Source organism: Sphingobium lactosutens (assembly GCF_013393185.1).
GTDB lineage: Bacteria > Pseudomonadota > Alphaproteobacteria > Sphingomonadales > Sphingomonadaceae > Sphingobium > Sphingobium lactosutens_A.
In genome coordinates, this window is record NZ_QJQX01000085.1 from 56294 (window position 1) to 111077 (window position 54784).

Sequence of the window (54784 nt, forward strand, 5' to 3'; positions counted from 1 at the left end):
CCGACGCGGAATCCCGGTCGCAGGAATGGCTCGAGAGGAGCGGCGGCACGGTCACACCCTATATCGTGACCTGTAGGCAAGCCTACTCGATGCTGGATGCGCAATGGACGTCCATGATCGAAGCCAATTCAAAGATCTGGGGACTGGAACTCTATCCCAAGCTCTCCGAAGCGGTGGCGCAGGCCAAGCTCCGCAGTGACCTGCCAATCGTCAACCAGGCCTTCACCCAATCAAGCGACGGCTTTGTCGAGACGATGCGGCAAAATACAGCCATTAATGCGTTCATGCAGGCGCGCACCAACATGAGCGGCAGCGCGATCGACGCTTTCGCGCAGACGCGTGCGGATATCCAGGCGCGCAACACCTATAACAGCATCGCGCAGCAGGCGATGACATGGGTGCCGATCCTCAACGTCGTGCTGACGGTCGTGTTCTTCGCCATGTTCCCGGTCATCTTCCCGCTCTTCCTGATGCCACAGACCGGGCTGTCGGCGCTGAAGGGCTATGCGACGGGGTTCTTTTATCTGGCAGCCTGGGGACCGCTTTATGTCATTCTCCATATGATCTGTATGACGCGAGCCGAAGCTGCCGCCACGGGCGTTGCCAAGGGCGGTATGACGCTTGGCACCTATGCCGGGATCGGTGCGGTCAACGTGGAAACCGCGACCATCGCCGGGTTCATGCTGATGAGCGTGCCATTCCTCGCTGCGGGTCTGGCGCGCGGAGCCATGTCGATTGCCGGGCAGTCCATGTCGATGCTGGCGCCCGCGCAGAATGCGGCCGAAGCAGCGGCGCTGGAAGAAACAACCGGCAACTATGCTTACGGCAATGTAAGCTGGGCCAATCAGACGTCGAACATGCGCCAAAGTGACCAGTGGAACACAGCAGCTTCCTATCAGGCGGGGAGCGCTGCCTCCAGCTGGCGGCATGACAATGGCGGGATCGTATCGAGCTTCGGCAATGGGCAGGAGGTCATTGATACCTCGCACGCTATCTCCCGGCTTTCGTTTACTCCAACGGCCAACACCGGCTTTGTGTCGGAGATGCGGGAGCAGGCGCATGAGGCGCATCGGCAGGCTCAGGCGTACCGAGCGGCTGCAAACGACATTCTCACCAGCACGCACACGGATCGCAGTGCATCCGGCATTTCATCAGAGCGATCGTCCGGGTGGGATACCAGCGTGGGGCGGAGTTCGAGCACGTCGATCGAGCAGACCGACCGGCGATCGGGCAGCAGTTCGTCGGGTATCGATCAGCGCAGTTCGACCGCACTTGGGCAGTCGGAAAGCCGGGGGCGAGATTGGACCACTAATCGCAATGAACAGGTCAGCGGCAGCTTGGGCAGCCAACTTGGCCTGGGAGGCAGAGGCGGTAAGTCGGGGCTTAGTTCGGGCCTAAGTGGAAGCGTCGCGCTTACTGGGAGTCAGAATGATCTTCTCAGCCAAGGTTTCAAAGAAACGCGGTCTAGCGAGGAGTCCAGCAATTCGTTCAGTGGCGTCCGCGATGAGCATTCGACCGGCAACAACGCCTCAATGTCGGATGGAACATACGAAAAGGGCGGGACCTTCGCTCGCGCATCAACAACCAGTTCATCGTCGCTAGGCCGCGAAGATGCTCTCTCGCGTGCACGGTCCTATCAGGAATCAGCTGAGAAGCTGGAAGAATTGTCGCAGCAACTTTCTCGCGACGCGAGCTATGCTGAGACGCACGGGATGCAGCTCAGCGAAAATCTCAGTCAGGAACTGGCGAAGTGGTATCGACAGGAACAGATGAACAATCCGGGTCTAGATGCACCGGAACTCTGGGCCACGGAGCTGACCGACCATCAACGCGCGGCACGCGATGGCATGATCAGCCGGTGGATGAGCGATAAGCAGGAAGCAATCCGAGCAGAGGTGCAGGGGAGCCTTCATGAACCCGAGATTGTTGAGGTGCCGCATCGAAGCACCGGTGGCTTTGACGATGTGCGCAGGAGCTACCATCCCCAAGGTGTCGCCGGGTTAGCAACCGGACCCGAATTGGGTGACCCCGAAGCGGCCGCCAAAATCATCGCAGAGGGCGAGAAATCCTACGCGAACGACAAGACTACGGCATATGCAGGGCGCGCAGGGCATATCCAAGGGGCCAGCGATCTCGAAAGCAATGTCAGTCGGCAGACAGGGCGAGAGTTCTTCCAGAGCCGACCCCCAGACGATTGAGGATCACCGGGCGACGTAGAAGTATAGCAGGGCGCCCAAAATCAGCAGCAAGCTTATCCCCTGACCGATAAGATTACCGACCGTCGCCTCGCTGGTATCATCAGCATCATATCTATGAGAAAGCTGCGGCTCAGCGTGCCTGATGATCGGCGCACTCAAGGTGTCCTTGGTGATCAGGTATGTTTCAACATCGAGCATCGCGCAAACCTCCGAGCGTATCCCAATAGCTCACTTCATGTTTGTTTTCAATGTGCTATGCGGATCAGGAGCAGTGACAGCGCGCCCATTTCCTGATTGATGAGACACCCGAATGAGGATCAGGAGACTGCGCGCTCTGGCGCGATGCGGCGAATAGCTGTCTTAATTTCCGCAAATTTCGCGGTGAAAGCGAATTGCCATGCGGCAAATAGGCGCTATATTCACCGCAAAATACGCGGTGAAAAATGACATATATACATGAACGTCCTTCCTGGCCCACATTTACATGGGCAATTGATCGTCTTGCGACCAAATTAGGCGCTGTTCGACATCGGCAGGGTCGGTTGGTGGGACATATGAGCGCTCTTGGCTTTGCCATGCGCGAAGAAGCGGTCCTTGCTACGCTTACCCAAGATGTTCTCAAATCCAGCGAAATAGAGGGAGAGCGTCTCGATCAGGACCAGGTCCGCTCATCCATCGCGCGTCGACTGGGTATGGACATTGCTGGCCTGGTGCAGGCGGACCGTCATGTCGATGGTGTGGTGGAGATGATGCTAGACGCCACGCAGAACTATTCGGCGCCCCTAACCGCAGACCGGCTGTTCGCCTGGCACGCAGCAATGTTTCCCACTGGCAGAAGCGGTATGACCGCCATCACTGTGGGTGCCTGGCGAACTGATGACAAAGGTCCAATGCAGGTCGTCTCGGGTCCGATTGGTCGGGAGAGTGTTCACTATGTAGCGCCGGCAGCCGCTAGGCTAGAGGAGGAAATGGCCCGGTTTGTCCAATGGATAGAATCCGATACGGGTATCGATCCGGTGCTTAAAGCGGGCATTGCGCATTTCTGGTTCGTGACTTTTCATCCATTCGATGATGGAAATGGCCGAATTGCGCGCGCGATCGCCGACTTGGCGCTCGCCAGGGCTGAACAAACTGCCCAGCGCTTCTACAGCATGTCCGCTCAGATCCGACAGGAACGCAATGTCTATTACGATCTGCTGGAGGCAACGCAAAAGCGTGACGGCGACCTCACGGACTGGCTGGAATGGTTTCTTGATTGTCTGGGACGTGCTTTCGACGGCGCGGAACAGACATTGTCGGCTGTCCTGCACAAGGCACGCTTCTGGGAAAAATTTGGGACGACGCCAATCAACGACCGGCAGCGCAACATTATAAGCCGACTGCTCAACGGTTTTGAAGGAAAGCTGAACTCCTCTAAATGGGCGAAGATCACCAAAGTCTCCGCTGATACCGCGCTTCGGGACATTCAGGACCTTGTCGAAAAGGCTATTCTCGTTCGGGATGACGCAGGCGGAAGGAGCACCAGCTATTCTCTTGCCGATATCGAATGAGCTGAAAAGAAGCGAGGATGAGCATCAACTTCTGCGAACGGCCTGGGCTGGCCGGGAGCGGTCGCTGGCTTGGCGTTCCTCGGCTTCCTCTCCATTCGGTGGGCAAGCCGGGGATCGAACGCGCACAGCATCTGGCAAGCATCCCGATCCTGAGCGTTTCATCAGCGGCTCTTGCGACACATTGGCGAGCATGGACCTGCTCAAGCCTCTCATTGCCTCTTGGCGACCGCGCCACGTTGCGGATTATCGACCATGCGGATCATAGCTTCAAGGTCAGTGCAAAAAGCGGCCGCGCTGCCAGCTATGCAGAAGCCGAAACGCTGGATGGGCTGACAGGCTGATCGGCCTGAACTTCATTGGCGCGTCCATCCAGCTCTCCGGCGGAGAGGCGGAAGGGCTTCGATCATGGTACAAGACGCAGGCGGCCGCCATTTGCTATTGCACGGGAATGAGCATCATGTCTGGCGTTACATCCTATCGACGGATCGGGATCATCGGCTCCGGCCGGGTAGCGGCCGCCCTTGGACTCGCTCTTGGCGAGCTCTCGGTAGAGGCGCTTGCGCTCTGGAGCCGCGATCCTGCACGATGTTCTGGCGCGGCCGCCTTAATAGGAAGGGCCGTTGCCGCGCAGCGAATGGTCGACATCGCCAAGACCTGCGACCTCATCATCCTTGCCGTTTCGGACGACGCGCTCGAACAGAGCATCTTCGATCTCGCGGCCGTTGGCGGGACTGCAACTCCCTTTGTCTTCCATGTCAGTGGACGCTCCGGTACTGCCATATTGTTGCCGCTCGCCGCCAGGGGATGGCTTACCGCAGCGATTCATCCCGCCATGACCTTCACCGGTGATCCGCAGGCGGAGGTCCGGCAGATGATCGGGGCGCACTTTGCTGTAACCGGATCGACGGGCCAGGCGAATGCAGCAGCCCGCGCCATCGTCGCACATCTGGGTGGCGTTCCGGTCGACATCGCCGAAGAGCATCGGCCGCTCTACCATGCTGCCCTGTGTCATGGCGCCAATCACTTGGTCACGCTGATCGCCGGCTCCTGCGAGGCGCTGGCGGTCGCTGGTGTGGACAATCCCGCCGCGCTGCTCGCGCCGCTGGCCCGCGCCGCGCTGGAGAACAGTCTTGGCAAGGGCATGGCTGGCTTGTCAGGTCCTTTGCTGCGAGGCGATGAAGAGACGATTGCCGGGCATATCTTCGCCTTAGGTAAGGACTGCCCCTCTCTCCTGCCGCCCTATCAGGCGATGGGGCTGGCGACACTTGACGCGCTGCAACGGCTGAACGGAAGGGAAGAGCCTTCTCCCTGCCGACCTATGCTGGAGATGGGTCGATGACGAAGCTGTTGCTAGCAGGCGCAACCGGACTGGTCGGTAGCGAAGCACTTGCCCTATCTTTGGAGGACGAGCGGGTCACGAAAGTCATAGCGCCAACCATCCTGCCGCCCATGGCGCGGATCAGCCCCGCAAGGACAATAGCCGCTTTTCTCATCGAGGCGGCAATCGGCGGAGCGATCGGCACCCACCGCGTCAGCGCGGCGGATATCGCGCGTGCCGCAATGAACCATCACCCATAACTCGGATCATGCGTCGCTCGCCAAATTGTGGGTTCGCGGCCTGAGGATAACGCCCCACCCTTCTTTGCCGCTCAAGAGGCAAAATCATATTCCCAACTGCTGACCTTCAGCTGTTGATGGACGTGATGATTTCAGACTGAAGCCGTCAGAGCCGCGTTGAGGTGCGGCGGATCAGCGTCTACCCCTGCTACGCGGCGCTCCTCACACGTCTGGTCCGCGACGCACCGGCTCGTGTCAGCCATGTCCCTCGACAGCGAAGCCAGCAAGCACTTCAGCCAAAGGTTCAACGCTCTCGATATTACCCTGAAGTGCATCATTCAGTGCATCTTCGACCTTATTAGCAATGAACCGCGAAGGCCCGGCATAAGCGAGAGACCAGGTTAAAAACCGCCGGACGTCGTAAGGTCCAGATGCAATCGTTCGAACATCCTCATGTCGAGGGTCTCGAATAATGCTTTGCTTGAGCTCGGCTATGGCGGCGGGCGTGCCTTCAAGATATTGCGCGAAGCGGCGGCCGGTAAACAGAAGCGCGCCCGTTACCCCTAGCAACCGGTTGCGCGGTCTTGAGACGTCGACGATATCTCGTACTTGTTCATCAACCTGCACGGCCCCCAAGCGGCTCGTGCTGATATAAAACCATCGCTCAAACATGTGAATGCTATAGAACATTCGTACAAAAGGAGTAAAGACGAGGCGCACGGTGGGGACCGTTCTGCGCGCCTCGCCTTTACCGGCGGCCACTCCTTCGGGGGAAGATGTGGCCGATCGAAGAACACCCTGTTACGGATTCTTGGTTAACAGGCGCCCAGCGCGACTATCGTAAAAATACGACAGCGCTATATCCCCCTTCCTTAGGCTCGCAGCGCTAGCGCCCCTCCCAAAATTCGGAGGTCCGCAATGTTCGAACAGAAAATCGAGGCTTTCAGCACAACTGAGGGTGGCGCAGACCTGCGCCGTCACCCTCGGCGGACGGTGTTCAAATCGGCGTTGCTCTACCCCGTCATCAAAGAAGCGAGCTTGTCGATCACGAATGTCTCCAGCCAAGGCCTCAGCGGCCGGAGCGCGCTGTCACTGGGCTTGCGCGATGAAGTGCATATCAGCTTCAATGCGACAGATTTTCTCACCGCGGAAGTCCGCTGGACGAACGGCAGCCAGTGCGGCTTGCTGATGGAAGAGCCGCTGCTTTGGCTTGGTGGGCATGAGACCTTCATGAACCAACTGGCTCCTGATGATCCACCCAGGGAAACCCGTATTTCAGTGGACATGCCCGCTACGATTGTTACTTCAGCGCCCGTCATGGTTGGCACGATCCGCAATCTGTCCATCGAGGGCATGATGATTGAGACGGCGGGCCTGAGAGAAGGCACGCGGCTCCTGGTGAAAAGCCGTGGACGAGGCGTGCGAATGGGCCGCGTGCAATGGTCGAGCGGCGGGATGGTGGGTGTATTTTTTGAAAGTGGAATCTAAAAAAGCATAGGTGAGGCAACCATTTTTACAATGACGCGTTACGCGCGCGAGGGGAGGAGCATAAGTCGGTCGGGATGGGCGCAAAATGTCCTGTATATATCGTCCTGAAAGACGCCCGCATCCGCCGAACGCTGGTGGAGACACTTCGCGCGGAGCAATATCATCCGACGCCATTTGCATCCGGTAGCGACTTCCTTGAAGCTCTCGATCACCTTCCTGCAGGCGTAGCAATCTTAGACTTGCATCTTGCGGACAATTGGGTTGATGTGCTGACGCAATTGCTATGGACCCGGAAGGATGTTCCGGTGGTGATTACGGCGGAGAACGCTAATATCCAGACAGTAGTTCAGGTCATAAAAGTAGGCGCTGACGATTTCCTTGAACAGCCTTTTTCAAAGAGAATGCTTCTGGAAGTAATCGATCAGGCGTCCGATCTTTTAGCCTCGAGAGAAGATCTCCAGAGGCAGAGAGCTCGCGCGGACTCTTTGCTGAAAAAACTTACGAGACGAGAGCTAGAGGTATTAAGGTTGATCCAATCCAACAAGAGCAATGAAGCTGCAGCCAATGAACTGCATCTTAGCGTCAGAACGATAGAGACATACCGCCTACGCATCATGAGAAAATGCGGCGTCACGAAGTTTTCGGATGCAATTTCAGTCGTGGCGACCGCTTTGGATGGCCGCAGCAAGCTTTGAGGGACATCGCCCTTACTCCCGTCACCATCCATGTTCAGCACAATGGGGAACGTCTGTCCCGAACTGGCTAGCCGACATCATAGCGAAGGCATCAACGCCAGATCAAAAGCCGAATGTCTCGCGGGTGTTGAACGTCTCATGTCCTTCTTGATATGGGGTAGTTCTCCAGACGGCCGAAGAGAATGGGTTTGGCACAGCGCGTCAACGAAAGAACTGAGCTCATCCGCTCCATTCGGCTGAACCAGCAGGCAACGAACCATCATCAAAGGGGGCCAGTTTTAGGTGTCGCCAAGGAGACTCTTCCCGATTTTCGCTTGAAAGAACTCTGCAGCTTATTGGATTTGTTCTTCGGGGCGCTGCCAGCCCAAGGCGGTGACATGATCCGCTCAGTTGTCAGGCCTTTGCTCGATTTTGCTTCGCTCGACTAACCGCTCGCTAGTGTGCCAAGTGGAGATAGGCAGGCGTGAATCCGCCTGCTTCTGCCAGACGGCTCCAGTCCGGGATCATCACTGATCGCCTGCCCCGCTGTATGATGCCATCGACCTCGAGTGCCTTGAACATTCGATTGACGTGAACCGGCGTCAGACCCAGCGCATCTCCGAGTTGTTCTTGAGTGAGGGGAAGATGGACCTTGGAACGGCTTCCTATGCCGGCATGTTCCTGCTTCATCGCAAGTTCGCACAGCAAATGAGCAAGTCTAGCGCGCGCATCCCGCCGCCCTATCCTGACGACCCATTCCTGAAAAACCGATGCGTCGGCGAGTGAGTCCATCCATATCGCCTCAGCCAAAGCTGGGCGAGAACGGGTCAGCTGTAGGACCGCTTCCACTGGAATATCGGCAAGCTTTGCAGGAGTGACCAGCTGGATGCTTTGGGCGGCGCCATGGAGCATGGAAAAATGGAGGTCGATAAAATCGCCTTCCATATGAAAGCCAACAATCTGACGCCCGCCATCGTTCACCAGCCAATACCGCTGCGCAAAGCCGTTCAGCAGGATAGCGCAAGAGGTGGGGCTCTGGCCGGCACGGATGATGTGCTGACCTGCCGTCATTGTCCGTGTTGTATAGGGAAGCGCGCCAATGGCTTGGCGGTCGGCATCCGACAGTTCCGCTCTCGCTGAGTTTTGCGGCTATTTTTCTCAGCGGTTGTTTCTCATCTCCCAAGGCCTTGTCCTATTTTTTTGCCGACCGATAACAGCCACTTCAACTATCATAGGCAACAAGAGCGACAATATGCACTGATGTAGGTTAAGGCGCTTCGTCACTAAGCCAGCGAGGCGCATGACGATGGACATGTTCAATAGCATTAGAAGAACGGCACTCTGCGGGTTCCAGTCAAGTTGTCGGATCTGCAGATCCGCACTTCTTGCAAGCGTCACGCGCAAGCAGACTTGGCCCTAGCAACAAAAATGGGCTGGCGTATTCGCCAGCCCAAGGAGAGTTCCTTCTCGCAAGGAACTCGGGGTCGCACCTGAATTCTGTTCCTTCGACTACAGCACTGCCACGTTCAATACATGTGCTGCCCGCCATTGATGGATAGGGTACTTCCAGTGATGAAGGCAGCGTGATCACTGCACAGAAAGCCGACGCCGCGAGCGATCTCTGCAGCCTGTCCGAGACGACCTACAGGGATCTTGCCAACGATCTTCTCAAGCACGGCTGCTGGGACTGCCGCAACCATGTCCGTATCAACATAACCTGGCGCGATAGCGTTCACGGTCACGCCATATTTTGCGCCTTCCTGCGCCAGCGCCTTGGTGAAGCCGTGAATGCCTGATTTAGCCGCTGCGTAATTCACCTGGCCATATTGACCCGCTTGTCCGTTGACGGATCCGATATTGACGATGCGGCCCCAGCCGCGCGCCCGCATATCTCCAAATGTCGCCTTCGCCATGTTGAAACAGCCGCCAAGATTGGTCCGCATGACTTCATTCCAGTCGTCGAAGCTCATCTTGGCAAGGACGCCATCTCGCGTGATGCCTGCATTGTTGATGACGATATCGATGGGGCCCAATGTTTCGGTGATCTGCGCGCAGCCGGCGAGGCAGGCATCATGATCAGCAACATCCCACCGAAAGGCTTGAATGCCGGTGCGATCCGTGAAAGCGCGCGCCTTCTCGTCATTTCCCGCATAATTGGCGGCCACGATACAGCCCTGTTCTTTCAAGGCAAGGCTGATCGCCTCCCCGATTCCCCGAGTACCCCCGGTAACAACAGCAACTCTGGTCATTCATCCTCCTCAGATAAATACTTGGCTGCGTGAGCCCCAGGGGAGCTACTAGCCAGTGAACGCGAGATTCTGTGGTTCCGACGGTTCTTCATGGTCGATTGACCCGCTGGCGCCATGCGATCGCCCGAATTGGAAAGGCGACATCCATATACCGCTTCGACAGCGCTCAGCAGGGAGGGGGAATAGTACTTGGACTGACAAAGCTTGTTCAAGGACATCCAATTCTCCGATGGGCATGCAGCAGAGCACACAGCCAACAAATGGCTTCGCAACAGATACAGTCAGCGATCTGAATATCGACGATCAGATACCCTATTGCGAAGCGGCAATGATCGCGTTCTCAGACATGTGAACCGTTAAAATTCTAAATACTGAATATTACTAGTTCATACTGGAAACGTTTTACTCAGAAATCGCTTGGAGACGTGCATCCAGCCCCCGCTATGATGCATCCGAACCACCCCTTCCGTAGCGGAAACCTCAACTAACGCATTGATTCTGTCAACAGAGACGCACAGGATTTATTTTTAAATTTTGTTAAACTTCGCTTTCGTTACTTTGATATGACTATTCGAACAGCGTCGGACTTTTAGTAGATACCATGGTCGAGGACTGCCGGACCTCTTTGGGCGAAGCAAGGTGAAGATAGGCAGAAGAAAATCCCCCGACATCCGCCAGGGAGTCCCAATCGGAAATGACTACGGTGCGTTTGTCCCGCCTGATCAACCCATTCGCTTCCAGCAACTTCAATGTGCGGTTCACGTGAACGACCGTCAAACCCAGCGCATCCCCCAGGCGCTCCTGAGTGAGAGGAAGATCAATTCGGGACCGGTCTCCAAGCCCGGCATGCTCCTGCCTCAGACCAAGCTCGCACAGCAGATGCGCGATACGCGAGCGCGCGCTGCGGCGGCCTATGCTGACCACCCACTCCTGGACGATCGAGGCGTCTGCGAGGGAGTCGATCCAGATCGCTTCTGCAACCGCCGGTCGACTACGCATAAGATCAATGACGGCGCCGTGCGGGATGTCGGCGATCTTCGCGGGGGTGAGCAGTTGCACGCTCTGGCTGGCGCGATTGAGCATCGAAAAATGCAGATCGACGAAATCGCCTTCGACATGGAAGCCGACAATCTGGCGGCCGCCGTCCGACAGCTGCCGGTAGCGCTGGGCAAAGCCGCTCACCAATAGGGTACAACTCGACGGCGCTTCACCTGCGCGCACCAAATGCTGCCCGGCTGACCTGGTGCTGGTTGTAAGGGGAAGGGCCAGGATCGCCTCTCGATCCTCTTGCGACAGTTCCGTTCGATCACTCAGCTTGACACACAAGCGGTGGAGCGGGTGCTGCCCAATTCCCATGATCAGCCCTTCTCTGCTATCGACCATTAGGACGTTTCAGAGTATAGCAAAGCGACGGCGTTGCCCAGCACACTATCCCGATTAGCCGAGGCGCTATCCGGCTTCATCGAAGGGACAATGCCCGTAAACGGGTGGGCTACATTAAACTCAGATATCGTAAGCAATCTCGCATGTTGGTACGGTCTCTCATCTATGTGAGCGATAGCAACATTTCGCTCCAATCCGACGAAGGGCAAATCGACGCCATCGTCGATGTGTCACAAAGCAGAAATCGCGCGCTTGGCGTGACCGGCGCGCTCATGTTCGCACAGGCCAATTTCGTGCACGTTCTGGAAGGCTCACGATCTGCCGTAGAGGAACTGATGTCGAGCATCAGCTGCGACCGACGGCACCGGAATGTCCGGGTGCTCGAAGAGGAAACACTTACATGCAGGCGCTTCCCGAGTTGGGCGATGGCCTATGTGGGGCCACCCGCATTGGTAGAGCCTCGTCTCGCGCCCCTCCTGGCATCGACGGAAGCGACGATTGACCCCTTTGCTACCCAGGACATGATCTCTCTCCTGCGCTCATTCATTTCGTTAGGGCGGTAATTCCATCTGCCTCGCATACGCCGAAGAACATCTTAATGAGCAGCCACACGTAAGGATCGATTAGTTCAGCGTCGTGCGGGTCACCCCAAGCATGTCCATGAGCTGGCTGCCGGTCGTATCGTCGCCATTTTGCAGGATGGCCGCGAAGCCACCGATGAGCTTGCCAAAATGTTCGCCAGCCAACCTGATGTCGCGCGGCGTGCGCTTGGTCTCATCGGCCGTGATCAGCATCGCGATACCCATGGCCAGGGCTTCCGACAGCATCGGCATTGCGATGGAGGCATGGCCTTCCTGCACCTCTCGCGATCCCATGGCGTAGGTGACCGCCTGGATCGCAATCTGGGCGCAATAGTGTCGGAATTCGCCCGGCGACAGGTTGTCGGGAATATCGAACAATTCTTCCGGGACCATTTTCATGCTCATTGGCTCATCCTCTAAAGCGGCTCACCGCTTTCTTCCATTCTCGCTCGTCTGGTAGCGGAAAGCGATGACGCGGGGGTTTGTTGCTGGTCTCCATCACCAGCGGACGTACCTTCCGGCCGTAACGCTGGGAGCAGGTCTTGCAGTAAAATCGCCGCCTGGCCTCCCTGAAGTCATCGCTCCAGCCTTTCTGATGGAATTTCCACCACAGCCCGTGCGCCTCGAAAAACGCCTCGCGCCGGCAACGACATTCGACCCTGACGGAATAGTGCCATGCTGCGGCTTCGAAAATGCATGTCGCCACTTTGAGCCCGTCCCGATAGCGCGCCACATCATTCCTGAACCAGATCCCGCGAGGGCATCGAAGCAATCAGATCTCCGGCGCTGATCTCCCATGCCCTGGCGAGCGCATCCACTTCTGCACGCGACACGCGGTCGCCGCCGCTGATCGTCATGAGCCGCGCGGCTGCGATGCCGGTCTGCCGGGCGAGGCGCTCAAAGGGTGTGGCGCGCTGGCGTTGCCAGGCATAGAACCATGGATCTCCCTCGCGAATGCATCGGGCGACAGGATGATCATGGGAAAAGCTGTCCAGCAGCCGTGCTATCGGGCGCTCGCCTTTGCGCCTGCTCACAGCAGCGCACCCTGCTCGATGGGCTGGAAGAACCGCGCTGCGGTCACAGCGTTGCGATAGTGAACGGTTTCAAGGCGCTCAGCTTCTTCAAACTTAACCGGCGTCCATTCTTCCGACGGATAGACTGTGTTGTAGATAACGCGCGCCGCCTCCCGCAGCGTGTCTCCTGGTTGCGACATGATATCCTCCTGAGTCGGCGGACATCATAGAACAAAGAGAGAACATATGGGAGAGGGTTTGACAGGTGGGATCACCAGCCACTGCCCAAGTTGATCAGCCCGAGCAGGCTCAAGACGAGGATCGTGAGGATGGCAGAGATCAGCAGGGAGCCGAAGCAGCCCAGCTTATTCGAGAAGAACAGGAACAACGGCGCCTCCTTGCGTGGACTAAGCATAGGCCGCGGGTGACGGGATTGTTCCCGACCCGTTGACTCCCATGGACACAATTTCCACCTTGCTGGCATGTGCAATCGGGCTGAACGCGGCGACACGCAGAAGGTGCTGAACCTGTTTGGCGCGAAGAAGGGCGCGCGGTCCAACGAGGGGCCGCTCCCGATCCATCCAGCGCGGCCAGGAACGGTCATCCGCCTGGACAATGGCGAACGGGTTCTGGAGCAGATGACATGGGGCTTCCCGCTCACTCAGAAGAGCAAGAGGACCGGAAAACCACTCAAGCCCAAGCCAGTCAACAACGCGCGCTTTGACAAGCTGCACACCTATTTCTGGAAATGGGCTGCCTCAAAGCCCGAGCATCGCTGTCTCATACCAACTGCGCGCTATTGCGAGGCCTGCGGGGAGTCGGGCTGCATGACCGAGACCTGGCTGTCGGTGAAGGATCAGCCGATCTTCGCCTGGGCCGGTCTATGGGCGAACAGCGACGAGTGGGGAAGCGTCTTCACGGGGGTGATGACGGACAATGCGCCGGAGCTTCACCACGTCCACGACCGATCGCCCGTGATCATCGATCCGGCAGATTGGGACTTCTGGCTGACCGCGCCGCTGGAGGAGCTATACCGGTTTGACCGCCCCTACCCCGCCGATCGACTTGCGGTGGAGCATACGACTACGCCTTGGTTCCAGAGGAAGGCGGTTGCGGGTCCGGGCCAAGCGCACCTACTATGACGGACCTGTCGCAGCCTGACGAGGCCCGATGCTGGGCAAAGGCTCGAGAGGTGATCGAGAAGTACGGCGACGATGTAGACACATTCCTGGAACTTATGATCGACACATGTGGCAAGGACTGCGAGATGCAGCTCCTCATGGAGTGGCTAGTGATCCAAACTTGTGTCGCCAGGATCCTGAACGGCAACGGCAGCACGGCAGCGCATTAGCAGCCCGCCTGCCGCTCCGGGTTCAACACCTCAGCCACAGTATCGTAGCTCTCCTGAAGCTCCAGCTTTCGACCATCGGCGAACACCACAAGCGTGCCATCATCGCATGGCTGAAAATAGTCCATCTGATCCATGTTGATGGTGACCGGATTGCCATCGGCGAGGGTAAACTCAGCTATCATCGAAACATCTCCTGCCTTGGGAACAGCGCTCTACACGCCGTTTCGTTGCGGAGATTTCGCAGGATGATGTTGTTCATCCTCCTCTCGGCTGCCCCTTCACCTGCAGGAACAGCACAGAATTTTGCTAACTATCGCAGTTTAAGGCGAATCGTTTCGTCTTCTGCTTTGATTCTTCGTGCAGGTTACGCCTGCATTGCGACCCAAACTTGCCCCGCCATCATAGTTGAGGCGGGGCTTTTTGCTATGGAACTTCCGTTATAATACTTCATCGCCGCTAGACAGCGCAAGAGAGCTATGTCGCAACCATCAGCCAGGATGGCGCTTATGCCTTTGCAGGTTACCTGCATTGCGACCCAACTTAGCCCTGCCTTCCTTTCAGTGAGGCGGGGCTTTTTCCTTAAACCATTCAGATCGTTTGCAGTTCCGCCCGCGGCCGCGGGCGATTTGTCACTTATCGGAAGGTAATCATCGACTTAGGTCCTACCTTCCGAGCTCAAGGGTCATTAACCGGCAGCGGCTTGTGGCCTTCCTCTTCATGATGCAGGACGTCGCCCAGCCGCCGCATGTCTACGAGCTGACCGCAGCTGGGACAGGCATAGAAATTGTCCGCCTCATCCTCCGAAACGCTAAAGGTGGGCAAGCAAGCATTCAGCTCTTCGCGTGTCTTTTCGTCGATCATGGCAGCACCGCATGGGGTCATCGCGCTTGAGCAACTGCCTGTCTGGAGTCGCGCACCGCAGCTACAGAAGAAGCCCCGCAGCGGGGAAACGAGCGGGGCTTCCCAGGCTTTGTGCCTGCCGATCATTATAGGCTGGATAAGGACGAAAAACCATGGTTCATTCGGACTAGGAGGGGGCCTCGATGACCGCACGCCGGGTTTGATCGAGGAGCGAGATCAGCCAGATGGCGGGAAGCCCGCAGGAAGGCGGTGTCCGCTGCGCCAACCAGCGATTATTCCGTCTGCACCACATGGGGTTTTCTCGCCCGCAAATGGTATCTCCTCGATGTGTTCCGCCAGCGGCTGGACTATCCAGATCTTAAACGGGCCGTCATCCGTCTTCACCGACAGTGGTCGGCAGACAAGGTGGTCATCGAAGACGCTGGCAGCGGAAAATCCCTATGGCAGGAATTTTGTCACCAAGGGCCCTTCCGGCCACTGATGTGGAGCGTCACTCAGGATAAAGAGACGCGGTTCGTTGGCACGTTGGGCGAAGTCGAGGCGGGCAATCTGCTCCTACCGGTGCAGGCGCCGTGGCTGGAGGCGTTTCGTTCTGAACTCAAGGCGTTCCCCAGCGGCGGGCACGACGATCAGGTCGATAGTTTCAGCCAATTTGAGCAGTTCCAGCTTAACAGCTGGAAGTGGGTGGAGACCCAATATGACGCCAAAGGACGGCCTCTTCGTGTCGTGCGGAAGTCGAAGCGGGAGTGGTAAACAACCTTTTAGGGCAACTGACTTCACGCCACACCTGCGATCAGCTGCCTTACCATGGAGGTATTCAGGTGATCGTGGCTCCATGATCCCATTGACGACTGCTAAGACTTGATTGCGTTCACATATGCAAAACTCGACCGAAAGCGGCGAGCACGCTTTCGTGCATCGATTCCGAAATGGTCGGATGCGGGAAGACCGTGTGCATCAGTTCCGCTTCGGTGGTTTCCAGCGTCTTGCCGACGGTGAAGCCCTGGATCATTTCGGTGACTTCTGCGCCGACCATGTGCGCGCCCAGCAGTTCGCCGGTTTTGGCATCGAACACGGTCTTGGTGAAGCCTTCCGCCTCGCCCAGCGCGATCGCCTTGCCATTGCCGATGAAGGGGAACATGCCGACCTTCACCTCATAGCCCGCTTCCTTCGCCTTGGCTTCGGTAAGGCCGACGCTGGCGATCTGGGGGTGGCAATAGGTGCAGCCTGGAATATTGCGCGGGTCCATGGCGTGCGGATGCTTGCCCGCGATGGCTTCGGCCGCGATCACGCCTTCATGGCTGGCCTTGTGCGCAAGCCATGGCGGTGCGGTGATATCGCCGATCGCCCAGAGCCCATCGACATTGGTGCGGCACATTTCGTCGGTCTTCAGGAAGCCGCGATCGTCCACCGCGACGCCCAGTTCCTTGAGGCCGATATTTTCCGTGTTGGGCACGATGCCGATGGCGACGATGACATGGCTGTAATCGCCGTTGACGACCTTCCCATCCTTGCCCTTGATCGCGGCCTTTACGCCGTTTGCGCCGACTTCCAGCTTTTCAAGGCCAGCGCCGGTCATGATGGTCATGCCCTGCTTCTTCAGCGCCTTTTCGAGGAAGGCGGAGACGTCCGCATCCTCGACCGGCACAACGCGGTCCAGCATTTCGACAACCGTGACGTCCGCGCCCATGTCATTGTAGAAGCTTGCAAATTCGATACCGATCGCACCCGACCCGATCACCAGCAGCTTGGTCGGCATTTCGGGCGGGGTCATGGCGTGGCGGTAGGTCCAGACGCGCTTGCCGTCCGCTTTGGCGAAGGGCAAGTCACGGGCGCGGGCGCCGGTGGCGACGATGATGTTCTTCGCCGTCAGTTCCTCGGTCTTGCCGTCCTTGGTGACGCTGAGCTTACCCTTTCCAGTGAGCTTGCCCTCGCCCATGTGGACGGTGATCTTGTTCTTCTTCATCAGGTGCGTGACACCCTGATTGAGCTGCTTGGCAACGCCGCGCGAGCGCTTCACGACCGCGTCGATGTCGGCGCTGATCTTCTCGGCCGCCAGGCCATAATCCTTGGCATGCTGCATATAATGATAGATCTCGGCCGAACGCAGCAGCGCCTTTGTCGGGATGCAGCCCCAGTTCAGGCAGATGCCGCCCAGATTTTCGCGTTCGACAATGGCGGTCTTGAGGCCAAGCTGCGAGGCACGGATCGCGGCCACATAGCCGCCAGGGCCAGAACCCAGAACGATAAGGTCATACGTGTCAGCCATTGCTATAGAACAACTTTCCTGGATGGATGGATGGAGATCTGTGGTTTTAGAGCGCCTCTACGATCGTGACGTTTGCAACGCCGCCACCCTCGCACATCGTTTGCAAGCCATAGCGTTTGCCGCGAGACTTAAGGGCATGGATCAATGTCGTCATCAGCTTGGTCCCGGTGGCGCCCAGCGGATGGCCGAGGGCAATCGCGCCGCCATTTACGTTAAGCTTGTTGGGATCGGCCTCAATCGCCTGAAGCCAAGCCATGGGAATGGAGGCGAAGGCTTCGTTCACCTCGAACAGGTCGATGTCGTCAAGCCTCATGCCCCCGCGCTCCAACGCCCGGCGCGTAGCGGGGATCGGTTCCTCCAGCATGATCACCGGATCGCCCGCAGTCACAGTCATATTATGAATGCGGGCGATCGGGCTTAGGTTGAACCGTTTGACCGCCGCCTCGCTCGCCACCAGTACGCCCGATGCTCCATCGGTCATCTGGCTCGCATTGCCCGCGGTGATCCTCCCGCCATCGGTTAGCGCCTTAAGTGAGGCTAGCGCCTCCATCGTGCCGTCGGCTCGCACGCCTTCATCCTGCGCGAATATGCCTTCCAGCGTATCGACCGGCACTATTTCCTTCACGAACGCGCCCGATGCGATTGCCGACGCCGCCTTGCGATGGCTTTCCAGTGCAAAGGCATCCATATCTTCGCGGCTAAAGCCATATTTGTCGGCGATCGCTTGCGCGCCGTGGAACTGGCTGAACTCCGCCACGCCGAAGCGTTGTAGGATGCTGCGCGGCCACGGCCCTTCGCTCAAGCCAGCCTGCGCGTGGAGGGTGTAGTTGGATCCCATGGGCACGCGGGACATGCTTTCGGTCCCGGCGGCAACCACCAGATCCTGCGTGCCCGACATCACGGCCTGCGCGGCGAAATGCAGCGCCTGCTGCGATGAGCCGCACTGGCGGTCAATGGTGACGGCAGGCACACTCGGCGGCAGTTTTGAGGCGAGCACGACATTGCGGCCAAAGGCGAAGGATTGTTCGCCCGCCTGTGTCACGCAGCCCAGGATTACATCCTCGATAGCGGCGGGATCAATACCCGTCCGGGTGACCAGCGCGTTGAGCACCGCAGCGCCAAGATCGGCCGGATGCGTGCCCGCCAGCGCACCCTTGCGCTTGCCACCGGCTGTGCGAACGGCCTCCACGATATAGGCTTCCGCCATGATCACGCTCCTTTGAACTGAGGCGGGCGTTTGGCGAGAAGCGCGCCAAGGCCCTCCTCGCTCTCCGGCCCACCACCTGCCTTGACCATCGAACGGGCTTCCCGGTCCAACTGGGTTTCCAGGCCCGTTTCGAAACTGTCGGCCAGCAACGCCCGGGCGGCGGCAAGAGCCGCTGTCGGCCCGTCAGCCAGCGCCTTGGCGACCCGCAGCCCTTCCTCCGCTAACACCTCGTCATCGACGATGCGGGTGAGGATGCCGATGGCTTCCGCTTCGTCCGCCTTGATCCGACGGTTGGTCAGGATGATCTCCTGCGCCTTGCGAAGTCCCACCATACGTGGCAGCAGCCAGCTGAGCCCGCCGTCCGCCGTCAGGCCGATGGCGCCATAGGCGGCCGTGAAATGCGCCGAGCGAGCGCCGATGGCGACATCACCCAAGAGGGCGAGGCTGAAGCCCGCCCCGGCTGCCGGGCCGTTGACCAGAGTCACCAACGGTTTCGATGCGCGCGCCAGCCGCTGGACGGCAGCATGGAAGAGAGCGATGAGTTCGCTCAGCGCTTCCGGCCGCCGCTCACCCGCGCCGGCGATGAACTTGACATCGCCGCCTGCGCAGAATAGCCGGCCATTACCGGTGAGAAGGATACAGCGCACTGCCGGGTCGGTGTCGCAGCGGATCGTCTCTGCCAGCAATGCCCTGGCCATCGGCACATCGATAGAATTGCCTAACTCCGGTCGATCAAGCGTAATTCGCGCCACGCCATCTTCTATCGTGAGCACAACTCCATCCGCAGTCATCGCGGCGCCATGCGGATGGCGCCGTCGAGACGGATCACTTCGCCGTTCAACATGGGGTTGCGGACGATGGCTTCGACCAGCTGCGCATATTCCGAAGGCTTGCCCAGACGACTGGGATGCGGCACCTGCGCGCCAAGCGCATCCTGAATTTGCGGTGAAAAGCTTTCCAGCATGGGAGTCATGAAAATGCCCGGTGCGACCGTCATGACCCGAATCTTGTGCTGCGCCAGATCGCGCGCGACTGGCAAGGTCATGCCAACGACGCCGCCCTTGGACGCACTATAGGCTGCCTGCCCGATCTGGCCATCATAGGCCGCGACCGAGGCAGTATTGATGATAACGCCGCGCTCGCCATCAATCTCCTGGGCCCCCGCCACGCGGGCGGCGAATTTGGAAATGACGTTGAAAGTGCCGATCAGATTGACTTCGATCGTCTTGCGATACACGTCCAGCGGATGGGGGGCATTTTCCTTGCCCACCGTTTTGATAGCCGGCGCGATGCCCGCGCAGTTGACGAGGATGCGGGCAACGCCATAGGCCGCTTCCGCCGCGTCTAGCCCGGAGGCGACGCTGGCATCGTCGACCACATTGACACTGACGAAAACGCCGCCGATCTCCGACGCTGTCGCTTGGCCCGCCTCCTCATTGAGGTCGAAGATCGCGACCTTGGCACCGTGCGCCGCCAGCATCACCGCCGTCGCCTTCCCCAAACCGGACGCGCCGCCTGTGACGATCGCCGATACCCCACTGATATCCATGTCTTTTCCTTCCTTGAACTTCCAGTCGCTGACGCTCAGGGCAATTCCGGCATCGCATCCGGATCAAGCTTCAGATCGATCAAAATGGGCCGGTCGCGGGTCTCGATCGCGGCCAGCGCCCGCTCAAGATCCGCGAAGGTTTCTACAGTAAAGCCCTGCCCGCCCAGTGCATCGGCGACCTTGGCGAAGTCCGGCCATTCGAACATCGACAGAGCCGGGTCCATATTCTTGTTGCGGAACTGGATATGCTCCGCGCCATAGGCACCGTCATTGCAGATGATGGTGACGATATCGAGCTTGTGGCGCACCGCCGTGTTGAATTCGGCAAGGCCACCCAGCACGAAGCCACCGTCGCCCGTCACATGCAGCACCGGCACATTCGGCCTGGCAAGCGCCGCGCCGATGGCATGGCCCATGCCAAGGCCGATCGAACCGAAGGCGAGAGTGATGACGAACTGCCGTGGATCGGGCACCCGCAGATTCTTCCACGGCTCGGTCAGGAAACGCCCGCCATCGGTCACGAGCACCCGGTCGCGGGGAAAAGCCTGCTCCAGCCGCTGGACGACCCGCGGCATGTCGATCCGTTCCGACGCATCGGGGGTGCGCAGCCCTTCCCAGGGCGAGGCCGTCTCAAGCCGATCGGCCAGCGCCTGGTCGCGCGCGCCCGCGCCCGGAATTTCCGCCTCGTCCAGCCAATTGCGGAACAGATCAGCGGTCAGGGCCGCGTCGCCAACCACGCCTGCGTCAGGTGTCATATAGCGGCCGATCTGAGCCGGATCGCTATCGACCTGCACGAAGCGCTTGCCCTTCTGGAAAGCGCCACGCGACAGCGTGTAGGGATTGATGCTCGCACCGAAACCGATGATGCAGTCCGCCTCGATCAGCGTGTCAACGGCGACCGGCTGGCTGAGCGTGCCGCAGATGCCAAGATCGAACGGTTCGCCCCGGAAAAGATCCTTGGCCTGCAAGGTCGTCGCCAGCGGCGCTTCGAGTCGTTCGGCAAGGCGGATGAGCGCCGCCCGCGCCTCCGCATCGATCGCGCCGCGTCCGGCAAGTACCACAGGACGGCGCGCGGCGGCGATGATGCCGATGGCATTGTCCAGATCCTCGCTCTCGGGCACCAACCCGCGCGTGTGCGGCGCCCGGTAGGGCCGCGCTTCATATTCGGTGTCATCCCACTGGAATTCGACCGGGATGTTGAGCGCGATCGGCCGCCGCTCGGTCAAGGCGCGGCGGAAACAGGTCGCGACATCCTCGGCGATGGTGCGGGGGGAGCGAAGTTGCTCGAAACCCGCGCCGGTCGCCAATATATGGTCGCGCTGACCGGTATTCTGGAAATTCTCGCGATCCTCAACCGGCGTATCGCCGCACAGCAGCAGCATCGGCACCCGCGCCTTCACCCCATGGACGAGAGCGGTCAGCGTGTTGGTGACCGCCGCGCCATGGGTCACGGACACGACACCCAGCCGACCACTGACATTGGTATAACCTAGCCCCATCAGCGTCGCGCCCGCTTCATTGGCGGAGGAAATGAAGCGCCCGCCGCAATCGCGGATGAAGCTGTCGACCATGTAGAGATTGGCATCGCCGATCAGGCCGAAAAGCGTTTCCACCCCATTGTCGCTGAGCGCGCGAGCGATGGCCGCGTGCACCTTCATGATGCTCATTGTCTGTCCTCTTCCTTTGTATCAAGCCACCACGGCCGCGCCCGACGCCAGATGCCGCGCCGCGAGATAGGCATAGGTCATGCCGGGCCCCAATGTGCCGCCCGCGCCTGCATAGCCGCCCGACACGACGTTCAGGCAGTCATTGCCCGCCGCATAGAGGCCGGGAATAGGATCGCCATTCCCGTCAAGGGCGCGCGCGTCGGCATCGACCCTGATGCCCGAAAAGGTGCCGATGTCGCCGGGGAATACCTTCACCGCATAATAGGGGCCGGTCTCCAGCGGTGCGAGATTGGGATTGGGCTTGTGATCCGGGTCGCCCTGCGATTGGTCATAGGCATTGGCGCCGCGATGGAAATCGGGATCATTGCCCTGGCGCGCATGGGCGTTGAACCGTTCGACCGTCCTGACCAGCTCGGCCGGGTCCAGCCCGGCTTGCCGGGCAAGGTCCGCAAGCGTGTCGCCCCGCAGGATATAGCCCGACCGGACATGGTGCCCCCCCGGAATTGGCGCGGGCTTCATGAAACCCATGCCATATTTGCGCACGGCCGCATGATCCGCGATGAGGTAGCAATAGGTATCCTGCATCCGCGCGCAGGCGTGCACCAGCGCGGGCACGAAATGATGATAGGGCTGCGATTCATTGGTGAAACGCCTGGCATCGGGCGTCACGGCGATGAAGCCGGGCTTTTGCCGATCCACGATATGCTGCCAGTTGGCCCGCGGGCCCGTGCGCCCCGGAATGAGCGAGACGGGCATCCACGCGGCCGGCTGGACGACATCGGTGTCGACGCTGCCGCCCGCGCTTTCGGCGAGACGCGCGCCGTCGCCGGTGTTGCCGGGCGGTGCCATGGGAATATGGGTCCGCCCGGCGGCGCGGTGCGGATAGAGCTTTTCCGTCCTCTCCCCATCATGCGGGAACCCGCCCGAAGCCAGCACGACACCGCGCCGGACAAGAACGAGGACGCGCCGCCCTTCATGCTGGACGACCGCTCCGACCACCCTGCCATCCTTGCGGACCAACTCCCACACCGGGGAGGACAGCCACATCGGCAGATCAAGGTCCATCGCCGTACGCATCAACCGCGCGATCAGCGCCCGTCCGCGCACCACGGGCTCTGGCCGGCCATAGCGCAGCACGTCGCAGATCACCTTGCCGAATTTGCGGATGACGAACAGGAAGCCGCTGAGCGACCGGCCTGCGGTCATCAGCGCGCGCATCTCGACATTGGAACCGACGGCGAGGCCCAGGAAATCCTGCTGCGTCAGGCCCCTGCGCAGCCTGGTCCGCATCTTGCCGAGGCGTGAGGGATTATAATCCTTCGTCCCAATGGAACGGATGGTCGAAGCGCCCGGATAGTCCTGATGATAGTCTGGATAGGGCATCGGATAGAATTCGACCTCGGTTTCCCGCTCCAGAAATTCGACAAGTTCCGGGCCGGTATCGAGGAAGGCGTCCACGCGTGCCGCGTTGAAATGGTTGCCGGCCTCCGCCTGGATGTAACTGCGGGCGGCTTCACGGCTGTCTGGCCCCAGCGTCTTTGAATGGCGGTTGCCGGGAATCCAGAGGACGCCGCCTGAAAAAGCCGTCGTGCCGCCAAGGACATCCTCCTTCTCCACCAGCAGAACCTCCAGCCCCGCCTTCTTGCTGACGATGGCAGCGGTGAAGCCGGCGGCGCCGCTGCCGACGACCAGAACATCAACGGTCATCTGCGAGGGTTGCGTCTTGCCCGTCATTGGTCGCGCTCCTCCTCTATCGCTCACTCTTTTCGCGCGCTGTCCGCCATCGAACGCGCATCCTGGCCGCCTATGGTACTGCCGGTGGTCAATTGCGCATGGGCGTGGGCGAGATGGTGGGCATGGAAACTCGCGTCCATCGCGGCGCGCTTGCCCATCAGGTCCTCCGCCTGGTTGAACACCTGCTTGGCAAGGGTGACGCCAAACGGCGGCAGCGTGGCGAGCCGTTCGGCGATCGCTCCTGCTTCGCTTTCCAGATCGTCCCGCTCCACAACGCGATTGACCATGCCCAACTCATAAGCCCGCTGCGCAGTCATACGATCGCCAAGGAAGAGGAATTCGCGCGCCACACGAGGATGCATTTCAAAGGCGTGGGCGAAATATTCGACGCCCGGTATCCCCATGCGCAGAACCGGATCGGAGAAATACGCATCGCGCGAGGCGACGATAAGGTCGCACACCCAGGCGAGCATCAGGCCGCCGGCAATGCAGGCTCCATGCACGGCAGCGATGGTGGGCTTGGGAATTTCGCGCCAGCGCCGGCAGAGGCCGAGATAGAGTTCCTGCTCCCGGACATAAGCTTTGGCCGCACCGTCCAACTGGGAATGATCGCCCCATAGGGATTTCCGCGCCTTGACCGGCAAATCCGCATCACGCCCCGGCGAGCCGATATCATGTCCCGAAGAAAAATGCTTGCCCTTGCCATGCAGGACGATCGCTCGCACCTCCGCATCGTCCACCGCGCGGGCAAACGCCGCGTCTAGCGCGTAGAGCAACTGCCCATTCTGGCTATTCGCAAAGCTCGGGCGGTTAAACGCGATCCAGGCGGTCGTGCCACGCCGTTCGTAAAGGATGGGTTCGTCAGTTTCGTAGACAGGCATAGCCTTCAACTCCCCTGCTTTTCCCAAGGGCGCGGACGCGGCTTGCCGGTCGCGGCAATCGCGGCCGCGTCGACCTCGGCGGCAGATGGATTGCCGCGCAGGGTCAGCCCGCCATTCACCTGGAGATTCTGGCCGCTCATGAAGCAGCCATCGGTAGCCAGCCAGGCAACCGCATCAGCGATGTCGTCGGCCGTGCCCGCACGGCCCAGCGGATAATGTTTCTCGTAGGCTTCCCAGACGCCCGGAATAGCTTTCGCCCCCGCGCCCATCGGCGTGGCTGTTATACCGGGCGACACGGAATTGGCGCGGATGCCCAGATGCCCATATTCATTGGCAATGCAGCGGACCACATGATCGATGCCTGCCTTGGTTCCCATGTAAGCAGTATGGTTTTCCAGCATGATCGTCGCCGTCGCCGAACTGATCTGGATAAGCGAACTGCCCCGCCGCATCATCGGCAGCATCGCCTGGAAGAATTGGAAGGGACCGATGAACTGGAGCTCGGTCATGCGGCGCAGTTCGGCGTCGGTCGTCAGCGCAAAAGGCTTGAGCAGCCCCCAGCCGGTGGCGTTGACGAGGATGTCGAGGCCGCCAAAGCGCTCCTTCGCAATGTCCGCCAAGGCCGCCAGCGAGGATTGGCTGGTGATGTCGCAGGTGGCGGGAAGGCCCCCAATCTCCTGCGCAAACCGATCTAGCTCGGCCATGTCGCGGCCCGCCACGATCATCGTCGCACCATCCTTCGCCAGGCGCCGGGCGATGACCTGCGCCATATTGTCGCGGGTCCCAGCGCCGATGATGAGCCCCGTCTTGCCCTGCAACGCCTGTGTCATATGTCTGCGCCTTCGCCTCGATGATCTTTGAAGTTCTTATGCAACGGACCGGTCCTGCCCCGCCCAATAGGGTTCACGCAGCGTCCGACGCAGCACCTTGCCCGACGGATTACGCGGCAGCGCGTCTATGAAATCCACGGTCTTGGGCACCTTGTACCCAGCGATCGTACGGCGCGCCCAGGCTCGGATGGACTCCGCATCCGTATCGGCACCGGGACGCAGCACGACAATAGCCTTGACAGCCTCGCCCCAAAGCGGATCGGGGACGCCGATCACGGCGACCTCGGCCACATCGGGGTGGCCGTGGATGGCGTTCTCCACCTCGGCCGGGAACACATTTTCCCCGCCGCTCACGATCATGTCCTTGATCCGGTCGCGCAGGAACAGATAGCCATCCGCGTCGAGATAGCCCGCATCGCCCGAGCGGAAGAAACCCTCAGCGTCGAATGCCTCGGCGGTCGCTTCGGGGAGGTTCCAGTAGCCGGTCATCGCCGTGGGCGAGCGAATGACTATTTCGCCGCTTTCGCCCGCATCCAGGCGTTTGCCGTCAGGATCGACGATCGCGATCTCTACGCCCGCGAGCGCCCGTCCAGCCGACGCCATGCGCACATTGCCCGCCGCCTCATGATCCTCCGGCGGCAGGACGCAGATCGTTCCGCACATCTCGGTCATCCCATATTGCTGGACGAAGCCGCATTGGAAGATGTCGATCGCTTCACGCAGGACTTCGAGCGGCATGGGGGACGCACCATAGACGATGGTGCGTATACGAGCATAGTCCACGTCCCGCACGCGCGGATGACGCATGATGAGCTGCAGGGCGGCGGGGACGGTGAACAACTTGCTCAAACCCTGGTTCTCGATCGCATCCAGCACGAGATCTGGGCTGAACTCCTCGGCAACCAGGCCAGTCGCCCCCGCGCACAATGTCTGAAGGCCGAAACCCGTGCCGCCGATGTGAAATTGCGGCATCACGATCAGGCTCACATCGTCCTGTGTCCAGCGATTCCACTCAGGCTGAGCCTCTTCGGGCAGTGAGCGGAAGGCCAGCAGCGCGCGCTGGCTGAGCAACGCGCCCTTGGGACGGCCGGTCGTGCCCGATGTATACATCTGAACGGCAACCGCTTCAGGATCTCGCTCGTCCGCACCCTCTCCACTCTGCGTACCAGCCGCACACCAGGCATCATAGGATGTTGCCTCGTCAGCGCCGTCGACCACGATAACGCGCGGACGCTGCTTCATCCGCGCGGCCAGTTGAAGGATGTCGTTAGCATGGTCGGCGGTTGTGAAGATCAGACGACAGCCGGCGTCCTCCAAAATCCACTGCACTTCCTGCATAGCGAGCCGCCAGTTAACCGGCGTCAGCGTGATCCCCGCCCGCGCCGCACCCAATAATATTTCATAAAATCTGTCGCTGTTCTTGCCGAGATAAGCGATACGATCGCCGGCAACATGTCCCGCCGCCCGCAGGGCGAATGCCACATCGGCGCTCCGCGCCGCCAATGCTGTATAGCTGGTATGCCGGTCCTTGAAACGCAGCGCAGTCTTGTCACCGTGGATGCGCGCCTGGGCGATGATCATGTCCACTAGGCAAGTGAAGTTCGGCTGAGGAAGCATGTTATCGAGCGGCAAATCCAGTCTCCCTCCAGGCGGCCATGACCGTCATTATCCTCACCTCATCAAAAATACGCAACGCGTCCGCATTTTCATATAAACCCAAAAGCTGGAAGCGGACCAGAGCGATTCGCACTATCAGCGCGAAAAAATAATGCGCGCTATACATAGGCCATTTACGAAGGGAGATGAAGCGGTGAACACAGCCACCACATGGGATCACAATGGGATGGAAACGGTCCCGTTGATGCTCGGAGGCAATGTTTTTGGGTGGACAGCCGACCGGGCCACGAGTTTTGCTGTCCTCGATTGCTTTGCCGCAGGCGGCGGAACATTGATCGACACGGCTGACTATTATGCCGCATGGGTACCGGGCAATCGCGGTGGCGAGTCGGAACGGATGATCGGCGAGTGGTTGAAAAGCAGCGGTCGACGCGACCGGATGGTCATCGCCACCAAAGTCGGGCTGCTAGAAGGCCCGGCAGGAAACGGCCTTACCGCAGCCCGGATCATCGAAGCAGCGGAGGATTCGCTGCGCCGGCTGCAAACCGACGTCATCGACATCTATTTCGCGCATAAGGATGACGCGGAAACGCCGCTGGAGGAATCTCTTGCCGCGTTCGACACGCTCATCCGGCAGGGCAAGGTGCGCGCGATCGGCGCGTCCAACTTCACCGCCGAACGAACCAGGGAGGCGCTGGAGCTTGCCGAGGCCAACGGGTTGCCTCGCTTCGAGATGATCGAGCCCAACTATAACCTCGTCGTGAGGCAAGTGTACGAAGGCGCGCTTCAGCAACTGGCGCTCGCGGAAGGGCTGAAGGCAGTGCCTTTTTACGGGCTTGGCGGCGGTTACCTCACGGGGAAGTATCGCCGGATGGAGGATATAGCCGGAAGCCCGCGCGAGACGTGGCTGCGCCCCTATCTGGAAGGCGAAGGTCCAGCCGTATTGGCCGTCATGGACGAGATCGCGGCGGAAACGAGGCGCTCCCTGCCGGATATCGCGCTCGCCTGGGTGCGCGAAAAGCCCGGTGTGCTCGCCCCCATCGCCAGCGCGACAAGTGTCGAGCAGATGGAGGCGCTTCTTGCCGGGATGGAGTTCCGCCTAACCGACGAGCAAATAGCCCTGCTGGACAAGGCCGTATCGCGCTGAAGCAAGCATCATCCCCGCCAGGCGCGGGGATGATGCTTCAGGCGGAGTCGTACGCCGCCAGCCAGGCTTCGGTTCGTTCCCGCAAATGCCTCGCCCGCTCCACCGGATCGGGATAGGCGTCGCGCAGGGCCCTGGATCGCAATTCCACACTCAGCGGAAGGCCTGCCGGCAGATGTCGCAAAAATTGCTCGAGCGGCAGGACGCCTTGCCCCGGCATCATACGCCCGTCGAGCGCCTCTTCCCGAATAGCCGCGAAATCCGACCGCTGTGGTGCGTCCGGCCCAGCGTCGCAAATCTGGGCATAGTGGAAAAGCGCAGGTGGAAAGGACGCGATGTCTTCTGGCGCGCCGCGTGAGCGCGACAGATGTAGCGCGTCTATTAGCACATGGCCGTTCGGCCGCCCTGCCTTGGTGACAATGGCGGCGGCGTCCGCCAAACGATGCACGGCCGAAAAATAGCCAAATTCTAGAGATACGGGCAAGCCGCCGGGCGCGGCCCTGTTACAGATCGCGGCAAATTTGTCCGCGGTCGCATGAGGATCGGGATCGGAACTGACCACTAGTAGATTGAGCGCCTTCAACGCCAGCGCGATATCCACCAGCTCGAGCAGCAGCGTTTCGGTCTCGCCGGGGCGTATCCAAAGCACTTCGGCGTCGAGCACGATCAAGCCCAGCTCCTCGATCCGCTGCGACAGCGCAGCTACGCGCCCGGCGTCCCATGCCTGTCCATCGATGCGCAGGCCGACGGCGGGAAAGCCAGCGGCAGCTCCCGCTTCCACTACCATTTCAGGCGAGGAGTCCGGCAGGACGCCGGCCGCCAGGGATATCAGTCGCATCCGCATCCTCATTTCCGAATGTCACGGCATTCCCAAAAAGGCTAAAGCCTCCGGGATGCAGCCGTTCAAGCAGCAGCATCCCGGAGGCTCTTAAACTCCTTTAAAACTCGAAGCGGAAGCCCGCCCGAATGGTCGTGCCGATCACGTCATACAGGAAGGGGTTCGTGCCCGCCGCCTGAGTGTTGGACGCGTCCAGCTGCACCACGACCGGCGGGTCCTGGTTGAGCAGGTTGTCGACTGCCAGGAAGAACTCGCTCTTGGGCGCGATGGAGTTGGTCTTGATGCCGAGATAAGCATCGAGATAGAAGATTGCGGGTACAGTCCGCTTGTCGATGACCGTCGGCCCCCAATTGTCATCGAACACCGCTGATCCGATCAGGCGCCCCCGCAACTGCGCCGTGAAGGCGCTGCTGTCATAGGTCGCGCTTGCCGTTGCTCGCCAGTGTGGCACACCTTCCGCCGCGCCCACATTGTTGCTGACTTCACCGGCACGGGTGATGACGGAGGTGGGCAAGACGATGTCTAGCTTGTCGACATAGTTTGCGAGCACCCGCACGTCGAACGTGCCATCCGCGATCGGCATGGTGTACGACACTTCGATGTCAACGCCGCGCGCCCGCTCCTGCAGAGCGTTGAACGGCTGAAGACTGATCGCCGTGATTACATTGGCGCTGTTGCGCGTGATCGCCGTGCAGAACTGCGCGTCGCCGGCAAAGCATCGGTCGACGATGAACTGCGCGGAATTGGTCGCGATCGCTTCCTTGATCTTGATGTCATAATAATCGATCGAGGCGCGGAAGCCGCGCAGGAAGGACGGACGCAGCACGATGCCTGCCGTCAGCGTATCCGCATTTTCAGGCGTCAGGTTCGTGTTGCCGCTGACCGTCGCGAACGCGCGGATCGGCGTGTTGCCGTTGACCGGATCGTTGACCAGGGTATTGACGGTGGACCCTGCCTGGAACAGCTCCTGCAGATTGGGCGCGCGAATGTCGCGCGACCGCGTAAGGCGCAGTTCGACGCCGTCGATCGGTTCGTAACGGAAGCCCGCCTTCCACGTCTTCACTGATCCGCTCACGCTATAGTCGGTCAAGCGACCAGCGACGTTAAGGTCGAGGGAGCGACCAAAGGCGCTATCCTTGAACACCGGCACGCCGAGTTCGCCATAGACTTCTTTGACGTTGATCTTGCCGTCGAAGGCCTTGAAATTGCCCGCCCAAAAGCCCGTGCGCTGGGAAATCGGGTCTGCGGTCGCATGCGCCTTTTCCGAGCGATATTCCGCACCTGCGGCGAAGCTGACTGGCCCAGCCGGCAGCTCGAACAGATTGCCTGCAAGGTTCGCGGCCGCGACATGCTGTTCATAGCGAATGTCCTGCGCGGACACGCCGATGACGTTGTTCAATACCGCAGGGCTTAGCGCCTGCGACCCAAAGGGATTCATCGGGACGCAGCCGTTGGTCGGGTTGGTCAGGGTGGAGCGGCAGATCGGCTGAGAAGGATTGACTGGGTTGGCGACCGCATCGATCGCCAACAGATATTGGTCCGGACGCGGCATGTCGGTCGCTCGGATTTTCGAATCTACCCTGCCATATTGATAATATGCGCTCCATTTCCAGTCGCCGCCGAAGCTGCCGTCGAGACCCACCAGGCCACGATAGCTCTTGCGACGGTTGCCAACACCGATTACGCCCATCTTCGTATTCTGGACGTTGAGCGGAAGCGTTGTTAGGCCGTTGGCGATCATCGCCGATCGCACCTCTTCCGGCAGGTAGAAGTTGTCGAGTGCCACCGGAGCGAAGCTGGCGCCGCTGCGGCCGTAGTTGGCGCCGCGGGTGTGAGCCTTCGACGTGGCGTAAGACCCTTCGACATACGCATTGATGTTGTCAGTCAGGTCATAGGACGCCCGAGCATAGATCGACTTTTGTGTCGTTGGAACGCTAGACTGAGTGAATGGCGACTGGTCATACAAGCGGTCAAACACCGCCTTGTCGCCGAAGTAGAATGTGCCGTTGCCCGTCCTATTCGCCAGCGGGAAATCCGTGCCAGCCAGATTTCCGTTGGGATCAAAATAATATCCAGCAAGGGGCCCGCTTGCCACCAAGCCGGTTTCATTCAGGAACTGCGCAGTCCAGGGCGCGGCTAGGAAGGTGGTCTCGCCAGGCTGACCCGCCAGCGGGTTGTTCACGATCTTATAGGCCTTGAACCAGTCGCGGCTGCCATAAGTCGCAGATCCGTTGCGGGTATATTGGCCGCTAACGAGGAAATGTCCCTTTCCATCTGCGAAAGCCTTGCCGTAGCTGAGGCTGCCGGTCAGGTTGCTAGCGTCGCCCTCGGTAGAGATGCCGGACTGAAAATTGCCCTTCAGCCCTTCATAGTCGGTATCGAGCACGAAGTTCACCACGCCCGCCACCGCATCCGAGCCCCACGCGGCGGACGCGCCGCCCGTCACGATGTCGACGCGCTTGACTAGCGCGTTCGGAAGCGTGTTCACGTCGACAGCGCCGGTCAGGGTGGTCGGCGTCACGCGCTTGCCATTCATCAGCACCAGGGTGCGGGACACACCCAGGTTGCGCAGGTTGAGCAAATTGGCGCCGGCGAGGCCGTTACCGATCAGGGCTTTGTTGGTGCGTGGCGTATTGCTGCCCGACAATGCCGGGATCTGATTGACGAAGTCGGAAATTGTTGCCGGAGCCGCACGTTGGATCTGTTCAGCCGTTACCACGCTGACTGGCGTAGGCGCATCGAAGCCCGCATTCTGCAGACGCGTACCTGTCACGACGATGTCGCCGGTCGTTACCGGTTCCTGCGCGGCTTGCGACGCCGCCGGTTGCGCCGTTGTTTCCTGCGCCACGGCTGTTGCGGGCAAGGCTGCCCACATCGCCAACATGGAAACCGCCGCCATCGATTCGTAGCGCCTGATCTGACTCATCCTTATTCCTCCCCGCGGGTTCAAGCACACACGGCTTGATTGTCCAATGGATAACGTGTGTCACTTTCTTAATAGCAGGCCAAGCGGCTTGCAACATCTAAAGCGCGCCAATTTCTGGCGTGTGATATTTTTAGCGCGCTAATGGGGGAAGTGCAGCTTTATTCGGGAGATCAGCCTTGCGTTGCAGCTAGGGATTGCAGGAAATGATCCCGTGTTATACTTTCCGTCCGATCACAAAGAAACGGGAGAGTTGCGGGTGGCTGATCGCTGGGACTATATCATTGTGGGTGCAGGTTCGGCGGGCTGCGTTCTTGCCGAACGGCTCTCCGCCGACGGTCGCCACAAAATCCTGCTGCTCGAAGCAGGCGGCGATGACAGCAATCCGCTAATCCACATGCCCAAGGGGATCGGCAAGCTTGCGCTCAATCCGCGCCATGCCTGGCACTATCAGGTCGATCAGCGGCGGCTGCCCGATGTTCCGTCGACCGAAAGTTGGGTCCGCGGCAAGGGGCTGGGTGGTTCGTCCTCGATCAACGGCATGATCTATGTGCGGGGGCAGCCCGAAGACTATGACGAATGGGCGCGGCGCGGCGCGACCGGCTGGGGCTGGTCGGAAATGAAGGAAGCTTTCCAGGCGATCGAGGACCATGAACTGGGCTCCGGCGAGGGCCGAGGCGTTGGCGGTCCATTGCACATCAGCAGCGGCACCTACCGCTACCCGCTGGCCGAAGCGATGATCCGCGCTGGCGAGCAGATGGGGCTGCGCCGGAAGGAGGACCTTAATACCGAAGACCAGGAAGGCATCGGCTATTATTCGCACAACATCAAGAATGGCCGCCGGCAAAGCGCCTCCGTCGCCTTCCTGCGCCCGGCGCGCAAGCGGGACAACGTTCGCGTCATCACCAACGTACGCGTCGACCGCATCTTGTTCGACGGCGAGCGGGCGACAGGCGTCGAAGCGACCGTCAGCGGCCAACCAACGCGGTTCGATGTGTCCGGCGAAGTCATATTGGCGGCTGGGGCAGTCGTGTCGCCGATGATCCTGCAACGGTCGGGCGTCGGCCCGGGAGCCGTGCTTTCCGCCGCCGGGGTCGACGTGCTGGCGGACCGCGCTGCCATAGGCCGACACATGCGCGACCATCTGGGCATATCACTCCCTCACCGTCTGCGCGGCGCGGCGGGCAATAATCGCGAGTTCAGGGGCCTTGGCCTCATCAAGAATGTGCTGCGCTATTATCTGACCCACACTGGGCCCATGGCAACGGGTCCTTATGAGGTCGGCGCCTTCGTGCGCAGCCATGCGGACGCGCCGCGCCCGGACCTCCAGATTTTCTGGAGCGCCTTCACCTTCAAGCGGGTCACGAACGCCAACGTGCCGGTTCAACTTTCCGCCGTGGATGACGAGCCGGGCATGACCATTTACGGCCAGATGGTTGGGCTGACATCCGAAGGATCGGTGGAGATCAGTGCCGCCGATCCGGACGCGCCGCCCGTCATCAAGCCCAATTGGCTGACCACGCCGGAAGATGTGCAAACGGGCGTTGCATCCGTCCGCTACATGCGCCGCATCCTCCAACAGGGCGCGATCGCCCCCTATGTGGGCGAAGAATTGTTGCCTGGCCGATCCTATCAAAGCGACGCCGAAATCGAGAAGGCGCTGCGCCTGTTCGGGCGCTGCGGCACGCATGCGACGGGATCGTGCGGCATGGGCGGCCCCGATGCGGCGCTTGACCCGGAACTGCGCGTGCGCGGCGTCGACGGGGTGCGGGTTGTCGATTGCTCGTCCATGCCAGCGCTCATTTCGGGCAACACCAACGGTCCGGCGATGGCGCTGGGCTGGCGCGCGGCCAAGATCATCCAGCGGGGCCGGAACTAAAAGCGGTCGCGCGTCGGCACTGACTGGTCATGGAAAAGGGCGCTGCATCGACATGATGCAGCGCCCTTTGACTTTCGGGAGAAGCTGAGGGCTAGAACTGGACCCGCTTCGTATATCCGCCGTCCACCACCAGGTTCGCACCAGTCGTGTTGGACGATGCGGGACTGGCGATGAACACCACGCTGCGCGCCACTTCCTCGGCCGTGCCGAAGCGGCCCGTAACCATCTTCGCGGCTGTCGCGTCAAAGAGTTCCGGACGCGCGGCCTTGATCTTTTCCCAGTTGCCGCCGGGGAAGGAAATCGGCCCCGGCGATACGACATTGACGCGAATACCTTTAGGACCAAGTGCTTGGGACTGCTGCTTGGCATAGGTGATGAGCGCCGCCTTCAGGGCGTTGAAAGCATTGGCCGACAGGAAGGTTTCCAGTGCGGCGGTAGATGACATCAGCACCACCGACGCGGCATCGGACTTTTCCAGATAAGGCTCCAGCGCTTCGAACGCCGCGACCGCACCCATGATGTCGAGTTGAAGCGTGGCGTTCCAGTCGCTGCCGACGCCTGCGCCGGATGCGCTGACATTATGGACGAAGATGTCGACACCGCCCAGATCCTTCGCCGCCTTGTCCAGCCACGCCTTATAAGCTTCGATGTCATCCAGTGTGAAGGCGCTGCCGAACACCCGGCCGCCATGGCTTTCCAGATGTTTCGCGGTTTCCGCGACCTGATCGGCATCGCGGGAAAAGAAGGCCACGTCGCACCCTTCTTCCGCGAAAAGATCAAGCGCGGCACGGCCCAGGCCACGGCTGCCGCCCGTCAGAATGACCTTCTTGCCCTTCAACCCCAGGTCCATAGCCTCTTCTCCATCCTTGTTCGTCGTTCATGACTATTGGTGCAGCGATACTCCCCGGCAGGCTAACCGTCAATAAACTATAGCGCGTAATATAATGTTGCCCGGAGCCGCAGAGGACATTGCATTCCAACACGCGTTATACTAGCTAAGTCATGAGAAACGAACAGCGGGGATGATCATGGCGACGATGCGCGCAATCAAAGTTCGGGGGGGCACAGGAGCCGCAAGCGCGTTGTTTGAGGATCAGGTGGCAATGCCGGCGGCGGGTCCAGGTGAAATCCTCATCAAGGTCGCTGCCAGCGGCGTCAATCGCCCCGACATTTCCCAGCGCGAAGGCAACTACCCCCCTCCTCCCGGCGCATCGACCATCATCGGACTGGAAGTGGCAGGGGAGGTCGCGGCTCTGGGCGAAGGCGCGCAGAGATGGTCGATCGGCGATCGCGTGACGGCGCTGCTCCCCGGCGGCGGCTACGCGGAATATGCCGTAGTGGACAGCCGCCACGCCCTGCCCGTTCCCGACGGCATGAGCTGCGAGCAGGCGGCGGGCCTGCCGGAAACTGTCTTCACCGTTTGGACGAACCTGTTCGAACGGGGTCGCCTGGCTGCCGGAGAAACAGCGCTGATCCATGGCGGTAATAGCGGCATCGGCGTCACGGCGATCCAGATGGCCAAGGCGGCAGGGGCGCGCGTAATCGCGACATGCAGGGGGAAGGCTAAAACTGCCAAGGCGCTGGAAGTCGGCGCGGACATCGCGATCGATGTTCTGGAAGAAGATTTCGCAGCCGTTGTGACCGAAGCGGGTGGGGCCGACGTCGTGCTGGATATTGCAGGCGGTTCCTATTTCGAAGGAAATATCGCCGCGCTGAAACCCGACGGCCGCTTGGCGCAGATCGCCCTCCTCGACGGAGGCAAGGTCTCGCTCGACCTGACGCCCTTGCTTTTCAAGCGCTTGACCATCACCGGTTCGACCCTCAGGGCTCGCCCCGCCGATGAAAAGGCGCGGCTTGCGCGGGCGATCGAAGAACATGTTTGGCCTTGGGTCCGCACAGGTCAGGTCAGTCCGCCCATTGACCGTACCTTCCTCCTGGCGCAGGCAGGCGACGCGCACGAATATCTGGAATCGGGCAGTCAGTTCGGCAAGATCGTCCTCGTGCCATGAGTCAGCGCGCGGTCCTGTTTTCCCCTGCGGGCCCGCCGCGAAACCGGCTTCAGGGGTAGAGTGAGTGACGATGTTAAACGGCGAAAAACTGGCCCCTCACCCTGAAAAGCAGCTCGTCTATTCGAGCACGATGATCCATGAGCGGCGGCAGCGCATCCTGCACGAAACGCGCAAGATGATCGCCGAGGATGGGTTGGAAGGGTTCAGCATCCGCACTCTCTGCCGCCGGGCGGATGTCGCCCAGCGCACCTTGTACAACGCCTTTCACAGCAAGGACCGGCTGATCGCGCTGGCGATCCGGGAAACCTATGAAGGCGTCAACAGCTACATCCGTTATCGCACCTCTGCCGAAACGCTCGAAGGCATCGTGGATCGCCTGATTTCGGTCAACGGACGCAATCTCAAGGCACGCAATTACACGCAGGCGGTCACGTCTATCTATTTTTCGGCCAACACCAGCGAGGATGTCTGGAACGCTCTGCGTGAAATGGTTTATCTCAATCTGCGGCAATGGCTGAACCGGGTGGAGCGCGACGGCGAACTTCAGCCCTGGGCCAATCTGCAGGAAGTGGCGGAGAATTTCGCCAACATCGAATATGCGGTCATCAACGACTGGGCGCGGGGCCGCATTTCCGATGAAGATTATGTACGCCGGCTGATCCGGGCCGTCCTGTCATTCGCCGCCGGGGTCACGCGCGGAGCAACGCAGGCACAGGCCAACCAGATGCTGGAGGATATCACCCGGAAGGGTGAGCTCCCCGAATTTCCCAAGCCAGTCCTGACGCAGCCGCGGGATGAAGAGGGCCAGGAAAGCGCATGACGCGTTAGCGCAAGGAGAGCGCCGTTCCGATGATCCACATGCTGTCCACCATCCACGTCCGCCCCGGCAAGACGCCCGCCCTGTTGGACTTGCTGCGCGACCGGATCGTGCCGATCCTGGAGGGCAAGGCGGGATGGAAGCTGCTGGGCTGTTATGAACAGCGGGTGGGCCGGCTGAATACCCTGGTCGACCTATGGGAGTTACGGGATTACAACCACTTCACCGCCGCTTTTGCCGCCTACAAGGAAGATCCTGACTATCCGGCAATCCGGCTCGCGATAGACGAATGCGTCGAGCAGGAGACGCTCACCTTCATGGACAGGCGGCTGTGACCGGATCGGCCGCCTTCGTGCCGCTGCTGCCCGAAGGCGAACTGGCCGTCGGTCAGATCAGGGCATTCACCGTCAACGGGTGGCCCGTCATCGTCACCCGATCGGCAACGGGGCTTCGCGCCTTGCTCAACCGGTGCAGCCATGCCGCGACGGCGTTGGAAGGAGGCCGGGTGCGCCGCGACTTCATCATCTGCCCACTGCATGGAGCGCAGTTCGACCTGGCGACCGGGGCCTGCCTGTCCCCCACCCGCTATCCGACGATCCGCACCTTTCCCTTGGCCGTCGCGGGCGGGATGATCGCGGTGCAGGTGCCCGACACCCAGCCAACCGCCGAAGAACTGCCGATCCCTACCATCGGTTAGGTTCAGGCTGACCAGTCCTGTCGCGATGCCCATTCGCGCATGGTTTCCAGCCGCATCGGAATACGGTCCAGCATCGCTTCGACATTGACCTGAAAGGGCCGTGTCGGCGCCTCGTTATTATAGACGTAGAAGTCGCGGATCTCCGCCGCCATGGTGGCGCGCGTCTCTGCGCTGGCGGTCGGGGCCAAGGCGTCGGCCAGAGTGCTGCCGAACTGCTCAGGCGTTGCGAGATCGTAGCGGATCGGTCGACCCATCGCCTCGCTCAATATGTCCGCTACCTGGCGTGGGCTGAGCGCTTCCGGCCCACCGATGTTCATCCAGGCCCCTTCCATATCCGCCCGGTCGAGCGAGGCGATCATGATCCGCGCGACATCGTCAGGCTGATCCAGTTCGCCCGCATGTGCGGCGCGTGAGGATAATGAAACCGTCCCTCCTCCACAATGAATCGGCGCGCGAAACCGCTCAGCAAATTGTCCATGAACAGCACCCCGCCGAATATGGTCGCAGGCACGCCCGTGCGAAACAATATGTTGATCGCAATTGTGTTGTCGCCATAGACGAAAGGGTCGCCTGGACGCTCCGGGATCCATGTCGCGGTGTTCCAGACCAGCCGCTTCACGCCAACTGCCTGCGCTGCCCGCCCGATATGGCCGATCATGCGCGGTCGTTCCAGCCGATGCGAAACTGGCGTATTGGCGAAGACGGCATCGCTTCCTGCGAATGCCGCTGTCAGGCTTTGCTCATCGAAAATATCTGCTTGTCGCCACTCCCATCGGGATGTCTCGACCGGGTTTCGAGACACGATCCGCACGTCGTAACCAGCCGCCTCCAATTGCCGGACCTGCGCCGACCCTTGATCGCCGCTGCCGCCCAGCACCGATACCAGCGCCATTTCAGTCGACCGCCAGATAGCGGTCGATCGTTCGATGCAGGTGCCTAATGCGCGACTCCTGATAGTTGCCGAGCGTCTGTCCTGCCTTTTTCGAAGCATGGAAGCCGCGATATTGCTGGACCAGGTTGTTGGTGTCCTGATCGAAGGTCGCCCCCAGCCATCCCTCCATGCCCGGCACGTCGCGATAGCTTTGCTCCGCCGAAATGCGGATCGGCGCGGCGGGCTCGCGATAGTCTTCACCCGGCGGCAGCGGGCGCAGGAAAAGGATGTCGAACAGGGTGCGCCCCACATCCATGCCGATCGGCCGGAAACGATAGACCATCGGCAGCGACACACCCGGGAACATGCACATGTTCGGGAACAGATGATATTCGATCGAATCCAGCATTTCGCTGTCGGAATAGTTCGACAGGTCGACGCCCCATTCGTTTGACAGCGCCTCTCTCCGCCAACTCGCCGCGACCTTCCGCGCGGTGCTACCTTCCGGGACAATCGTGCCGGGCGGCAGGTGCATCTTGTCTGCTATGTCCTGCTCGCTCATTTCCACCGGATAATGGGGGCTGGGGATGCCGTGCGTGTGGACGAAACGGGAAACATTTTCACCAAAGATATCATATTGAGCATTGGCGTCTCCTGCATAGGGCAGGTTCTGCGTGTGCGTTTCCATGACATGATAGGCCTCCAGAAACGCTTCCTGTGCGGCCTTCCAGTTAGTCGGCAATTCCTTTTGCACATGAATGGCGACATAGCGCTTCTCCAGCGCCCAGCCATCCTTCAGGTGGTCGGGCAGGATGCCCAAATAGTCGGCGAGCGGCGGTGCATTCTCGTCCATGTTGACGAAAACAAAGCCGCCCCACACGTCTACCTTCGCCTGCGGCAGGCTGTAATTCTCATCCTTCACATGGGGAAAGTCCCAGCGGCAGGGAATAGACTTCAATCCTCCTTCAATAGTCCAGGTCCAGCCATGATAGGGGCAGCGCAGTTCCGTCGCGAAGCCGGCGCTGTCGGAAGGACGCAACTGCGTGCCACGATGCAGACAGGCATTGTGGAAGGCGCGCAGCACATCGTCATCGCCCCGCATGATGAGCAAAGAATGGGGGCCGATATCATAGGTCACATAGTCCCCCGCTTCGCGCACTTCTTCGACACGGCATGCCCATTGCCAGACGCGCGGCCATAATTTGCGCATCTCCAGTTCGAAAAATTCTCGCGAGGTGTAACGATCGAAGGCAATGTCCTCATCGCCCTGAAATTCGTAGGACTCGGTCAGCAGCGCAGGCGGCACATCGCACCCGTCGGCCAGGATCAGGTCGCGCGTGCTGGGGCCGGGGCAGCGATGCTCGCCGGGTTTCAAGTCGAGCGTTTCCATATAAGGCTCCTTGTCCCAAGTGGCGCCGACTGCCGCCGCGCTCACCTGTCAAATACAGGCCAGTCGGATTGTTTTATGCCCCTTGGCCCGGCCGGGGTCAAGTGAACAGCAGGCTGGCACTCGGATCCTGCTCTCTTCTACCGCCGCGCAGCGCCTCGGGCGTGCGGTCGAACCAAGCGTCCGAAGCCGCATCCGTTCGAGTCCAGTCGACAACCTCACGGCGCTGCGAGATGCGCCAGATGCCGTCGCGGCAGGTGTAGCGATCAAGATAGCGCCCGGCGATCAGCAGGTCGTCGCCGCCCGCCTCCGCAATACGCCGGTGCCAGGCCAGAAAGTAGATTTCGCCATGCCCCTCCGCCCCATCGACGACGATGTGCATCTGGCCGATCATATGGTGGGTCGCGGCATAGCGCTCCGCCAGAAGTTGTTGGGCGAAAGCCACGAAATCGGCGCCTGATCCTGTAAAAAAGCCATAATCGACGGTCGCGTCGTCATGGAAGGCGGAGCGTTGCAGCGCCGCGTTCAGCCTGTCTTGCCCGCGCATGTAGCGGAACAGGCAATCCTCGATCTGTTGGCGGGCCAGAAGTCCGGCGATCTTCTCCTCGTCCATCCTTCCTCCTTGCGAACCGCAATCTTTGGGTCTAGCTCTGACAAAAATGATAACGCGGGATAGTTTCAAGGAGAGCGGCTCGGTGTCAAGCGGGAAATCATCCACGGCCGGCCGCATCAAAGCGCCCAATTACGTGCTCGCGCTGCTGTTCGCTGCCTATGTGCTGAACTTCCTCGACCGCCAACTACTCACCTTGCTGCTGAACGACATCAAGCGGGACCTGGGCCTTTCCGACCAGCAGCTCGGGCTTGCCAGCGGGACTTCCTTCGCCCTTCTCTACGTTATCGCCAGCGTTCCGGTGGCGCATCTGGCGGACCGCTGGAACCGGCTGCGCCTGCTCGCCATCTGCATCGCGCTCTGGAGCGTGATGACGGCGGCCTGTGGCGCGGTCCGCACCTTTCCGCAACTGTTGCTGGCGCGCATGGGTGTCGCGATCGGCGAGTCGGGCGGAATGCCCGCGTCCCTCTCCCTGATCGCCGATCTTTTCCCCCGATCAGTGCGGGCGACCAAGCTCGGCATCTATTTCGCGGCGGCGGCGGTCGGCACGATGCTGTCCTATGTCGTGGGCGGCTATGCCAATGTCCTGCTGGGCTGGCGCATGACCTTCTTCCTCTTCGCCGCGCCGGGCATCATCCTGGCGCTGCTGATCCATTTCACGACGAGCGAGCCGCCGCGCGGCCTGTATGACGAGGTGGCGGACGCCCCGGCGGACACGTCCTTGTGGCGGGCGCTGGGACGGCTCTGGGCCATGCCTTTGTTTCGGTGGCTGTGTCTTGCCTATGCCGGGGCCAATTTCTCGATGTACAGCCTGATCAGCTGGGTGCCCGCGCTGGCGCTGCGCGTGTTCGAACTTGATACCGCGACAGTGGGACTCGTGCTGGGTGTGTTGACCGGCTTTGTGGTCGGCATGGCCCAGATCATGGCGGGGATGATCGCCGACCGGCTCGCCCGCCGCAGCGCCGCGGCCCCCCTCTACCTCGTCGCGTTGACGACTGCTGCGATCGCGGTCCTCATTCCCCTGTGCCTGTTCGCGCCAACCTTCGCAGGCCTCGCGATCGGGTTTACGGCCTGCTACGCGCTCGGCGGCATCTATTCGACCCCCAGCATCGCCGCGCTCCAGGCGCAATTGCCGCCTGACTTGCGCGCCAAGGCGGCGGCGATCCTGTTCATGCTCGGCACCTTGGCGGGCCTTGGCATCGGCCCCGCCGTGGTGGGTGCGCTCAGCGACCATTTCGCGCCGACGCATGGAGGCGGCAGCTTGCGCTATGCCCTTCTGATCCTCTCCCCGGTCGCGCTGCTCACCGCCCTGCTCTTTTTCATGGCGGGCCTGCGCCTGCGCAAGGAGGCCCTCGCTCATGACTGACGAACTGCTTCAGCGCCTCGCTGCGCATCAGGAAATCACGACCCTGCTCCACCGCTATGCGCGGGGCATCGACCGCTGCGATGAGGCAACCCTGCTTTCCGTCTGGGCGGAGAGTGCGGAGGCAAACTATGGATCGGGCTGGGAGGATGCGCGCGATTGGTGCCGGGGAGTGCTGGGGCGGCTGCGCTCCATGACCGCGACCATGCATGCGCTTTCCAACATCATCATCGATATAGAGGGCGATCGGGCGAGTGCCGAGACCTATTGCCAGGCCTATCATCTCTTGCCCGGCCCGCAGCGCATGATCGTGGGCGGCCGCTATCTCGACGCGCTGAAGCGCACTCCGCAAGGATGGAAAATCCATCGCCGCCGCTATGTCATGGATTGGAACGAGACCGAGCCCTCCAAGGCGATTTTCGGGCAGGGAGTGTTCGCCCGGTTCACCACGCTGGGCGGACGCCATCCCGATGACCCGCTCTACCAAACGGAATGAACAAAGAAACTGCTGGCCGCATCAGAAAATAAATCATATAACGCGTGTGATAATTTGACTTCGCCTCAGCGAAGCCTATCATGCGGAAGATCCGGCGCGCTCGCGCACCGGGAGCGAGGTGAGGATGAGAATGACGGAAGGCAGGCAGGCGCTCGAGGAGCATAGCTATCCGCCCCCCAGCACCAGCTGGCGCGCCGTCGCGGTCCTAACGACGCTCTACTGGTTCGGCACGCTCGACCGGCAGGTGGCTGCGCTGCTGCTGCCCTTGATCAAGGCAGACCTCAACCTCACCGATTCGCAGGTCAGCCTGATTCCCGGCCTCGCCTTTGGCCTTGCCTTCATGCTGATGAGCCTGCCGATCGGCTGGCTGGTCGATCGTATCAGCCGCCGAGCCATTCTATTCGTCGGCGTGATCATGTGGAGCCTCGCCGCGATGGGATCGGGGCTCAGCCGCACCTTCGGCCAGCTTTTCGGCGCGCGCGTCGTCGTCGGGGCCAGCGAAGCGACGATCAACCCCACGGCCTACAGCCTGCTCAGCGATTTCTTCCCGCCCGCAAAGCTCACCCTGCCCATGTCGATCTTTACCTTGGGCGGCAACCTTGGCAGCGGCACATCCTTCATGCTGGGCGGCATGGTCATCGCACTGGTCAGCAGCGCGGGTGGCGTCACACTCCCCGTCTTCGGCACGCTGGCGGGCTGGCAAGCGGCCTTCGTCGTCACCGGCCTTCCCGGCCTACTGCTCGCCTTCCTGGTGTGGACCTTCCCCGAAACGCGTCGGCGCAAAGCTCAGACGCCAGTCGCCGAGCCATCGACTTTCGGTGAGCTTGGCCGCCATTATCGCCGCTTTCCCGCATTCTATGTGCTGCACCATCTGGGGATCGCCATGATCATGGCCTTCGCCGTGGGTATCCAGTCCTGGAACTCCGCCTATCTGTCGCGCCACTTCGGCTGGCAGCTGGCCGACATCGGCTTCTGGCTGGGGCTGACGCAGGTGCTGTCATCCTTGCTGGGGCTGTGGTTTCACGGCTGGGCCGTTGACAAGATCTTCAGCCGGGGCCGGCAAGACGCGCACCTCATCTATTTCGGCGCCATGTGCGCGCTGGCATGCCCGTTCGGCGTCGCGGCCTATCTGATGCCAAGCGCAGTGGGCACGATCGCCTTCTACAATGTCGCCTATTTCCTGCTGATGGCCTTCGCCAGCATCGGTCCGGCCGCGCTCCAGATCGCGACGCCGCCCCGGCTGCGGGGCAAGGCAACGGCGGTTTACATGATCGTGCTCAGCATATTGGGCACGATCATGGGCCCGATCATCGTCGCCAGCTTTACCGACCTCCTTTTCCAGGATGAAGCGAAGCTCGGTTCTTCGATGGCGTTGTTCGCTGGCCTCACGACCGCCATCGGGGCGATATGCTGCTGGGCCGGACGAGCCGCGATGCGCCGCGCCGTCTCTGCGCAGACCGGGCAGGCACGCACCGCATAAAACAATCCATCTGGACTTTTTTATTCCAGAAGCCGATAACGGCATGATATAAGGGACATGGGAGAAAGCGATGTTTGCTGGGCCCGAACGGGACAGGCTGATGATCCGCGAACTCATCGACAATTATGGCGATGCGGTCGCCCGGCGCGATGCGCAGGCGTGGGGCGAATGCTGGGCGGAAGACGCCGTCTGGCGCTTCGGCGGCCGGGAAGTCAACGGGCGTGAGGCGATCGTTTCCACCTGGCACGGCGCGATGGCGCAATATAGCGCGCTCGCCTTCATGGCTTTCCCCGGTTCGATTTCCATCGAAGGCGACCGCGCCACCGTGCGCACCCATACTTTTGAGCATCTGGTCCCGGTGGACGGCCCCGTTCGCGTGCAGGCCGGCATCTATGAAGACCAGCTGGTGCAGCGCGACGGCCGATGGCTATTCGCGGAGCGCCGCTTCAACCCTCGGGAGATCCGATCATGACCATCCTTATCTGGGCGCAGATGGACCTGCCGCCCGAACATGCCCACCGTATCATCGACGAAGCCAGGCCGCTGATCGACGCGGCTCTCGAAGAGCCGGGCTGCGAAGCCTATACCTGGTCACACGACCCCTTCACCCCCGGCCGCGTCAATGTTTTCGAACGCTGGACGAGCGAAGAGGCGCTGGCGGCCCACTTCAAGAACCCGGCCTATACGGAAATGGGCAAGCAGATCCGCTCGGCGGGACCTATCGTGGCGCAAAGCCGCAAGTTCCGGGTCGATGCCGACGGGCCCATCTATGATGAAACCCGGACCCCGCGCGCCGATTTCTTCCATCTGTCAGCGGACGCACAATAATCAGGAGAAGGCCAATGGCCGACGACATCGCCACCGCGCCTTCATCCCCCGCTCCGGACGCCGCCGCCGCCGCCCGGCGCGCGGAATCCCATTACGGCCTGCGCCGCCGAACGCTTGACCGGATGCGCAGCAAGACGACGGACCTCGACCAGTCGCCGATGCGCATCGATCCGCGCATCTATACCGACCCTGCCTATTTCGAGCGGGAACGGCAGACGCTGTTCCGCGAAACGCCGATTTTGGCCGGGCTGTCGATGGACGTAGCCGAGCCGGGCGACATGATGCTGTTCGACGCGCTGGGACCGTCGATCCTCATCACCCGCGACAAGGAAGGGAAGGTCAACGCCTTCCTCAACATGTGCATGCACCGCGCGGCAAAGCTGGTCACGGAGTGCAACCGCCGCACGCGGATGACCTGCCGCTTTCATGGCTGGACCTACGACCTTCAGGGGAAGCTGATCGGCCAGCCAGGCAAGGAAGGGTTCGAAGGCATCGAGCGCGCCGAACTCGGCCTCATCCGCGTGCCCGTCGCGGAGTGGAAGGGCATGATCTTCGTGCGGGCCACGCCCGGTGGGGCGCCGATCGACGTCGCCGACCATCTGGGCGACTTCGGGGATGAGCTTGCGGCGCTGCAACTGGAAAAAGCCAAACCCGTGGCCGCCAGCCGCATCGAATGCGATGCGAACTGGAAATATGCCTATGACACTTATGGCGAAAGCTACCACTTCGCCTCGCTGCATCCCACGACGATCGGTGCGCTCGCCTTCAGCAACATCATGGTCTACGATCCGTTCGACAATGGCCATTGCCGCCTCGGCTTCCCGCGCGAGGAGTTTATGGATTATGCCGATCAGGATGAGGCTGACTGGCCGCATACCGACTATGGCGGCCTTTACATGCTGTTCCCCAACGTCTCCATCAATGTGAACAGCATGAAGGGCGGCGGGCAGTTCTACGGGATTTCCCGCGTCTTTCCGGGTGATCAGGTCAACCGCAGCTTCTCGCTGCTAAATACCTATCAGCCCGCGCATAGTTCTCACGCGGATGAGATCGATCGCTGGCGGGAAATGCACGACTTCATCCAACATGTTGTGTCGAGCGAGGACTATAGCGTCTCACGCGACGGGCAGGATAATTTGCAATGGGCGCCGGAAGGCTTCCGCACCACATTGGGCCGGAACGAGATCGCACTCCAGCATTTCCACCGCCGTATGGCGTCTATCATGGGTGCGTCCGCCTGACCCACCAGGCTGATCATCGACAGGCGGAGCGGACCCCGGTTCAACGCCTGTTGATGATGCCGGGGCCGATATCGGCGACCTTGGTACAGCCGGTCAGTGCCATGGCGATTCGCATTTCCGTTTCCAGTAGGGCGATCATGCGGCGCACGCCCACTTCTCCCGCCGCGGCCAGGGCATAAAGCCAGGGCCGGCCAGCCATCACCGCATCCGCGCCCAGCGCAATCATGCGCACGATGTCGAGGCCGGTGCGGACGCCTCCGTCCACCAGCAGCGGAACCTTGCCTTCGAGCGCCGCCGCGATCGACGGCAGCGCCTGCGCCGTGGACGCCACCCCATCCAGTTGCCGTCCGCCATGATTGGACACGACCAGCGCGTCCGCGCCATGTTCGACCGCGCGGCGGGCGTCGTCCGGTTCCAATATGCCTTTAACAATGAGCGGGCCGTCCCACAGCGACCGCACCCAGGACAATGCATCCCAGTCGACCGACGCATCCATATTGGCCTGCGTCCAAGCCATGCAACCAGTCATTCCCGTGCCGGGGCCCAGATAGCGCACGACATTGCCCAGCGAGTGCGGGCGTCCGAACAAGCCGACATTCACCGCCCAGCGTGGCCGCACCATGGCCTGCGTCAGCCGCCGAACCTGCCCCGTCAAACCGGGGTGGTACAGCCCCGAATGCGCGTCGCGCCATCGCGGGCCAAGGATCGGCACATCGACGGTCAGCACCAGCGCCGGGCTGCCGATTGCGCGCGCCCGGCTCACCATATCCTCCACGAACCGGCGGTCGCGCACCATGTAAAGCTGGAACCAGCATGCGCCTCCAACGCTGACCTCGTCCAAGGGGCAGATGGATGTCGATGACAGGGTGAACCCCACTTTCGCCGCGCGTGCGGCCCGCGCGGCCATCACCTCTCCCCGCCGCGCCGCCATCCCGGCCAAGCCAACGGGGCTTAGCGCGAGGGGAATGGACCAGTCCTGGCCCAGAAAGCGCGTCGCGGTGTCGATCGCGCTCACATCCCGCAGCGCCCATTGCCGAAGCTCCACGGCTCCCAAATCCTCGATATTCCGTCGCGCTGTCCGCCCATCGAAGGCGGCGCCATCGAAATATTCGAACAGGAAATGGGGCAGGCGGCTGCGGGCGATGGCGCGAAAATCGGCAGCAGTCGCTATGCTCATTTGCTGGCTTTCAGAGAGGAAGCGCGGCCGCGATCAGCCAAAGTAGCGCACCGGGTCGCTGCCATCCCAGCCTACCGACTCCGCCTTGATCCGCGCGAAGCGGCTAAGCATGCCCTCGTTGGGCTGGATTATCTCCAGCAGCGTCCCCGGCCCTCCGCCGGTATCCACATAAAGCACGCCCCAACCCTCGCCCGGAATTTCCTGGACGATCGTCATGCCGGCCTCTTCGGAAATGCGGCGCGCTTCCTGTATGTCCTCGACCAGGATGCAGCTGTGATTGACGCCTTCGCGGCCCGCGTCGCGCCATTCCTTATAGACGGATGGCGCATCATTATGCTGCTCGATCAGTTCGATCTGGATATCGCCCCAATAGGCGATCGCCACCGTGAAGACAGCGGTCGTCGGCTCGCCCCGATATCGCATGGTCGGCACCGACAGGCGCGGCTGCAAGTAGAAGGGGCCGACCCCCATCACCTGCGTCCAGTATCGCAGCGCCCTTTCGAAATCCTCGGGGACAAAGGCGATCTGCATGACTTGCCCCAGCTTCGTCAAATGCGTCATTGCGCCAACTCCTTATCCTGCGGTTCGATGAATTCGCCGAGCAGCTGCGCGACGCGAAATTGGGGCGGGATGCGCTCCACGCCGATGCGGCGGTCGATTTCTTCATGCATCCAGTAGATCCGGCGCTCCTGGTAGCTGAGCAGCATCCCCGTGCACGCGCCGGAATTAAGCGACTCCTGAATCGAGCCAAGATTTTCCATGTCCTCTTCCAGCACCTTGCGGAACGCCGGCGCGGCCTTGTCCCAATAAGCGGGCGGCGGCCCTTCGCCCCAGTCAGGGCCGAGCCCCACTACCTCCAGCTCGCACTGGTGCGGACCACGCGGCCAGACGCGCAGTTGCTGCACGAAGATGGAGCGGAACGGCATGATGAGATTAGGAAACTGGAGATAGGCGGTGCTCGACCGCCGGTGCAGCGCGGTCGCGCCCGCTATGTCCGGTTGCCCGTCGACATCCATCCCCAAAGTTTCAAGCGCCCAGGGATTATAGGCCGTCACCATGCGCGAATGGCCGTGTGGGAATAGCCCTAGCGCGGTCGAACGCGAATCGAGCGCCTTGCCCAGGCTGTCGCGATGGATCGTGTTGATGTGATAGACTTCCAAGAAAGCATCGACCGCCGCCTTCCAGTTGCAGTCGATCACGGCGATGTGACGCATCACGATGCGCAGCTCCTCCATACCGATGCATGCCCATTCGTCCAGCATCGGCGCGAGCATGTCGGACAGCGGCGGCGCGGCATCGTCGAAATTCACGAAAACGGTGCCGCCATGGCTTTCGCAGCGGACCGGGATGAGACCGCGCTGGCTCTTGTCCAGCCCGCAAAAGTCGCGTTCGTCCGGCACCGCGACCAAGCGGCCGGTCAGGTCGTAGGACCAGCTATGATATTGACAGCGCAACAAGGAAGCATGCCCCTTGTCCACTGGAGTCACCGCCGCACCGCGATGGCGGCAGCTATTGTAGAATGCGCGCACGACATCATCCTTGCCGCGCACGATCAGTATCGGGCGGCCAAGCTTGCGCCAAACGATGAAGCTGCCGCGCCGGTCCAATTCTTCCACCCGCACCGTCGGCAGCCAGGTTTTCAGGAACAGATGCTCCATCTCCAGATCGTGGAATGCGGCGCTCGTATAGCGCCCGCCGGGTATTTCCGGCAGAGCGGGAAAACCGGGCGGAGGAGAATCGCGGCTCGCTTCATAGGCGATCTGGTCATGGATGCGTTGTTGCAGGGCTTCGTCCATGACTCACCTCCTATTGTATGGCGCGTGGTATTATGAGCGACCGAGCGGGCCGCCACTGGCCCAGGCAAGCCCGCGCCGAAGCAGTTCGTAGAAGATCGGCAGTTCCCAGGAACAGCGTTCCACAGTGGGCCAATGCTCCATCAGGGGCCGCATGTCGTGGTGGCCGCGGCAGTGACCGAGCGTCAGGTACAGCACCGCTCCTTGTCCCCGGTGGCGGATGTAAAGAATAGGATGACGCCCCGGCTCCTGCGGCGTCTGGCGGAAGCTGCCCAGCGGCCTGCCGTCATAATGGCAATCGAGCAGCGTTTCGACAGGCGCGCAGAGGCGGCTGAGGTAAAGTTCATCCACCGTCTCGAAGGGTTCGATGCCCTCAACCAGCGGGTGCGCGGGGTCGACGACCTCCACGCGATAGGCCTCAATCGGGGGATGTCCGACAAACTGCGTGCCGAGCAAAGCCATGAACTCTGGCTGTTCGTCCGGCGTCGTCACCGTGCCGCCTTCTATGAAGCGCAGCACGCTATTGGTCCCGTGCAAGGCGAACCAGCGCCCGCCCCGCTCCACAAACTGGACCAGCGCGGCCAGCTGTTCCGCCGTCTGCGGCATTCGGTCGCAGGTATAGGTCAGTAGGAAATCGGCCTGGGCGATCACGTCGGGCGCGGGATAGTGCTCATGAACATGCGTCCGGATGTCCGGATTCTCCGCCAGCAGCTTCAATAGCTCCAGCCGCGCAAAGTCCATGTCGTGGTAAGAACCGCCCACCACGAACAGGCAAGTGATCGCCGCCGCGCTCACCAGCCTGCTTCCCAACCTGCGTTGCACAATTGCATGCGACTCTCCTGTTCACCCTTGCTTGACACCATTGTTATTACGCGTTGCGCTTTTTGAAAAGGGCGTCTACGGTTGATGTGATGAAAATGGGGTTATGGCGGTGATCAATCAGGACGCCCAGAACGATTTGGAACAGTTTCGTGCAGAGGTTCGGACCTTTCTGGACGAATCGCTGACGCCCGAACTGCGGCGGGCCGCAGCGGCCCAGCCTGGCGTCTTTTCGGAAGGCGATGTCGTCAGAAACTGGCACGAAATTCTTTACAGGAAGGGCTGGATCGCACCCGCCTGGCCAAAGGAATATGGCGGAACCGGCTGGTCGCCGGTCAAGCGCATGATCTTCGAACATGAATGCGCCAACGCTGGTGCGCCCACCCTGCCGGCCATGGGCATCCAGATGTGCGGCCCGGTTCTGATCGGGCACGGCACGCAGGACCAGCAAGATTATTTCCTGCCCCGTATCCTGTCGGGCGAACATTTCTGGTGCCAGGGCTATTCCGAACCGCAGGCCGGGTCGGACCTCAGCGCACTGCGATGCGCCGCGGTGCGCGATGGCGACGACTATGTCATCAACGGCACCAAGATTTGGACGACCCATGCCCAATATGCGAACTGGATCTTCCTGCTAGTGCGGACCGACCCCCAATCGCGGCGCGGCGCGGGGATCAGCTTCCTGCTCGCGCCGATGGACAGCCCCGGCATCACGGTCACCCCCATCCTCAGCATGTCGGGCGAGCATGAGGTCAACCAGCTCTTCTTCGACGATGTGCGCGTGCCCGTCGCCAACCGCGTTGGGCCGGAAAATGAAGGCTGGACCATCGCCAAATATCTGCTGGAGTTCGAGCGCGGCGGCGGCGCGGCCGGCGGGCGCGTCGCCCGCGTCATGCGCCGCCTGTATGAAGCCGAGGCCGAAGCGACCGGTGCCCACGCGGCTCTTTTCCGCGATCCAGAATTCATTAAGCGTCGCGCCGAAGTCGAAATCGAACTGATGGCGCTTGAAATGACGCAATATCGCATCATCGCCGCAAGTGAGGCGGGCCAACCTGTGGGCGACGCAGCCGCATCGACGTTCAAGTTGGTAGCGGCAACCTTGTTCCAGAAGGCGACTGAACTGGCCATGGACGCGCTCGGCCCGGCGGCCGCGATAGACCAGCGATCGGCGCTGGAAGGTCGTGGTCCCATCATCGGCCCGGATTTCACGGTGTCCCCGACCGCCCGCTATCTCAACAGCCGGGCCATGACGATCTTCGGCGGAACCAGCGAAATTCAACGAGGCATCCTCGCAAAAGCGGCGCTTGGCATCTGAGGGCGGGGGACCGGACATGAGCATATTGTGTGAATCGCAGGAGATGCTGGGCGACCTCGTCGGCCGCTACCTGATCGACAATTTTGATTTCGAGGCGCGGCAGGCGACCATGAGGCTGGATGGCTGGCCATCTGACCTGTGGCGCGCCTTTGCCGACGAACTGGGCATATTGGGCCTACCCTTCGCCGAAGCGAAGGGGGGCTTAGGCCTTGGGCCGCTCGACACGATGGTCGTCATGGAGCAGCTTGGCCGCGCGCTCGCCGCCGAGCCTTTCCTGTCCTCGGTCGTCGGTTTCGGCGCCCTCGTCAACAATCTCGAAGCGGCGGAAGCCGGTGCGCTCGCCTCCTTGATTGGCCGGGTGATCGGCGGCGAAGCGCGCATCGCCCTCGCCGTTGCGGATGATGGCGGGCAGCGGACGCTGACGCGCGGCGCGGATGGCTGGAGGCTGAAAGGCAGCGCCCCAATCATTCCGTCCGCAAGTGACTCCACGCATGTCGCGATCAGCGCCGAAACCACCGAAGGCGGCACGGCGCTCATCGTCACCGAACGAAACGCTGACGGCCTCATCTGGTCCGCCATTCCCTTGATCGACGGCACGAGTGCGGGCGGGCTTGAACTGGATGCCCTTATCGACGACGCGGCGGTGATAACGCTGCGCGGCAAGGCCGCGATCGCGGTCTGCCGGGAAGCGCAACTCGCGGCGCTGAGCGCGGAAATCACCGGGATCATTACTGCTCTCATCGAAATGACGGTCGATTTCGCGAAGCAGCGCACTCAATTCGGCAAGACCCTCTCGTCCTTTCAAGTGCTTCAGCATCGCATGGCCGACATGTATGTCGAAGGCGAATTGACCCGCTCCATGGGGTTCCTTGCGGCGCTCAAGCTGGATGCTCCGGCGGCCGAGCGTAGTGCTGCCGTCGCCGCAGCGAAGGCGCGGGCGGGCAAAGCCGGCCGCATGGTGGCCCAGAACGCCATTCAGATCCACGGCGGCATCGGCACGACTGATGAACTGATCGTCGGCCATTACTTCAAGCGGCTGCTGGCGATCGAGGCGCTCTATGGAAGCGCCGACAGCCATATCAAGCGCTATGCCGACCACCGCGCGGACCTGGGACAGCCCATACCGGTGGTCTGAAAAGGTCGCACAAAAGGAAACGCCATCCTCCCGAACCGGAAGGATGGCGTTCGCCTTTCGACAGCGCCGGTCAGAACAAGGGCGTGTAAAGCGGCTCCCCACGCAGAAATGCCTCTACATTGAGAGCACACATGCGCTTCGCCTCGGCTATGCCCCGTTCCGCCCAAGCGCCGATATGCGGGGTCATGGCGACATTTTCCATGTCCTTCCAGCGGCTGCCGTCATGGGGCTCGTCCACGAAGACGTCCAGCCCCGCACCGGCGATGCCACCCGTCTGGAGCGCGGCGATCAGCGCCTCCTCCTCGATCAGCGACCCGCGGGAGATATTCACCAGATAGCCGTCTGACCCCAGCGCTTCCAACACGTCGGCGCTGATAAGGCCGTTGGTCTGGTCCGAAGCGGGCGCGGCCACGATCAATATGTCGCTGTCCCGCGCCAGCGCCAGCAGCGAATCCGCTTTGGGCCAGGGCGCGCCGGGCTTGGAACGCGGTCCCCACCAGGCGATGGGAGAACCAAAGCCGGTCAGCCGCCGCCCGATGGCGCTACCGATCGCGCCCAGCCCGACGATGCCGCAGCGCATCAGCGAAACAGACCGCGACATGGCCAGTTCAGGCTGCTTCTTCCACGCGCCCACACGGATCAGCCGGTCACCGCGCGGGATTTGACGGACAGCGGCGAGCAGCAGGCCGATCGCCATGTCCGCGACATCCTCGTCATTGACGCCGCGCCCGGTCGTCACCTGGATGCCGCGCTTGCGCGCGCGCTCCACGTCGATACCGTCATAGCCGGCGCCGAGGCAAGCAATGAGGCCCAGATTGGGCAAGTCCCACACGGCTTCCTCCATCGGCGCGCCGCCCGCGGTGATGACGGCGCGGATGTCCTTCCCCTCTCCCTTCGCGTAATGGGACAGATCACCAATACTGCTGCGCATGATGGGTGTCGAAAATTCCGCGAAGGCGTTCTCGACCTTCAGATGCTCAAGATAGAGCAGGACCGGCTCGGCAAGACTTGCGACAGTCATGGGCGATCAGTCCCGATAGTCCGGAGCGGTCCGGTCAAGGTCCCGCCGGAGCGCGATCCAGTCAAGCGCGCCATTGGGCTGTCCGCCATAATTATAGGTCTGTTCGTGAACCAGTTGCTGAAGCCGCTCGTCCAGCAGGCGAACCGGCGCGCCGCCGCTCAGCGCCGCGATCTGGATCTCGCACGCCCGCTGCGTCTGCATCATCAACCAGAAGGCTTCGCCGACGGTTCGTCCGACAGTCAGCAGGCCGTGGTTGCGCAGGATCAACACATCCTTGTCCGCTAGGTCACGCTTCAGCGTGGCGCGCTCTGCTTCGATCAGCGCCACCCCTTCATAGTCGTGATAAGCAAGCCGGCGGCCGACCACCAGCGCCTGCTGGCTGATCGGCAACAGCCCATGTTCCTGCGCAGACACCGCCACGCCTGCGGCGGTATGGGTGTGCATCACGCACTGGACATCGGGCCGCGCGGCGTGGATCGCGCTGTGGATCAGATAACCGGCCGGATTGATGACGCCGCCGGATGTACGGACGTCCCCGTCCACCGTAACTTCAACCAGATTGCTCGCCGTCACCTCATGGAACAGGGAGCCAAAGGGATTGATGAGGATACGTTCCTCCTCTCCCGGCAACCGCGCGGAAATATGCGTCGCGATCAGGTCGGTCATCCGATAATGATGGGCCAAACGGTAGCAGGCCGCCAGGTCTTCGCGCACCGCGCGTTCGGCCGCCGCCTGCGCATCGTCCGCCTTCGTTTCAAACGCCGTGGCCATATCTCGCCTCCTCTCGATCATGGGCGGATCGGGCCGCCTTAAATAAAGTCCACCTGTCCTGTTATTACGCTGTTCGCGCAGCTACGTCCACCGCGGGAGGCACGATTTCTCTCGCTCATCGAAAAAAATAGCACGTGTGCTTTTTTGCTTGCACATGACCCCCTTCTCTTGCAATCACAAAAGAGAGAAAGCGGCCCGGCAGCATGACTGTTGCGCCATGCCCGTCCGACGAACAGGAGAGCGAAGATGCAACTCAGCCGCGAGCTTATGTTGCGAGCCTATCGGCAGATGAAGGTGATCCGGGAATTTGAGGAGCGCCTGCACGCGGAAATCCAGACCGGGGAGATTGCCGGCTTCACTCATCTCTACAGCGGCCAGGAAGCGGTCGCCGTCGGCGTGTGCGAGCATCTGACCCATGATGACTACATCATCTCAACCCATCGCGGCCATGGCCACTGCATCGCCAAGGGCTGCGACGTGAAGGGCATGATGCAGGAAATTTACGGACGCGCCGGGGGCCTGTGCAAAGGCAAGGGCGGGTCGATGCACATCGCCGACGTGGACAAGGGCATGCTGGGCGCCAACGGCATCGTCGGCGCTGGTGCGCCCATCGCGGTCGGCGCGGGCATATCGGCCAAGCTGGACGGCAAGGGCGGCGTCTCCATCGCCTTTTCCGGTGACGGCGCGTGCAACCAGGGCACAACGTTCGAGGCGATGAACATGGCGGTGGTGCTGAAGGCTCCCGTCATCTTCCTGTTCGAAAACAACCATTATTCGGAACATACTGGCGTCGACTATGCCGTCGGCACGGCAGGCGACATCGCCAGCCGGGCCGAAGCGTTCGGGATGAAGGTGTGGCGCGGCAATGGCTGCGATTTCTTCGAAACGTTCGAACTGATGCGTGAAGTCATCGAATATTGCCGCGCGGGCAATGGTCCGGCGGCGGTCGAGCTGGATACCGAACGTTTCTTCGGCCATTTCGAGGGCGATCCCCAGCGTTATCGCGGCAAGGGCGAACTGGACCGCATCCGCGAGGAGCGGGATTGCCTGACCAACTTCCGCGCCAAGGTAACAGGGGCCAAGCTGCTAGAGGCAGCCGATCTCGACGCGCTGGACGCCGAAGTGCTGACGCTGATCGATGAAGCCGTCGCGGAAGCGCGCGCCGCGCCCCGTCCTTCGGCGGACAACGTCCTGACCGACGTTTATGTGAATTATTGAAGGGGGTCAGCAATATGGCGACGATGCAGCTGCGGGAGGCGATCAACCTCACCCTTCATCAGGAAATGGAACGCGATCCCAATGTGATCTGCCTAGGCGAGGACCTCGTCGGCGGCATGGGCACGGCTGGCGGTCCTGAAGCGATCGGCGGCATTTGGAAGACCACCGCCGGGCTCTATGCGAAATTCGGCGCAGACCGGGTAATCGACACGCCCATTTCGGAAAGCGCCATCATCGGCGCGGCCGCGGGTGCCGCGCTGGCGGGGAAGCGCCCGGTCGCAGAACTCATGTTC

Annotated in this window: 59 protein-coding genes (2 of these 59 cut by a window edge); 27 read left to right on the plus strand and 32 right to left on the minus strand. The window is 61.2% G+C overall.

Annotated elements, in window-relative coordinates; translation table 11 throughout:
• Nucleotides 1-2198, plus strand: the 3' portion of a protein-coding gene (locus DM806_RS26310) for a conjugal transfer protein TraG N-terminal domain-containing protein (RefSeq protein WP_179046102.1). It extends 577 nt beyond the left edge of the window; the window shows 2198 of its 2775 coding nt (coding positions 578-2775); its start codon lies beyond the left edge, outside the window; its stop codon occupies nt 2196-2198.
• 3 nt (nt 2199-2201) lie between these two features.
• Here DM806_RS26310 and DM806_RS26315 read toward each other — a convergent pair whose 3' ends face one another.
• Nucleotides 2202-2396 carry a hypothetical protein gene (locus DM806_RS26315; protein ID WP_179046103.1) on the minus strand — a complete coding sequence of 65 codons (195 nt, stop codon included), beginning with the start codon at nt 2394-2396 and terminating at the stop codon, nt 2202-2204.
• Nucleotides 2397-2641: 245 nt separating this feature from the next.
• Here DM806_RS26315 and DM806_RS26320 point away from each other — a divergent pair, with 245 nt between their 5' ends.
• The 4 genes from DM806_RS26320 (at nt 2642) to DM806_RS26335 (ending at nt 5326) form a co-directional block, all read left to right on the plus strand.
• Entirely contained in the window at nt 2642-3748 is a 1107-nt protein-coding gene (locus DM806_RS26320; RefSeq protein WP_179046104.1) for a Fic family protein, read from the plus strand.
• Between the two features lie 17 nt (nt 3749-3765).
• Nucleotides 3766-4089 carry a hypothetical protein gene (locus tag DM806_RS26325; RefSeq protein WP_179046105.1) on the plus strand — a complete coding sequence of 108 codons (324 nt, stop codon included), beginning with the start codon at nt 3766-3768 and terminating at the stop codon, nt 4087-4089.
• Between the two features lie 116 nt (nt 4090-4205).
• On the plus strand, nt 4206-5087 hold the full coding sequence (locus DM806_RS26330; RefSeq protein WP_179046106.1) for a Rossmann-like and DUF2520 domain-containing protein: 882 nt from the start codon (nt 4206-4208) through the stop codon (nt 5085-5087).
• Nucleotides 5084-5326 (plus strand): hypothetical protein, encoded by a 243-nt coding sequence (locus DM806_RS26335; RefSeq protein WP_179046107.1) that lies wholly within the window; start codon nt 5084-5086, stop codon nt 5324-5326. Before DM806_RS26330 ends, DM806_RS26335 begins: the two co-directional genes overlap by 4 nt.
• 234 nt (nt 5327-5560) lie before the next feature.
• On the opposite strand, the gene DM806_RS26340 is transcribed toward DM806_RS26335, so the two are convergent.
• Nucleotides 5561-5977: a BLUF domain-containing protein gene (locus tag DM806_RS26340; RefSeq protein WP_066532425.1), complete on the minus strand. Its 417-nt coding sequence runs from the start codon at nt 5975-5977 to the stop codon at nt 5561-5563.
• 246 nt (nt 5978-6223) lie between these two features.
• On the opposite strand from DM806_RS26340, the gene DM806_RS26345 reads away from it, so the two are divergent.
• The 3 genes from DM806_RS26345 (at nt 6224) to DM806_RS26355 (ending at nt 7916) form a co-directional block, all read left to right on the plus strand.
• On the plus strand, nt 6224-6793 hold the full coding sequence (locus tag DM806_RS26345; RefSeq protein WP_179046108.1) for a PilZ domain-containing protein: 570 nt from the start codon (nt 6224-6226) through the stop codon (nt 6791-6793).
• A gap of 74 nt (nt 6794-6867) precedes the next feature.
• Nucleotides 6868-7488, plus strand: a complete 621-nt coding sequence (locus DM806_RS26350; RefSeq protein WP_179046109.1) for a response regulator transcription factor — start codon at nt 6868-6870, stop codon at nt 7486-7488.
• 182 nt (nt 7489-7670) lie between these two features.
• Nucleotides 7671-7916: a hypothetical protein gene (locus DM806_RS26355; RefSeq protein WP_179046110.1), complete on the plus strand. Its 246-nt coding sequence runs from the start codon at nt 7671-7673 to the stop codon at nt 7914-7916.
• Nucleotides 7917-7923: 7 nt separating this feature from the next.
• On the opposite strand, the gene DM806_RS26360 is transcribed toward DM806_RS26355, so the two are convergent.
• The 3 genes from DM806_RS26360 to DM806_RS26370 form a co-directional block, all read right to left on the minus strand.
• Nucleotides 7924-8538 carry a Crp/Fnr family transcriptional regulator gene (locus DM806_RS26360; protein WP_179046111.1) on the minus strand — a complete coding sequence of 205 codons (615 nt, stop codon included), beginning with the start codon at nt 8536-8538 and terminating at the stop codon, nt 7924-7926.
• 455 nt (nt 8539-8993) lie between these two features.
• Nucleotides 8994-9716 (minus strand): acetoacetyl-CoA reductase, encoded by a 723-nt coding sequence (gene phbB / locus DM806_RS26365; protein WP_179046112.1) that lies wholly within the window; start codon nt 9714-9716, stop codon nt 8994-8996.
• Between the two features lie 567 nt (nt 9717-10283).
• Nucleotides 10284-11099 carry a Crp/Fnr family transcriptional regulator gene (locus tag DM806_RS26370; protein WP_179046113.1) on the minus strand — a complete coding sequence of 272 codons (816 nt, stop codon included), beginning with the start codon at nt 11097-11099 and terminating at the stop codon, nt 10284-10286.
• Between the two features lie 143 nt (nt 11100-11242).
• On the opposite strand from DM806_RS26370, the gene DM806_RS26375 reads away from it, so the two are divergent.
• Nucleotides 11243-11662 (plus strand): BLUF domain-containing protein, encoded by a 420-nt coding sequence (locus tag DM806_RS26375; protein ID WP_179046114.1) that lies wholly within the window; start codon nt 11243-11245, stop codon nt 11660-11662.
• Between the two features lie 60 nt (nt 11663-11722).
• Here DM806_RS26375 and DM806_RS26380 read toward each other — a convergent pair whose 3' ends face one another.
• The 3 genes from DM806_RS26380 to DM806_RS26390 form a co-directional block, all read right to left on the minus strand.
• Nucleotides 11723-12085: a hypothetical protein gene (locus DM806_RS26380; RefSeq protein ID WP_256869523.1), complete on the minus strand. Its 363-nt coding sequence runs from the start codon at nt 12083-12085 to the stop codon at nt 11723-11725.
• Nucleotides 12086-12414: 329 nt separating this feature from the next.
• Nucleotides 12415-12714: a helix-turn-helix domain-containing protein gene (locus tag DM806_RS26385; RefSeq protein WP_179046115.1), complete on the minus strand. Its 300-nt coding sequence runs from the start codon at nt 12712-12714 to the stop codon at nt 12415-12417.
• On the minus strand, nt 12711-12893 hold the full coding sequence (locus DM806_RS26390; RefSeq protein ID WP_179046116.1) for a hypothetical protein: 183 nt from the start codon (nt 12891-12893) through the stop codon (nt 12711-12713). Before DM806_RS26390 ends, DM806_RS26385 begins: the two co-directional genes overlap by 4 nt.
• Nucleotides 12894-13175: 282 nt before the next feature.
• On the opposite strand from DM806_RS26390, the gene DM806_RS26395 reads away from it, so the two are divergent.
• The gene (locus DM806_RS26395; protein WP_179046117.1) at nt 13176-13835 is read left to right on the plus strand and encodes an SOS response-associated peptidase family protein; all 660 of its coding nucleotides are present in this window, start codon (nt 13176-13178) and stop codon (nt 13833-13835) included.
• Between the two features lie 205 nt (nt 13836-14040).
• Here the strand turns inward: DM806_RS26395 and DM806_RS26400 are convergent, their stop codons facing one another.
• Together DM806_RS26400 and DM806_RS26405 are read right to left on the minus strand one after the other, a co-directional pair.
• On the minus strand, nt 14041-14226 hold the full coding sequence (locus DM806_RS26400; protein ID WP_179046118.1) for a hypothetical protein: 186 nt from the start codon (nt 14224-14226) through the stop codon (nt 14041-14043).
• A gap of 493 nt (nt 14227-14719) precedes the next feature.
• Nucleotides 14720-14905 carry a hypothetical protein gene (locus tag DM806_RS26405; RefSeq protein ID WP_179046119.1) on the minus strand — a complete coding sequence of 62 codons (186 nt, stop codon included), beginning with the start codon at nt 14903-14905 and terminating at the stop codon, nt 14720-14722.
• Nucleotides 14906-15154: 249 nt separating this feature from the next.
• Between DM806_RS26405 and terL the strand changes: the two genes are divergently transcribed.
• Complete coding sequence (gene terL / locus DM806_RS26410) at nt 15155-15658, plus strand: phage terminase large subunit (protein WP_179046120.1); 504 nt, start codon at nt 15155-15157, stop codon at nt 15656-15658.
• Nucleotides 15659-15776: 118 nt separating this feature from the next.
• On the opposite strand, the gene lpdA is transcribed toward terL, so the two are convergent.
• From lpdA to DM806_RS26455, 9 genes are read right to left on the minus strand one after another with little or no spacing between them, the layout of a single operon-like run.
• On the minus strand, nt 15777-17174 hold the full coding sequence (gene lpdA, locus DM806_RS26415; protein ID WP_179046121.1) for a dihydrolipoyl dehydrogenase: 1398 nt from the start codon (nt 17172-17174) through the stop codon (nt 15777-15779).
• 46 nt (nt 17175-17220) lie between these two features.
• Entirely contained in the window at nt 17221-18381 is a 1161-nt protein-coding gene (locus tag DM806_RS26420; RefSeq protein ID WP_179046122.1) for an acetyl-CoA C-acetyltransferase, read from the minus strand.
• 2 nt (nt 18382-18383) lie between these two features.
• The gene (locus DM806_RS26425; protein ID WP_179046123.1) at nt 18384-19172 is read right to left on the minus strand and encodes an enoyl-CoA hydratase/isomerase family protein; all 789 of its coding nucleotides are present in this window, start codon (nt 19170-19172) and stop codon (nt 18384-18386) included.
• Nucleotides 19169-19930, minus strand: a complete 762-nt coding sequence (locus tag DM806_RS26430) for an SDR family NAD(P)-dependent oxidoreductase (RefSeq protein ID WP_179046124.1) — start codon at nt 19928-19930, stop codon at nt 19169-19171. Before DM806_RS26430 ends, DM806_RS26425 begins: the two co-directional genes overlap by 4 nt.
• A gap of 35 nt (nt 19931-19965) precedes the next feature.
• A complete protein-coding gene (locus DM806_RS26435; RefSeq protein WP_179046125.1) occupies nt 19966-21597 on the minus strand; it encodes a thiamine pyrophosphate-binding protein in 1632 nt (543 codons plus the stop codon).
• 21 nt (nt 21598-21618) lie between these two features.
• The gene (locus DM806_RS26440; protein ID WP_179046126.1) at nt 21619-23331 is read right to left on the minus strand and encodes an FAD-dependent oxidoreductase; all 1713 of its coding nucleotides are present in this window, start codon (nt 23329-23331) and stop codon (nt 21619-21621) included.
• A 23-nt stretch (nt 23332-23354) separates the two neighbouring features.
• Nucleotides 23355-24212 (minus strand): enoyl-CoA hydratase, encoded by an 858-nt coding sequence (locus DM806_RS26445; RefSeq protein WP_179046127.1) that lies wholly within the window; start codon nt 24210-24212, stop codon nt 23355-23357.
• Between the two features lie 5 nt (nt 24213-24217).
• Nucleotides 24218-25042, minus strand: coding sequence for an SDR family oxidoreductase (locus tag DM806_RS26450; RefSeq protein ID WP_179046128.1), 825 nt, complete (start codon nt 25040-25042; stop codon nt 24218-24220).
• Nucleotides 25043-25078: 36 nt separating this feature from the next.
• Entirely contained in the window at nt 25079-26674 is a 1596-nt protein-coding gene (locus DM806_RS26455; RefSeq protein ID WP_218647675.1) for a fatty acid--CoA ligase, read from the minus strand.
• A 229-nt stretch (nt 26675-26903) separates the two neighbouring features.
• Between DM806_RS26455 and DM806_RS26460 the strand changes: the two genes are divergently transcribed.
• Entirely contained in the window at nt 26904-27806 is a 903-nt protein-coding gene (locus tag DM806_RS26460) for an aldo/keto reductase (protein ID WP_372859819.1), read from the plus strand.
• Between the two features lie 37 nt (nt 27807-27843).
• Here the strand turns inward: DM806_RS26460 and DM806_RS26465 are convergent, their stop codons facing one another.
• Nucleotides 27844-28641, minus strand: coding sequence for a sugar phosphate isomerase/epimerase family protein (locus DM806_RS26465; protein WP_179046129.1), 798 nt, complete (start codon nt 28639-28641; stop codon nt 27844-27846).
• A 100-nt stretch (nt 28642-28741) separates the two neighbouring features.
• Nucleotides 28742-31567, minus strand: coding sequence for a TonB-dependent receptor domain-containing protein (locus tag DM806_RS26470; RefSeq protein ID WP_179046130.1), 2826 nt, complete (start codon nt 31565-31567; stop codon nt 28742-28744).
• 256 nt (nt 31568-31823) lie between these two features.
• Between DM806_RS26470 and DM806_RS26475 the strand changes: the two genes are divergently transcribed.
• The gene (locus tag DM806_RS26475) at nt 31824-33443 is read left to right on the plus strand and encodes a GMC family oxidoreductase (protein WP_179046131.1); all 1620 of its coding nucleotides are present in this window, start codon (nt 31824-31826) and stop codon (nt 33441-33443) included.
• A gap of 91 nt (nt 33444-33534) precedes the next feature.
• Here the strand turns inward: DM806_RS26475 and DM806_RS26480 are convergent, their stop codons facing one another.
• Nucleotides 33535-34293 (minus strand): SDR family NAD(P)-dependent oxidoreductase, encoded by a 759-nt coding sequence (locus DM806_RS26480; RefSeq protein ID WP_179046132.1) that lies wholly within the window; start codon nt 34291-34293, stop codon nt 33535-33537.
• Nucleotides 34294-34480: 187 nt separating this feature from the next.
• Here DM806_RS26480 and DM806_RS26485 point away from each other — a divergent pair, with 187 nt between their 5' ends.
• From DM806_RS26485 to DM806_RS26500, 4 genes are all read left to right on the plus strand, one after another.
• A complete protein-coding gene (locus DM806_RS26485) occupies nt 34481-35452 on the plus strand; it encodes an NAD(P)H-quinone oxidoreductase (protein ID WP_179046211.1) in 972 nt (323 codons plus the stop codon).
• Between the two features lie 70 nt (nt 35453-35522).
• On the plus strand, nt 35523-36272 hold the full coding sequence (locus DM806_RS26490; protein ID WP_256869537.1) for a TetR/AcrR family transcriptional regulator: 750 nt from the start codon (nt 35523-35525) through the stop codon (nt 36270-36272).
• A gap of 29 nt (nt 36273-36301) precedes the next feature.
• A complete protein-coding gene (locus DM806_RS26495) occupies nt 36302-36604 on the plus strand; it encodes an NIPSNAP family protein (RefSeq protein ID WP_179046134.1) in 303 nt (100 codons plus the stop codon).
• Nucleotides 36601-36966, plus strand: coding sequence for a Rieske (2Fe-2S) protein (locus DM806_RS26500; RefSeq protein ID WP_179046135.1), 366 nt, complete (start codon nt 36601-36603; stop codon nt 36964-36966). The genes DM806_RS26495 and DM806_RS26500 overlap by 4 nt, the downstream gene beginning before the upstream one ends.
• Nucleotides 36967-36968: 2 nt before the next feature.
• Here DM806_RS26500 and DM806_RS26505 read toward each other — a convergent pair whose 3' ends face one another.
• From DM806_RS26505 to DM806_RS26520, 4 genes are all read right to left on the minus strand, one after another.
• Nucleotides 36969-37325, minus strand: coding sequence for a hypothetical protein (locus DM806_RS26505; protein WP_179046136.1), 357 nt, complete (start codon nt 37323-37325; stop codon nt 36969-36971).
• Nucleotides 37322-37858, minus strand: coding sequence for an SDR family oxidoreductase (locus tag DM806_RS26510; protein WP_179046137.1), 537 nt, complete (start codon nt 37856-37858; stop codon nt 37322-37324). Before DM806_RS26510 ends, DM806_RS26505 begins: the two co-directional genes overlap by 4 nt.
• Before the next feature lies 1 nt (nt 37859).
• Nucleotides 37860-39227: an aromatic ring-hydroxylating dioxygenase subunit alpha gene (locus DM806_RS26515; RefSeq protein WP_179046138.1), complete on the minus strand. Its 1368-nt coding sequence runs from the start codon at nt 39225-39227 to the stop codon at nt 37860-37862.
• A gap of 97 nt (nt 39228-39324) precedes the next feature.
• A complete protein-coding gene (locus DM806_RS26520; RefSeq protein ID WP_179046139.1) occupies nt 39325-39837 on the minus strand; it encodes a nuclear transport factor 2 family protein in 513 nt (170 codons plus the stop codon).
• Between the two features lie 82 nt (nt 39838-39919).
• On the opposite strand from DM806_RS26520, the gene DM806_RS26525 reads away from it, so the two are divergent.
• The 6 genes from DM806_RS26525 (at nt 39920) to DM806_RS26550 (ending at nt 45242) form a co-directional block, all read left to right on the plus strand.
• Nucleotides 39920-41200 (plus strand): spinster family MFS transporter, encoded by a 1281-nt coding sequence (locus DM806_RS26525; RefSeq protein WP_179046140.1) that lies wholly within the window; start codon nt 39920-39922, stop codon nt 41198-41200.
• Nucleotides 41193-41693 (plus strand): nuclear transport factor 2 family protein, encoded by a 501-nt coding sequence (locus tag DM806_RS26530; protein WP_179046141.1) that lies wholly within the window; start codon nt 41193-41195, stop codon nt 41691-41693. The genes DM806_RS26525 and DM806_RS26530 overlap by 8 nt, the downstream gene beginning before the upstream one ends.
• A 130-nt stretch (nt 41694-41823) precedes the next feature.
• Nucleotides 41824-43173 carry an MFS transporter gene (locus tag DM806_RS26535; protein WP_179046142.1) on the plus strand — a complete coding sequence of 450 codons (1350 nt, stop codon included), beginning with the start codon at nt 41824-41826 and terminating at the stop codon, nt 43171-43173.
• A 70-nt stretch (nt 43174-43243) separates the two neighbouring features.
• Complete coding sequence (locus tag DM806_RS26540) at nt 43244-43645, plus strand: nuclear transport factor 2 family protein (protein ID WP_179046143.1); 402 nt, start codon at nt 43244-43246, stop codon at nt 43643-43645.
• On the plus strand, nt 43642-44001 hold the full coding sequence (locus DM806_RS26545) for a putative quinol monooxygenase (RefSeq protein ID WP_179046144.1): 360 nt from the start codon (nt 43642-43644) through the stop codon (nt 43999-44001). The genes DM806_RS26540 and DM806_RS26545 overlap by 4 nt, the downstream gene beginning before the upstream one ends.
• Before the next feature lie 14 nt (nt 44002-44015).
• Complete coding sequence (locus tag DM806_RS26550) at nt 44016-45242, plus strand: aromatic ring-hydroxylating oxygenase subunit alpha (RefSeq protein ID WP_179046145.1); 1227 nt, start codon at nt 44016-44018, stop codon at nt 45240-45242.
• A 40-nt stretch (nt 45243-45282) separates the two neighbouring features.
• On the opposite strand, the gene DM806_RS26555 is transcribed toward DM806_RS26550, so the two are convergent.
• The 4 genes from DM806_RS26555 to DM806_RS26570 are packed head-to-tail and all read right to left on the minus strand — an operon-like array spanning nt 45283 to nt 49034.
• Nucleotides 45283-46419 (minus strand): L-lactate dehydrogenase, encoded by a 1137-nt coding sequence (locus tag DM806_RS26555; RefSeq protein ID WP_179046146.1) that lies wholly within the window; start codon nt 46417-46419, stop codon nt 45283-45285.
• Between the two features lie 33 nt (nt 46420-46452).
• Nucleotides 46453-46980: a VOC family protein gene (locus DM806_RS26560; protein ID WP_179046147.1), complete on the minus strand. Its 528-nt coding sequence runs from the start codon at nt 46978-46980 to the stop codon at nt 46453-46455.
• A complete protein-coding gene (locus DM806_RS26565; RefSeq protein WP_179046148.1) occupies nt 46977-48215 on the minus strand; it encodes an aromatic ring-hydroxylating oxygenase subunit alpha in 1239 nt (412 codons plus the stop codon). Before DM806_RS26565 ends, DM806_RS26560 begins: the two co-directional genes overlap by 4 nt.
• Nucleotides 48216-48245: 30 nt before the next feature.
• On the minus strand, nt 48246-49034 hold the full coding sequence (locus DM806_RS26570) for a ThuA domain-containing protein (protein ID WP_372859800.1): 789 nt from the start codon (nt 49032-49034) through the stop codon (nt 48246-48248).
• Between the two features lie 103 nt (nt 49035-49137).
• Here DM806_RS26570 and DM806_RS26575 point away from each other — a divergent pair, with 103 nt between their 5' ends.
• Together DM806_RS26575 and DM806_RS26580 are read left to right on the plus strand one after the other, a co-directional pair.
• Entirely contained in the window at nt 49138-50346 is a 1209-nt protein-coding gene (locus DM806_RS26575) for an acyl-CoA dehydrogenase family protein (protein WP_179046149.1), read from the plus strand.
• 16 nt (nt 50347-50362) lie between these two features.
• On the plus strand, nt 50363-51481 hold the full coding sequence (locus tag DM806_RS26580) for an acyl-CoA dehydrogenase family protein (RefSeq protein WP_179046150.1): 1119 nt from the start codon (nt 50363-50365) through the stop codon (nt 51479-51481).
• Between the two features lie 70 nt (nt 51482-51551).
• Here the strand turns inward: DM806_RS26580 and DM806_RS26585 are convergent, their stop codons facing one another.
• A complete protein-coding gene (locus DM806_RS26585; RefSeq protein WP_179046151.1) occupies nt 51552-52502 on the minus strand; it encodes a 2-hydroxyacid dehydrogenase in 951 nt (316 codons plus the stop codon).
• 6 nt (nt 52503-52508) lie between these two features.
• On the minus strand, nt 52509-53273 hold the full coding sequence (locus DM806_RS26590) for a class II aldolase/adducin family protein (RefSeq protein ID WP_179046152.1): 765 nt from the start codon (nt 53271-53273) through the stop codon (nt 52509-52511).
• A gap of 246 nt (nt 53274-53519) precedes the next feature.
• Here DM806_RS26590 and DM806_RS26595 point away from each other — a divergent pair, with 246 nt between their 5' ends.
• Nucleotides 53520-54491, plus strand: a complete 972-nt coding sequence (locus DM806_RS26595; protein ID WP_179046153.1) for a thiamine pyrophosphate-dependent dehydrogenase E1 component subunit alpha — start codon at nt 53520-53522, stop codon at nt 54489-54491.
• Between the two features lie 14 nt (nt 54492-54505).
• Nucleotides 54506-54784: the beginning of an alpha-ketoacid dehydrogenase subunit beta gene (locus DM806_RS26600; RefSeq protein WP_179046154.1), read on the plus strand. Its footprint extends 732 nt past the window's final position; 279 of the gene's 1011 nt are visible here — the first part of the coding sequence; it begins with the start codon at nt 54506-54508; its stop codon lies beyond the right edge, outside the window.

What these genes read in the sequence shown, in the direction of transcription:
- DM806_RS26315 (WP_179046103.1), bottom strand. Translation starts at nt 2,396, where the DNA reads ATGCTCGATGTTGAAACATACCTGATCACCAAGGACACCTTGAGTGCG.
- DM806_RS26320 (WP_179046104.1), top strand. Translation starts at nt 2,642, where the DNA reads ATGACATATATACATGAACGTCCTTCCTGGCCCACATTTACATGGGCA.
- DM806_RS26325 (WP_179046105.1), top strand. Translation starts at nt 3,766, where the DNA reads ATGAGCATCAACTTCTGCGAACGGCCTGGGCTGGCCGGGAGCGGTCGC.
- DM806_RS26330 (WP_179046106.1), top strand. Translation starts at nt 4,206, where the DNA reads ATGTCTGGCGTTACATCCTATCGACGGATCGGGATCATCGGCTCCGGC.
- DM806_RS26335 (WP_179046107.1), top strand. Translation starts at nt 5,084, where the DNA reads ATGACGAAGCTGTTGCTAGCAGGCGCAACCGGACTGGTCGGTAGCGAA.
- DM806_RS26340 (WP_066532425.1), bottom strand. Translation starts at nt 5,977, where the DNA reads ATGTTTGAGCGATGGTTTTATATCAGCACGAGCCGCTTGGGGGCCGTG.
- DM806_RS26345 (WP_179046108.1), top strand. Translation starts at nt 6,224, where the DNA reads ATGTTCGAACAGAAAATCGAGGCTTTCAGCACAACTGAGGGTGGCGCA.
- DM806_RS26350 (WP_179046109.1), top strand. Translation starts at nt 6,868, where the DNA reads ATGGGCGCAAAATGTCCTGTATATATCGTCCTGAAAGACGCCCGCATC.
- DM806_RS26355 (WP_179046110.1), top strand. Translation starts at nt 7,671, where the DNA reads ATGGGTTTGGCACAGCGCGTCAACGAAAGAACTGAGCTCATCCGCTCC.
- DM806_RS26360 (WP_179046111.1), bottom strand. Translation starts at nt 8,538, where the DNA reads ATGACGGCAGGTCAGCACATCATCCGTGCCGGCCAGAGCCCCACCTCT.
- phbB (WP_179046112.1), bottom strand. Translation starts at nt 9,716, where the DNA reads ATGACCAGAGTTGCTGTTGTTACCGGGGGTACTCGGGGAATCGGGGAG.
- DM806_RS26370 (WP_179046113.1), bottom strand. Translation starts at nt 11,099, where the DNA reads ATGGTCGATAGCAGAGAAGGGCTGATCATGGGAATTGGGCAGCACCCG.
- DM806_RS26375 (WP_179046114.1), top strand. Translation starts at nt 11,243, where the DNA reads ATGTTGGTACGGTCTCTCATCTATGTGAGCGATAGCAACATTTCGCTC.
- DM806_RS26380 (WP_256869523.1), bottom strand. Translation starts at nt 12,085, where the DNA reads ATGAGCATGAAAATGGTCCCGGAAGAATTGTTCGATATTCCCGACAAC.
- DM806_RS26390 (WP_179046116.1), bottom strand. Translation starts at nt 12,893, where the DNA reads ATGTCGCAACCAGGAGACACGCTGCGGGAGGCGGCGCGCGTTATCTAC.
- DM806_RS26395 (WP_179046117.1), top strand. Translation starts at nt 13,176, where the DNA reads ATGTGCAATCGGGCTGAACGCGGCGACACGCAGAAGGTGCTGAACCTG.
- DM806_RS26400 (WP_179046118.1), bottom strand. Translation starts at nt 14,226, where the DNA reads ATGATAGCTGAGTTTACCCTCGCCGATGGCAATCCGGTCACCATCAAC.
- DM806_RS26405 (WP_179046119.1), bottom strand. Translation starts at nt 14,905, where the DNA reads ATGATCGACGAAAAGACACGCGAAGAGCTGAATGCTTGCTTGCCCACC.
- lpdA (WP_179046121.1), bottom strand. Translation starts at nt 17,174, where the DNA reads ATGGCTGACACGTATGACCTTATCGTTCTGGGTTCTGGCCCTGGCGGC.
- DM806_RS26420 (WP_179046122.1), bottom strand. Translation starts at nt 18,381, where the DNA reads ATGGCGGAAGCCTATATCGTGGAGGCCGTTCGCACAGCCGGTGGCAAG.
- DM806_RS26425 (WP_179046123.1), bottom strand. Translation starts at nt 19,172, where the DNA reads ATGACTGCGGATGGAGTTGTGCTCACGATAGAAGATGGCGTGGCGCGA.
- DM806_RS26430 (WP_179046124.1), bottom strand. Translation starts at nt 19,930, where the DNA reads ATGGATATCAGTGGGGTATCGGCGATCGTCACAGGCGGCGCGTCCGGT.
- DM806_RS26435 (WP_179046125.1), bottom strand. Translation starts at nt 21,597, where the DNA reads ATGAGCATCATGAAGGTGCACGCGGCCATCGCTCGCGCGCTCAGCGAC.
- DM806_RS26440 (WP_179046126.1), bottom strand. Translation starts at nt 23,331, where the DNA reads ATGACGGGCAAGACGCAACCCTCGCAGATGACCGTTGATGTTCTGGTC.
- DM806_RS26445 (WP_179046127.1), bottom strand. Translation starts at nt 24,212, where the DNA reads ATGCCTGTCTACGAAACTGACGAACCCATCCTTTACGAACGGCGTGGC.
- DM806_RS26450 (WP_179046128.1), bottom strand. Translation starts at nt 25,042, where the DNA reads ATGACACAGGCGTTGCAGGGCAAGACGGGGCTCATCATCGGCGCTGGG.
- DM806_RS26460 (WP_372859819.1), top strand. Translation starts at nt 26,904, where the DNA reads ATGCTCGGAGGCAATGTTTTTGGGTGGACAGCCGACCGGGCCACGAGT.
- DM806_RS26465 (WP_179046129.1), bottom strand. Translation starts at nt 28,641, where the DNA reads ATGCGACTGATATCCCTGGCGGCCGGCGTCCTGCCGGACTCCTCGCCT.
- DM806_RS26470 (WP_179046130.1), bottom strand. Translation starts at nt 31,567, where the DNA reads ATGAGTCAGATCAGGCGCTACGAATCGATGGCGGCGGTTTCCATGTTG.
- DM806_RS26480 (WP_179046132.1), bottom strand. Translation starts at nt 34,293, where the DNA reads ATGGACCTGGGGTTGAAGGGCAAGAAGGTCATTCTGACGGGCGGCAGC.
- DM806_RS26485 (WP_179046211.1), top strand. Translation starts at nt 34,481, where the DNA reads ATGCGCGCAATCAAAGTTCGGGGGGGCACAGGAGCCGCAAGCGCGTTG.
- DM806_RS26490 (WP_256869537.1), top strand. Translation starts at nt 35,523, where the DNA reads ATGTTAAACGGCGAAAAACTGGCCCCTCACCCTGAAAAGCAGCTCGTC.
- DM806_RS26495 (WP_179046134.1), top strand. Translation starts at nt 36,302, where the DNA reads ATGATCCACATGCTGTCCACCATCCACGTCCGCCCCGGCAAGACGCCC.
- DM806_RS26505 (WP_179046136.1), bottom strand. Translation starts at nt 37,325, where the DNA reads ATGATCGCCTCGCTCGACCGGGCGGATATGGAAGGGGCCTGGATGAAC.
- DM806_RS26510 (WP_179046137.1), bottom strand. Translation starts at nt 37,858, where the DNA reads ATGGCGCTGGTATCGGTGCTGGGCGGCAGCGGCGATCAAGGGTCGGCG.
- DM806_RS26515 (WP_179046138.1), bottom strand. Translation starts at nt 39,227, where the DNA reads ATGGAAACGCTCGACTTGAAACCCGGCGAGCATCGCTGCCCCGGCCCC.
- DM806_RS26520 (WP_179046139.1), bottom strand. Translation starts at nt 39,837, where the DNA reads ATGGACGAGGAGAAGATCGCCGGACTTCTGGCCCGCCAACAGATCGAG.
- DM806_RS26530 (WP_179046141.1), top strand. Translation starts at nt 41,193, where the DNA reads ATGACTGACGAACTGCTTCAGCGCCTCGCTGCGCATCAGGAAATCACG.
- DM806_RS26535 (WP_179046142.1), top strand. Translation starts at nt 41,824, where the DNA reads ATGACGGAAGGCAGGCAGGCGCTCGAGGAGCATAGCTATCCGCCCCCC.
- DM806_RS26540 (WP_179046143.1), top strand. Translation starts at nt 43,244, where the DNA reads ATGTTTGCTGGGCCCGAACGGGACAGGCTGATGATCCGCGAACTCATC.
- DM806_RS26545 (WP_179046144.1), top strand. Translation starts at nt 43,642, where the DNA reads ATGACCATCCTTATCTGGGCGCAGATGGACCTGCCGCCCGAACATGCC.
- DM806_RS26550 (WP_179046145.1), top strand. Translation starts at nt 44,016, where the DNA reads ATGGCCGACGACATCGCCACCGCGCCTTCATCCCCCGCTCCGGACGCC.
- DM806_RS26555 (WP_179046146.1), bottom strand. Translation starts at nt 46,419, where the DNA reads ATGAGCATAGCGACTGCTGCCGATTTTCGCGCCATCGCCCGCAGCCGC.
- DM806_RS26560 (WP_179046147.1), bottom strand. Translation starts at nt 46,980, where the DNA reads ATGACGCATTTGACGAAGCTGGGGCAAGTCATGCAGATCGCCTTTGTC.
- DM806_RS26565 (WP_179046148.1), bottom strand. Translation starts at nt 48,215, where the DNA reads ATGGACGAAGCCCTGCAACAACGCATCCATGACCAGATCGCCTATGAA.
- DM806_RS26575 (WP_179046149.1), top strand. Translation starts at nt 49,138, where the DNA reads ATGGCGGTGATCAATCAGGACGCCCAGAACGATTTGGAACAGTTTCGT.
- DM806_RS26580 (WP_179046150.1), top strand. Translation starts at nt 50,363, where the DNA reads ATGAGCATATTGTGTGAATCGCAGGAGATGCTGGGCGACCTCGTCGGC.
- DM806_RS26585 (WP_179046151.1), bottom strand. Translation starts at nt 52,502, where the DNA reads ATGACTGTCGCAAGTCTTGCCGAGCCGGTCCTGCTCTATCTTGAGCAT.
- DM806_RS26590 (WP_179046152.1), bottom strand. Translation starts at nt 53,273, where the DNA reads ATGGCCACGGCGTTTGAAACGAAGGCGGACGATGCGCAGGCGGCGGCC.
- DM806_RS26595 (WP_179046153.1), top strand. Translation starts at nt 53,520, where the DNA reads ATGCAACTCAGCCGCGAGCTTATGTTGCGAGCCTATCGGCAGATGAAG.